Genomic DNA, 51824 nt, shown 5'->3' with positions numbered 1-51824 from the left:
GGCGGGGCATCCGCCGCACCTGGCCGATGTACCTCGCGGTCGCCCCCTTCTTCGTCCTGTTCCTCGTCTTCGGGCTCTACCCGACGATGTACTCGCTCGTGCTCTCGTTCCAGGACTGGAACGGGCTGGGCGACCCCACTTGGGTCGGTCTCGAGAACTTCCAGAAGCTCTTCACCGACCCGACGTTCTACCTCTCCATCCGGAACACCTTCGTCATCTTCGCGCTGTCGACCTTCCCGATGCTCGTCATCGCGATCGTCATCGCCGCGATGCTCAACTCGGCGGTCCGCTACAGCACCGCGTTCCGCATCGCCTACTTCATCCCGAACATCACGTCGGTCGTGGCGATGGCCGTGCTCTTCGGCTCGATCTTCGGGCAGAACTTCGGGCTCGCCAACACGCTGCTGCACGCCATCGGGCTCCCGGCGGTGCCGTGGCTGAGCACCCCGTTCGGCATCCAGGTCACCGTCTCGCTCCTCATCACGTACCAGTGGACCGGGTACAACGCGATCATCTTCCTCGCCGGCATGCAGTCCATCGGCGGCGAGGTCTACGAGGCCGCGAAGATCGACGGTGCCGGGGCCTTCCGCAGCTTCTTCTCGATCACGCTGCCGCTCCTGCGGCCCACGGTGATCTTCGTCCTCGTCGTCAGCACCATCACGGGCCTGCAGAGCTTCACCGAGGCGCAGGTCCTCACCACGACGGCCGGCTCGACGAACAGCGGCGGCGCGGGCCAGGGCGGCCTGACGATGGTCCTGTACTTCTACCAGCAGGCCTTCGGCTTCAACCGCTTCGGGTACGGCGCGGCCATCGCGTGGGGCGTGTTCCTCATCGTGGTCGTCTTCACGATCATCAGCTGGCGCTTCACGGCCGGTCGCAAGGAAGAGGCACGCGCATGACCGTCCTGACCCGACCGACGACGTCCACCCAGACTCCGAGCCGCACGACGGTCACGCGGCGGCGCCGCCGCGGCCCCGGTGCCTCGCGCGTCGTGCTCTACACGCTGCTCACGATCGGTGCCGTGGTCTCGATCTTCCCGCTGTACTGGCTGTTCGTGATGGCCAGCAACACCACGAGCGACATCTACAAGTCGCCGCCGGTGTTCGTCCCCGGGCCCTGGCTGTTCCAGAACATCGGCGAGGTGTTCGACAAGATTGACTTCGGCGGGGCGCTGCTCAACACGGTGATCGTGTCCGTGAGCGTCACGGTGCTCGTGCTGTTCTTCGACTCGCTCGCCGCGTTCACGTTCGCGAAGTTCGACTTCCCGCTGCGGAAGACCCTCTTCACGATCGTGCTCGTGACCTTCATGCTCCCGATGCAGCTCTCGATCATCCCGCAGTTCATCACCATGACGAACCTCGGCTGGGTCGGGCACCTGCAGGCCCTCATCGTCCCTGCCGCCGCGAACGCGTTCGGCATCTTCTGGCTCCGGCAGTACATCCTGTCGAGCATCCCCGACGAGCTGATGGACGCCGCGGTCATCGACGGCGCGGGGTTCTTCCGGCAGTGGTGGACCGTGTGCATCCCGCTGATCCGGCCGGGCCTGGGCTTCCTCGGCATCTTCACGTTCATCGGCTCGTGGAACGACTACCTGTGGCCGCTCATCGTCCTGAACGACCCGAACCACCTCACGCTGCAGGTGGCGATGGCGCAGCTCAACACGACGTTCGCGAACAACTACAGCATGGTGATGGCCGGGGCGCTGCTCTCGGTGCTGCCCCTGCTCGTGGTGTTCCTCATCGGCGCCCGGCAGTTCATCGGCGACATCGCCAAGGGTGCGATCAAGTGACGGCGGCGCGGTAGCGTGCGGGCATGAGCGACGATGCCACCACCGACCGCCCCGAGCGCACCGCGATCGTCACCGGGGGCGGGAGCGGGATCGGCCGAGCAGCAGCCCTGGCGCTGGCAGCCGACGGCTGGACGGTCGTGGTCGCCGGACGCCGGCCCGAGCCGCTCGCGGAGGTCGCCGCGCAGTCGTCGCGCATCGTCCCCGTGGTCGCCGACGTGTCGGTGGAGGCCGACGTGCGACGACTGTTCGACGAGACCGTGGACCGCTTCGGCCGCGTCGACCTGCTGTTCAACAACGCCGGCACCGGCGCGCCAGCGACGCCGTTCGACGAACTGACGCTCGACACGTGGTCCTCGGTCCTGTCGGTGACCCTCACCGGCGCGTTCCTCTGCGCCCGCGAGGCGTTCCGGGTGATGCGGACGCAGACCCCGCAGGGCGGTCGGATCATCAACAACGGGTCGATCTCCGCGCACGCACCGCGGCCGCTGTCCGCACCGTACACGGTCGCGAAGCACGGCATCGCCGGGCTGACGAAGCAGCTCCAGCTCGACGGCCGCCCGTTCGGCATCGCGTGCGGGCAGATCGACATCGGCAACGCCGCCACGTCGATGGGGTCCGGCGCAGCGTCCGGCACCCTCCAGGCCGACGGCTCCACCCGCAGCGAACCGACGATGGACGTCGCGGAGACCGGTCGCGCGGTCGCGTACATGGCGGGCCTGCCGGCCGGCACGAACGTGCCGGCCCTCACGATCATGCCGACGGCCATGCCGTTCGTCGGACGCGGCTGACGACGGACGGGAGGCACCGTGCCAGCTGGCACCGTGCCTCCCGTCCGTCATCCGGTCACGTCGGCGACCGCAGCCCACGCGGCTCAGTCGTGGAACGTCTCGATCGACGCGCCGAGCGAGTTGAGCCGCTCCTGCAGGCCCTCGTAGCCGCGGGCGATGATGCCGACGTTGCGGAGGACGCTCTCGCCCTTCGCGGCGAGCATGGCGAGCAGGATCACGACCGCGGGGCGGAGCGCCGGCGGGCAGCTGACCTCGGCGCCGGAGAAGTGCGTCGGCCCCGTGACGTCGAGGCGGTGCGGGTCGCGCAGCGTGACGTTCGCGCCGAGCCGGGTGAGGTCGAGCAGGTGGATCGCCCGGCCCTCGTACACCCAGTCGTGGACGAGCGTCGTGCCGTTCGCGCAGGCCGCGATGACGACGAAGAAGGGCAGGTTGTCGATGTTGAGCCCCGGGAACGGCATCGCGTGGATCTTGTCGATCGGGGCGTGCAGCTCGGACGGGTGCACCGTGATGTCGACGAGTCGGGTGCGACCGTTCGCGGCGTCGTACTCCTCGGAGACGTCGAAGCGGAGGCCCATCTCGGCGAGGGTCGCGAGCTCGATCTCGAGGAATTCGATCGGCGCGCGCGTCACGGTGAGCGTGGACCCGGTGACGATGCCCGCGGTGAGGAGGCTCATCGCCTCGACCGGGTCCTCGCTCGGCCAGTAGTCCACGACCTCGTCGATGACGCTGCGGCCGGTGATGCGGAGCGTGGTCGTGCCGATGCCCTCGACCTGCACGCCCAGGAGCTCGAGGAAGAAGCAGAGGTCCTGCACCATGTAGTTCGGGCTGGCGTTGCGGATCGTCGTCACGCCGTCGCGGGCAGCGGCGGCGAGGATCGCGTTCTCGGTCACGGTGTCGCCGCGCTCGGTGAGCACGATGGACTTCGTCGGGACGTCCTTGTTCGCCACGTCGACCTCGTACCAGCCGTTCGTGGCCTCGACGTCGACCCCGAACGGGCGGAGCGCGATGAGGTGCGGCTCGACCGTGCGCGTGCCGAGGTCGCAGCCGCCGGCGTAGGGCAGGCGGAACGCGTCGAACCGACCGCTCAGCGGGCCGAGGAACATGAGCACGCTGCGGGTGCGGCGGGCGGCGTCGGCGTCGATCGCGTCGAGGCGGAGGTCCGACGGGGCGACGATCTCGAGCACCTCGCCGTCCTCCGACCACGTGACGCTCGCGCCGAGGCTGCGGAGGACGTCGATGATCCGGTCGACCTCGACGATGCGCGCGACCTTGTGCAGGCGCGTGACTCCGCGGTTGAGGAGCGAGGCACAGAGGAGCGCGACGGCGGCGTTCTTCGACGAGTTGACCGCGATCGACCCGCTGAGCTTCCGTCCGCCCTGGACGCGGAGGTGCGCGCGCTGCGGGGCGCCGCCGATCGACACGATCTGCTGGTCCAGCGCGTCACTGATCCGGGTGAGCATCTCGAGGCTGAGGTTCTGCCCGCCCTGCTCGATGCGGTTGATCGCGCTCTGGCTCGTGCCGACGCGTTCGGCGAGCTGCGCCTGGGTCATGCCGCGGCCCTTGCGGGCACCGCGGATCAGCGCGCCGACCTCGCGGAGGGGTGCTGCGGTGGTCTGGGGAGCGACGAGGGTGGTGTCGGTCATGAGGGGCACGCTAACACGCTCGTGAGATAAAATGGGTGACATCCGCGCCTGAACTCACAGGAACGGATCGGGAATACACCGTCTGTGAGAAGTCAGTCGCTCCGGCGCCACTGCAGTCGGTCGTTGTCGAACACCAGGTCGACAGCCCGTGGCGCGTCGGCCGAGGGCACCGGGTCACGGAGCCAGACGGTGCTCCCCGGCGTCCATCCCGCGATGACGCTTGCGGTGTCGGCGCCGACCGGGATCGCCGTGCCCGCGGCGCGCAGCCAGCACCGCATGGTGAGGCAGACCGCGTCGTACGCCTCGGCGACGCCCTCCCAGTCGGGCGTGACCCACCCGGCGTCGCGGCCGGTCGTCCGGTACCAGTCGTGCCGACGGGTGGTCCAGCTGACGTCGATCGGCCATCGGCGACAGACCGCTGCCCAGTCGTCGGCGTCGTCGAGGACGAGCACGCGCGCGCCTTCCCTCGGGACGACCGGGGTGACGGTCGCCTGCTCCCAGCCCATGTCGTCCTCGACCGCCCACACCCCGAGGGGCCCGTGCGACGGGACGGACGGGGTCGTCACGAGGAGTCCGGACGGCGGGGTCGACCACCACTCGCCGCTGTACCGCGCGTCGACGCGTCGTCGTCGGTCCCGCCACCCGACGGCGTCGACCTCGGCCTGCAGTGCTCGACGCCAGTCCCGCAATGCACGTGCGGCGTCGCCGGGCGCGGTCGAGCGGAGCGGTTCCGGGCCGTGGTCGCCGTCGAAGACGGTGCTCCACGGTGCGGCCGGATCGCTCGGTGCGACCACCGCGTCGACAGCGGGAGCCCCGGCCCACGCGCGCGCCAGCCGTGCGAGCTCCGGGCCCAGGCCTGCGCGGGCCAGCAGGACGTCCTCGCCGTCGGGTTCCTGCCAGTACCGGGCGGCGGCGGCCGTGTCGGCCAGTGCGCGGAGCACGTGCACCGGTCGGACGGACGACGGGTCCGCCACGTCGACGGCGGCGCGGAGTGCGTCGGCGAGTTCCTGGTCGCTCGGTGCCGGCTCCGGGCGGTCGGTCCCGGGGCCGACGAGCGTCGGTGCGTCCCCGCGTTCGCGCATGACGTGGTACTCGGCCCAGAACAGCACGTGGTGGAGGTGCTCGCCGGGGCCGGACTCGTCGTCGAGCAACTGCCGGAGGAGCTCGAGGAGGAACCGTCGGCCACGCGGGCCCTCGAGCAGGTCCGCCGCGGTGATCACGGCCCGAGGCTACCGGTCGTGGAGGTCGCCGCGGACGATGGAGTCGCCCGAGTGCGCCGGGTCTCCGTCGTCGCGCTCGGCGGAGACGTCGACCACCGGGTACTTCGCGAGGTCCATGTCGGCCGGCACCGTGAAGCGGCCGCGGTCGCCGTCGAGGAACCCGACGCTCACGAGGCCCTTGAGGTCCGACTGCATCATCCAGACCTCCCGGAGCGCGCCCGAGTCGGAGCCGTCGCGGTCACCGCTGACGTCGACCACGAGGGTGAGCCGTCCGTCACGGTCGCGCTCGAGCTCGGCGGTGCCGCGTGCGCCGCCCCACGCCGGGAGTGCGTCGAGGGTCGCGCGGGCGACGACGGTCTCACCGCTGCCCGCGCCGGGGACGACCCCCGTGACGACACCGATGCCGACGAGGAGCGCGAGCACACCGATGCCCGCCGCGATGATCCCGGCGACCGTCCGCCGCCGGCGCCGGACGGCGGCGGTGCCGCGAGGGTCGCGGCGACTGCCGGGCCGGGCGGCCGCGGTGGTGGGTCGCGTGGGGAGGACCGGCCGCGCCGACGGGGCGGGGTCGACCCGTGCCTCCAGGCCGTCCGCCTCCTGCTCGGCTCGCACGGTCGCCGCGATGCGGTCCCACACCCGTTCCGGCGGTGCGACGAGGTCGACGTCGGCCGTGGAGCGGGTGACGGCCGCGACGCGCTGGAGGTCCGCGACCTCCGCGCGGCACCGGGCGCACTGAGCGAGGTGTTCCGCGACCTCGTCGTCCGCCACCACGTCGGTGACCGCGAGCATCGCCAGCGTCTCGTCGTCCACGTGCTTCACTCGATCACCTCCAGACGTGTTCGGAGCCGAGCCAGACTCCGATGGATGTGGCTCTTGACGGTGCCGAGGGGGATCTGCAGCCGCTCCGCGATCTCACGATGGCTGAGGTCCTCGTAGAAGGCCAATCGCATGACGCGGCGCGGCTCGTCGTCGAGGCGGTCGAGCTCCCCGGCGACGAGTGCGCGTTCCGCCAGGTCGAACGGCGACTCCGGTGCGACGGCGGTCTCCTCGACGACGGTCGGGTCGGCCGTCGGTGCCTGACGGGCGCGTTCGGTCAGTGCGTCGGCGATGCAGTTCCGGGAGATGCCGACGAGCCACGCGCCGAGCGGTCCACGTGCCGGGTCGAAGGAGCCGGACCTGCGCCAGGCCTTGACGAACACCTGCTGGGTGACGTCCTCCGCGGCCATCGGGTCGCGTAGTGCCCGGAGCGCGAGGGTGTGCACGAGCGGGGACCACCGGTCGTACACGGCACGCAGGGCTGCCTCGCTCCCGGCGCTGAACGCGTCGGAGAGCTCGCCGTCGTCGGGGAGGGTGGTCGTCACGTGGTCCTGTCGTCGGGGCGGTCGGCACTGACCGTGTCTCGATCGTACGGGCGGCGGGGCGGCGGGGTACGGCGGGCACACGGTCGTGTCTCCCGGGTCATGACACCGGTGTCGCGGTGATGACGAGGTTGCTCTCGTAGTGGTGGGTCTGCTCGTCGAACACGCCGCCGCAGGTGACGAGCACGAGCCGCCGGTCGCCGTCGGTCCGGAAGATGCGGTCCCAGGGGAGGCCGCGCTTCTCGAGCAGCGACACCGAGTCGATCCGCCAGCGGGTCTCGGCTCCGGCGGTGTCGGTGACGGTGATGGTGCGGCCCTCCGGCACGTCCCGCAGGTGGGCGAACGGGCCGATGCCGTAGCCGACCGCGTCGACGTGGGCGGCGAGGACCACCGTGCCCTGGGTCGCAGCCGGTGCGGCGCCGTACCGGTACCAGCCGGCGACGGCCGGGTCCGGCGGGAGCGCCATCGCGCCCTGGTCGTCGACGCCCTCGGGGCGGACCGGCGCGGTGACACCGGCCCAGTCGACGGCGACCCGGGCGGGTGCCGCGGCGGCCGGGGCGACCGGGGGGACGGTCGCTCGTTGCTGCGGCACCGCCGTCGAGAACGCCGCCGGGGGAGGCGTCGGCGTGCTCGAGGGGGCGAGGGAGGGGTGCCCGCCGGGGAGGGAGCCAGCCGGCGAGCACCCGGTCAGGACGGCGACGGCCGCCGTGGCGACGGCGAGCGCCGCCACGGACGGCCGCACCGTGCGGTGCACGATCAGCGACCGGCGTCCTGCCGACCGGCGTCCGCGGTGCGACGCCGACGGACCACGACGGTGCCGAGCGTGGCGGCCGCGAGGAGTGCGGCAGCGGCTCCGATCCACGGCGCGACGTCGGGCTGGTTCGTGGCGACGAGACCAGCGTTGCCGGCGGGGACGCCGTTCGGGGTGCCGCCGAGCCCGGAGATCGTCTGCGTGGCGAGGGCGAGGTCCTTGTCCTCGAGGCTGCCCCACGCGTAGACGATCGTGTCCGTGCCGGCCTTCACGGAGACGTCCGCCGGGCCGATCACCGGGGTGGTGGTGCCCGCTGCGGCGACCGAGGCCGACACGGTGCCCGCGGGGAGCTCGAGCGCCTTCTCGTCGGGGTTCGTCAGCCCGGAGACCACGGCCTTCCCGCCGGCGAGCACGTCGACCGCGGGGGCGGCTGCGACGTGGCGGACGATGAGGCGGCCCTGACCGGCCGGGGTGGCCGAGGTGTCGTTCGTGAAGAGCGTGGCGGTCGGCTTGCCGCTGGTGTCGTCGTGCGCGACCGCGGTGTAGTTGCCGCCGGCGTCGAGCGAGACGTCCACCGGGCCGATGATCGGCTTCGAGTCGTCGGTCGCGTCACCGGCGGTGATCGCGATCGTGTGTGCTCCGGCGGGGACCATCATCGGGCCGGCGAGGGTGCCCGGCGTGAAGTCGTCGAGGGCGCGCTTGCCGTCGAGGTAGACGTCGACGGTGACGGACGGGACGGCGTGCAGGACGGAGAGGGTGGCGTCGCCGGACGCGGCCGTGGCGGTCGTGGCGGGCAGCACGGCGGCGGTCGCGGCGAGCAGCACACCGGACGCGAGCCCGGCGGCGAGGGTCTTCTTGCGCATCGTTGTCGTCTCCTTCTCTGGCCCGGGTCGGGCCGGTCGGTTCGACGTCGTCCTCGACGTCTCGCATGTACTACCGACGGTTCCGGCGTTCCGGTTGCGCTCGGTTGCTGGGGGTTCGCTCACGGATCTGTCCCCCGTTCCGTACCCCGACGACGTCGCTGGGCGCCCGGTGCTTACGTGCGGGCGCTCCGGGCCGATAGCCCTCGGTGCACGCCCACGGAAGGGCGGCATCCCGCCCCACGGACGGCGGCGGGACGATCGAGAACCAGGACGGGCCATGATCGTCGTCACACGACTCAACGGCAGCGGTTTCGCTGTGAACCCGGACCTCGTGGAGCGCATCCAGGAGACGCCGGACACCACCCTCATCATGGTCGACGGCGCGAAGTACATCGTGCGGGAGTCCATGGAGGAGGTCATCGACCTCATCGCCGCGTACCGCGCCCGCATCGTCGGGATGGCGCACGGCACCGACGGGCAGGCGAACCGCCACGCGACCGGCCCCGTCCCCACCCTCGCCCCGGTGGCGCCGCTGCACGCGCACGACGGGGGGCGCTGACGTGGACATCGCGACGATCATCGGCATCCTCATCGCGTTCGGCGCGCTCTTCGGCATGGTCGAGATGGAGCACGTCGAACTCGCCGGACTCTTCCTGCCGGCCCCGATGCTCCTCGTCTTCGGTGCCACGATCGGCTGCGGCATCGCGAGCACGACCCTCAAGGACGCGATCGCCTCGTTCAAGGCCGTCCCGAAGGCGTTCACGGGCAAGGTCACCCCGCCGCAGTCCGTCATCGACGACGTGGTCGGGCTCGCCGAGACCGCACGGGCGAACGGGCTCCTCGCCCTCGAGCAGGAGGCCGACAAGCACGACGACCCGTTCATGAAGAAGGCGCTGCAGAACATCGCGGACGGCACCGACGGCGACGAGCTCCGGATCCTGCTCGAGGACGAGATCGAGTCGAACGCCGCACCCGTGCGCAGCGCGAGCGCGTTCTTCATGGGCCTCGGCGGGTTCGCCCCGACCGTCGGCATCATCGGCACCGTGGTGTCGCTGACGCACGTGCTCGCGAACCTCGGCAAGCCCGACGAGCTCGGCCCGCTCATCGCCAGTGCGTTCGTCGCGACCCTGTGGGGCCTCCTGACCGCGAACTTCCTCTGGCTGCCGATCGGCGGCAAGCTCCGCAAGCTCGCGCAGCTCGAGTCCGACCGGCAGACGCTCCTCATGGAGGGACTGCTCGCGGTGCAGGCCGGCAGCCAGCCGCGCCTCCTCGGTGAGCGCCTCAAGGCCATGGTCCCGCCCGCCGCGCGGATCGCGGACGCGAAGTCGGCGAAGAAGCGGACCGCGGCGGACGACGACCAGCAGCTGGCGGCCTGACGATGAGCGGCAAGCCCCGTGGTCGTGGCCGTGGTCGGGCGAAGAAGGGCCACGACGAGGCCGAGCACCCCGACGAGCGGTGGATGGCGTCCTACATGGACATGATCACCGTCCTGATGTGCATGTTCCTCGTGCTCTTCGCCATGTCGACGGTCGACCAGCAGAAGTACATCGCCCTGAAGAACTCGCTCGCGACCGGGTTCGGCGAGGTGAAGTCGCAGAAGGTCGACACGGCGTCCGGCACCGTCGTCACGAAGGACCAGGTGCAGGACGGCTCCGGGTACTCGATCGACAAGTCCCAAGCGGACCACTCGAGCGCGTCGAGCGGCGACGCGGGCAGCAACGCCGAGGCCGGTCCGGGCACGGCGACGGCCGACCCGACGAGCACCGCGGTGCCGAAGACGGCGTCGAAGGCCGACGTCGACGCCGCGAAGCAGGAGCTCGACGACCTCCAGGGCATCGAGCGCGCGATCAAGGCGAACCTGCGGAAGGCGGGCCAGACCGCGAACGTGCAGTTCACGGTCGACGCCCGCGGACTCACCGTGCGGCTCGTCGGCAGCGAGACCTACTTCGCCACGAACAGCGCCGACCTGTCCGACCAGGCGAAGCGGATCATGGACGCGATCGCGCCGGTGCTCAAGACGAGCGACCACGACGTCAGCGTCGAGGGCCACGCCGACCAGCGGAACTCGACGGCGCCCTACGCCACGAACTGGGAGCTGAGCGCCGCGCGGGCCACCGGGGTGCTGCGGGACCTCGTCGAGCGGGGCGGGATGCCGGCGGCCCACGTGCAGAGCGTCGGCTTCGGGTCGAGCCGGCCGCTCGCGGAGGGCGACTCCGATCAGGCGCTCACCCTGAACCGGCGGGTCGACATCGTGGTGCTGTCGAACCAGGACCAGGACGTCAGCGCGCTGATGCCCGCCCTCGCCGCGGCCCAGGACACCGCGAAGGGCGTGACGCACGGGTAGGGCGCAGACCGGGCGGCGACGACGCCGCCGCCCCAGAAGGGGGCACAGCGCTGACGGGTGGTCCACAGCGGACCGATAGACGCACCCGTGATCGAGACCGCCGCAGCACCGCCGTCGACGTCCGGCGTGCCCGCGCGGACCGACGCGGCGACGGGCCCGTCCGCCGACGCACCCGTCGACGTGTACGACTTCGCCCGCCCGTCCACCCTCGCCCGGGAGCACGCGCGGGTGCTCGAGCTCGCCTTCGAGACCTTCGCCCGGCAGTGGGGCACCCAGCTCACCGCGAAGGTGCGCGCCGTCAGCCAGGTCACGTGCGAGTCGGTCCAGCTGAAGACCTACGACGAGTACGCCGCATCGCTGCCCGCGCTCACCGGCATGGTCCTGCTCCCGATCGCCGACGTGGTGCCGAAGGGCGTGCTCCAGGTCCCGCTCGACGCCGCGCTGACCTGGGTGTCGCACGCCCTCGGCGCGTCCAAGCCGCTCCCGACGCCCGAACGCACGTTCACCCCGATCGAGCAGGCACTCGTCCGCAAGATCGTCGAGGACGCCCTCGACGACCTCCGCTACTCGTTCGGCGGGCTCCTCGTCCACGACGTGACCGCCGGTGGGTTCCAGTTCAACTCGCAGTTCGCGCAGGCCGCACAGAAGGGCGACCTGATGATCGTCGCCTCCTTCGAGATCCGCGTCGGCGACCGCGTCGCGCCGGGGACGCTCGCGCTCCCGGCCGAGGCGGTCCTGCCGCAGCTCGGCGAGACCGCGACGCACGTCTCCGCCGCCGAGGCCCGCCACCTGCTCGACGAACAGCTGGCGAACGTGCCGGTCGGCGTCGCGCTGCGCTTCGCGCCGGCGACGGTGCTGCCGGCACAGGTCCTCGGCCTCGCCGTCGGCGACGTCCTGCCGCTGCCGCACCCGCAGCACCGTCCCCTCACCATCGCGGTCGACGGCGAACCCGTCGGCACCGCGGCCGTCGGCGCGAACGGGTCGCGCCTCGCCGGCATCGTCGTCACCACCACCGCAGCTACGGAGCCCTCCGCATGACCGCCACCACCACCCTCCACGCCACCGCAGCCGACGCCCTCGTGGTCGCCCTGCCGACGGCGGCGCCGCTCAGCGCGGTGGCACAGCCGGGAGGCGCGACACCGGCCGCGCTCGAAGCGGCGGCCACCGGGGTGGTCGCGTCCTTCGTCGGCGGCCTGTCGGCCGATCTCGTGCTCGTCCTCACCGACCTCGCGGCCGTCACGGCGGCGGGTGGTACCGAGCACGGGATCGTCGACGTCACCGACGTGTTGCGCCCCTCGCTCGAGGCGGCGGCGTCGGTCCTCGGCATCGGGGTGCTCGGCGACGCGCGGCTCGAGTCCGGCGCAGCGCTCCTCGCGGACCCCGAGACCGCCGTGTTCGAGCTGACCGCTGGTGGCGTGCCCGGTGGTTGGTTCGGCATCCGGGTGCGCGAGAACGGCACCGTGTCGGCGTCGCACGTGCCCACCGCCACGGCGCCGGTCGGGAACCTCGGCCGGATCAACAACGTCGAGATGACCCTCACCGTCGAGATCGGCCGCACGCGGATGTCCGTCCGCGACGTCCTCGGCATGGAGCCCGGCGCCGTCGTCGAGCTCGACCGCAGCGCCGGCGCGCCCGCCGACGTCCTGCTGAACGGCCGCCTCATCGCGCACGGCGAGGTCGTCGTCGTCGACCAGGACTACGCCGTGCGCATCACGAAGATCCTCGACGTCGCCGAGACGGTCTGAGCGTGGACACCGCGGTCATCGTCCTCCGCGTCGCGCTCTCGCTCGGCGTGGTGCTCGCCCTCATGTGGGTGCTGCACCGCGTCAGCCGGAAGAAGCTCGTGGGCGGGAAGGCCCACGGCCGCCGTGCCGCGTCGGTCGAGGTCGTCGGTCGTCAGGGCATCGGCGGCAAGGCGAGCGTGGTCGTCGTCGACGTCGAGGGGGAGCGGCTCGTGCTCGGGGTCACCGAGCACGGGGTGTCGCTCCTCACGAGCGGTGCCGCGCCCGCTCCGGAACTGACCATCGTCACCGGACCCGTCGTCCTGCCCACAGGGCGGGACACGACCCCGACCCCGTCGGCCGACGTGTTCCGTCGTGAACTCGAGCAGCAGGGCGGGGCCGACCCGCGCCTCCCTGCCGACCTGCCGATGCGCCCGCGCAACCGGCGCCCGCAGCGCGCCGTGGTCCCGACCGCCGCGCAGCTGCAGGGCTCGATCCTGTCCGCGGACACCTGGCGGCAGGCCGCCGCGGCCCTGAAGAACCGGCGAGCCGGGTGACCGCCCTGCGGTCCGGTCGACTGATCGCCCTCGTCCTGCTCGGGCTGGCGATGGTCGCCGGCTTCCTCCTGCTCACCGCGTCCGGCGCGCACGCCGCCGTCGTCCAGCCGACCGCGCCGGCGACCCCGACCCCGCCCGCGACGGGCGACTTCAGCGTCAGCGTGAACGGCCCGGACGGCACGCCGTCCTCGGCCGTCGTGACGCTCATCGGCATCACGCTGCTCAGCGTCGCACCGGCCCTCATGCTCATGATGACGTCGTTCACGAAGATCTTCGTCGTCCTCGCGATGACCAGGAACGCCCTCGCACTCCAGTCGATCCCGCCGAACCAGGTGCTCGCCGGCCTCGCCCTCTTCCTGTCGCTGTTCGTGATGGCGCCGGTCATCGGGCACATCAACGACGACGCGCTCCAGCCGTACCTCGCGGGGCACCTCGACTTCAACCAGGCGGTCGAGGTCGGGACGAAGCCGCTGCGGACCTTCATGCTGCACCAGACGCGCGAGGAGGACGTCGCGCTCATCACCCGCGCAGCCGGTCAGGCGAACCCGAAGGACCTGTCCGACGTGCCGATGACGACGGTGATCCCGGCGTTCATCATCTCCGAGCTGCGGAGCGCGTTCATCATCGGGTTCGTCATCTTCATCCCGTTCCTCGTCATCGACCTCGTCGTCTCCGCCGCGCTCATGTCGATGGGCATGATGATGCTCCCGCCGGTGATGATCTCGCTGCCGTTCAAGATCCTGCTGTTCGTGCTCGTCGACGGCTGGGGACTCATCATCAAGTCGCTCATCGAGTCGTACCAGGTGGTGCACTGATGGACCAGCAAGCCGTCCTCGACCTCGTGCTCCAGGCGCTCCTCGTCGCCGGCAAGCTCGCCGCCCCGGTCCTCGTGACCTCGCTCGTGGTGGGCTTCGCGATCTCCCTGTTCCAGTCCGTGACCCAGATCCAGGAGGTCACGCTGTCGTTCGTCCCGAAGGCCGTCGCGGTCGCGATCGCGCTCGTCGTCTGCGGCAACTGGATGATCTCGGAGATGATCGCGTTCACGCACGCCGCGTTCGACATGATCCCGAAGCTGCTCGGGGCGGCCTGATGGAGCTCAGCATCGACGCCGCGCGCCTCGAGGGGACCATGCTCGCTGGCGTGCGCCTCGTGGCGTTCTTCGTCATCGCACCGCCGTTCGCGTACAAGGCGTTCCCGGGCACCGTCAAGGTCGCGCTCGGCATCGCCCTCGCCATCGGGGTCGCTCCGCGGGTGACCGCCGGGTACGCGACGCTCGACACCGGAGCCTTCCTCGTCGCGCTGGTCACGCAGCTCGTGGTCGGGCTCGCCCTCGGCTTCCTCGTGTACCTCGTGTTCGCAGCCGTGCAGTCCGCGGGGTCGCTCATCGACCTGTTCGGCGGGTTCACGCTCGCGCAGGCGTTCGACCCGCAGTCGCAGGTGAACGGTGCGCAGTTCACGCGGCTGTTCCAGATGACGGCGCTCGCGCTCCTGTTCGCATCGGGCGGTTACCAGCTCATCGTCGCCGGGCTCGTCCGGTCGTTCGACGCCGTGCCGCTCGTCGCCGCGGACGGCAGCCCGGCCGGCTTCGCACTCGGGGGCTTCGCCGGGGTGCTCGTGCACGCCCTGACGCAGATGTTCCTCGCGACGCTGCAGATCGCCGGGCCGCTCGTCGTCGTGCTCTTCCTCGCCGACGTCGGACTCGGCCTGCTCACCCGGGTCGCCCCGGCGCTCAACGCCTTCCAGATGGGCTTCCCGATCAAGATCGGCCTCACCGTGCTGTTCGCGGGGGCGCTCGTGATGGCCCTGCCCTCCGTGGTGTCGTCGCTCACCGGCGACGCCGTCCAGGCGATCACGGGCAGGGGGTGACGGCGTGTCCGACAGTGGAGAGCGGTCCGAGAAGGCCACCGACAAGCGGATGCGCGAGGTGCACCGCAAGGGGCAGCTCGGCCGGTCCCAGGACCTCGGCGCGTGGGTCGGCATCGCGGCGGCGGCGCTGATGATCCCCGCCGCGATCGGCAACGCGGCGGCGGCGGGGGAGTCCCAGCTCGCGGCGGTGCGGACCGTCATCGCAGACCCGACGATCGGCACGATGAACCGGGTGTTCGCCGAGGCCATGGCGTCCGTCGGCACGATCATCGGCCCGATGCTCGGGGTCACCGCGGTCGCCGTGCTCGCCGCCGCCGTCGCCCAGGGCGGCGTGCACTTCCGCCGGATGGCGCCGCAGCCCGACCACTTCGACCCGGTGCAGGGCTTCAAGCGCGTGTTCGGCGTGCAGGCGTTGTGGAACGGCGTCAAGGCGCTCCTGAAGACCACCGTCGTCGGGCTCGTGCTCTGGTTCGCCGTGCAGGGACTCGTGCCCGTGCTCATGACGAGTGGCTCACTGCCGCTGACCGCGGTGCTCGCGGCCGCCGGGGACGGGGTCGGGACACTGCTCCGTGCGGCGATCGCCGCGGGGCTGCTGCTCGCCGCCGTGGACGTGTTCGTGGTCGTCCGCCGGAACCGCAAGCGCACGATGATGACCAAGCGCGAGGTCAAGGACGAGAACAAGCAGTCCGACGGCGACCCGCTGATCAGGTCGCAGCGTCGTTCGCGGCAGATGGCGATGAGCCGGAACCGGATGATCTCCGCCATCGGCGACGCGGACGTCGTGATGACCAACCCGACGCACTACGCGGTCGCGATCAAGTACGAGGCGGGCAAGTCCGCACCGCGGGTCGTCGCCAAGGGGGCGGGGCCGGTCGCCGCGGCGATCAAGGACAGGGCGCTCGAGGCCCGCGTGCCGATCGTGCAGGACGTCCCCCTCACCCGCGCCCTGCACGCCGCGTGCGAGCTCGGGCAGGAGATCCCGGTCGACCTCTACACGCCCGTCGCCCGCGTGCTGTCGTTCGTCATGCAGCTCGCGGCCCGGGGCGCGGCTGCCGGCACGCACGCCGCGCCGCGTCCGACGACCGAGGCAGAGGTCGCGACCGTCCTCGACCCGACGACGCTCACGGGCGACGTCCGGCCCCGCAAGCTCCGCACCCCGCGCCCTGCTCAGACCCCGCGCGAAGGCGCTCCCACGGAAGGGGTTCCCGCGTGAACCGCAAGGACCTGCCGAAGCTCGCCGTCCCGGTCTTCATCGTCGGCATCATCCTGCTGCTGATCCTGCCGGTGCCGTCGTTCCTGCTCGACGTGCTCATCATCTGCAACATCCTGCTGGCGCTCGTCATCCTGCTCACGACGCTGTTCGTCAAGAAGCCGCTCGACTTCTCGGTGTTCCCGTCGCTGCTGCTCGTCGCGACGCTGTTCCGCCTCGGCCTGAACGTCGCCTCGACGCGCCTCGTGCTCGGTGACGGCTTCGCGGGCGACGTCATCCAGGCGTTCGGGCACGTCGCCGTGTCCGGGTCGATCATCATCGGCGCCGTGATCTTCCTCATCCTCGTCGTGATCCAGTTCGTGGTCGTCACGAAGGGTGCCGAGCGCGTCGCCGAGGTGGGCGCCCGCTTCACGCTCGACGCGATGCCGGGCAAGCAGATGGCGATCGACGCCGACCTCAACGCGGGGCTCATCACGGACGCCGAGGCGAAGGAGCGCCGCGCGGCGGTCTCCGCGGAGGCCGACTTCTACGGCGCGATGGACGGTGCCTCGAAGTTCGTCAAGGGAGACGCCATCGCGGGCATCCTCATCATCGTCATCAACCTCGTCGGCGGCATCGCGATCGGGATGACCCAGAACGGGCTCTCGATCACCGACGCCCTCGGCAAGTACGGCATCCTGACGATCGGCGACGGCCTCGTCACGCAGATCCCCGCGCTCCTCATGGCGGTGTCGACGGGCATGATCGTCACCCGCTCCGGTGCCGAGACCGAGATGGGGTCGAGCGCCGCCGCCCAGCTCGGCCAGTCGCGGAACGCCCTCACGATCGCCGGGGTCGCCGCGATCGCCATGGGCTTCATCCCCGGGATGCCGATCGTGGCGTTCCTCATCGTCGGCGGGCTCCTGCTCTTCACCGGGTGGCGCATCGGGCAGAACACGAAGCGCGAGGCCGCGGCGGCGTCGCAGGCGCAGGCGCTCGAGGCGGCGGCCCCCGCCGCCGACACCCCGGAGGACCTCATCGAGCAGATGCGCGTGCACGCCCTCGAAATCCTGCTCGCCCCCGACCTCGTCGACATGGTGTCCGGCGCCTCGGACGACCTGCTCGGCCGGGTGCGGGCACTGCGCCGGAAGATCGCGGTCGACATGGGCATCGTGGTGCCCCCGGTCCGGACGCGGGACAGCATCGACCTGCCGCCGTCGACGTACGCGATCCGGATCGCCGGCGTCGAGGCCGGCCGGGGGACCGCACCGTCCCGCAGCGTCCTCGCCCTCGGCGACCAGCTCGACGGACTCCCGGGCGCCGCCACCGTCGAGCCGGTGTTCGGCCTCGCCGGCAAGTGGGTCCCCGCAGAGCTCCGGCACGCCGCCGAGATGACCGGGGCGACCGTCATCGACCGGGTGTCCGTGCTCGTGACGCACCTGCAGGCCGTGATCGGTGACAACGCCGCGCGCCTGCTCACCCGCGAGGACGTCAAGGTCCTCACCGAGGGCGTCAAGCAGGTCAACCCCGCCGCGGTCGACGAACTCGTCCCCGGCATGCTGTCGATGGCCGAGCTCCAGCGCGTCCTGCAGGGGCTCCTCGCCGAGCGCGTCCCGATCAACGACCTCGGCCGCATCTGCGAGGCACTGACCCTCCGCGCGAAGGTGTCGACCGACCCCGAGGGGCTCGTCGAGTCCGCCCGTGCGGCCCTCGGTCCCGCGCTCGTCGCCCGGCACACCGACGGCGGCGTGCTCCGCGTCATCATGATCGACCCGCTGCTCGAGCAGACGATGCTCGAGGGGCTCCGCCCGTCGGAGCAGGGCAGCCAGATCGTCCTCGACGCGCACCGCATCGAGCAGGTCCTCGGCTCGGTCCGCGACGCCGTCCGGTCGGTCGAGGACCAGGGACTCTCCGCCGTCCTCGTCTGCGCGCCGCAGCTCCGGCCAGCCGTGCACCGCATGGTCGCTGCGCAGTCGAACGGCCTGCCGGTCCTGTCGTACCAGGAGGCCACGGCCGCGGGCTCCACCATCGAGACCGTGGGGGTGGTCCGTGTCACCGACGCGGTTGCAGCGTGACGGAGCCACCCTCGAGGCGGTGCGCGACGCCGTCCGCGAGGAGTTCGGCCCCGCCGCCCGGATCGTCGCCGCCGAACGGGTGACGACGCCGGGCATCGCCGGACTGTTCCGCAGGGCCCACGTCGAGGCCACCGTCGAGGTCCCGTCGCCGGACGAGGCGCCCACCGCCGTGGTGGCGATCGCCGACGGGCCCGTGCAGCGCGCGGGCATCGCGGCGCTGCTCGCCGACGCGGAGGCCGCCGAGGCACGCATCATCGCCGCCGACGGCACCGGCGCGACCCGCGCCGACGCGTTCGCGTCGGTCCTCGACGGGTTCGTCGCGGACGGCATCGCACCGGCGTCCGCACCGGTGGTCCGCAGCCTGCCCGACCAGGGCGGGTCGCGCCTCCAGGCCGTCACCGACACCCTGCCTGGAGGCGCGGCGCGCCTCCTCGACGATCCGGCGGTCCTCGACGAGGGCGTCGTCCCCACCGTCGCCATCGCGTCGCCGGTGCGCCCGGTCGTGCCGTCGGTCCGCTCCGCGGACGGCGACCTCGTCCTGCTCGTCGGCCGTGCGGGCGACGTCGACGCGGTCGCCGGGCTGTTCGCCACCCGGCACGCGCTGCGGCCGACCGCGGCCGCGGACCGGCGCTCCGGGATCCTCGCGCGGGCCGACGGCGTCCGCGACGGCGCGACGGTGCTCGCGGTCGCCGCGTGGGACGACGCGGCGACGATCGAGGCACTCGGCGCCGACCAGGTCTGGCTCGTCGTCGACGCGGGACGGAAGACGGAGGACGCCGCTGCGATGCTCCGGGCGGTGGCGGCGCGTGTGACCGTCGCGGGCGTGGTCGCGATCGGTACCGCGGAGACCGCCACGCCGGAGTCGGTGCACCTGCTGGGAGTGCCGGTCCTGTCGCTAGGCTGACGGGGTGCTGGTACTCACGCGGAAGGTCGGCGAGCGGATCCTCGTCGGTGACGACATCGTCATCACGGTGCTCGACGGCCGTGGCGACGGGGTGCGCATCGGCATCGACGCCCCGCGCGGTGTGAAGATCCAACGCGAGGAGGTCGTCCGGGCGGTCATCGAGGCGAACGCCGAGGCCGCAGCCGCCGCGGGTGCTGCCGACGACGACGCCGAGGCCCGGCTCCGTCGTGCGCTGGGCGACCAGGGTGGTCCGTCGGCCGGGTCCTGACCGTCCGCCGCTCTTCCTAGAGGAGGACGACCGCGGCGGCGAGACCCGCCCAGCAGGTGCTCGTCAGGGTGCCCACGATGAAGCGCTCGCGCGCCGCGGGGGAGTCGAGCTCGGAGAACCGGCCGAGGCCCTTGACCGCGATCACCGCGGCGACGATCTCGAGGTGGCCCACGAGGGCGGCGCCGACGATGGCGAAGCGCTCGAGGAACCCGATGACCGCGCCGCCGCGGAGGACCTCCGAGGGTGGCGGGACCGTGGCGTTCCCCAGCGGTTCGTCCGTCGTGCTCACGAGGATGCCGCCGTGCGTGCCCCTGCGGACGTCGCCGCGGCGCAGGTCGCTCCGCATCGCGACGCCGAGGACGGCCCCGGTGACGGCGCTGCCGGCGAGGATGCCGAGGAGGCAGACCGCTGCGGCCAGGACGGTGCCGACCACGGGGTCCGGGGCGGTCGCTGCGAGGCCGACGCCGGTGCCGGTGCCGGTGCCGGTTCCTGTGCTCGTGCCGGTGCCGATGGTCCCGGTCGCGATGCGGATCGTGAGGAGGGCCAGGAGCACGACCACCGGCGGTGCGGCCCGGACGACCGGGGGCAGGGGGCGGACGGTGCTCCAGACGGCGGCGGCGAGCACGACGACGGAGGCGGTGGTCCAGAGCGCGGCGGTCACGGTGTGCGCTCCTCGTCGGCAGGTCGGTCGGTCGACTCCAGCAGGGCGGCCAGCGCGGCGCGCACCGGGGCGTCGCTCCGGAGCTCGGCCGACGCGTACCGCTTCGCGACCGCCTGCGGTGTGATGTCGAGGCGGGCCGCGGCCTCGGTCCGGGACAGGCCGGCGTCGAGCAGGTCGGCCAGTTCCCACCCCTCGGCGGAGCGGCGGCCGAGGGCGCGGACGGTCTGTGCGAAGAGCGGCTCCACCTCGGACGTGTCGCGCGAGGCACCCGGTGCCACCTCGAGCGCGAAGCGCTCCGGCGTGGACTTCGCACGCTCGACGGCCGCCCGCGCCGCGTAGAACGCCGGGCCGGTGGCTGCACGGGTGGACGTCGGCAGGGGTGACTCGACGGCTCCGACGCCGACACCGATGCTCCAGCCGCCCTGCCGCGTCAGCGCTCGGACGACGTCGACGGCCGCGCCCCCGGAGGACACGAGCACCTGGAACTCGTCGCCCGCGGTGCGTTCCGGCGGCAGCACCGCGGCGTCGCCGAGGACGTCGGACACTCCCAGCAGAGCCGTCTCGACGCGGTCTGATCCCGCTCGGCTGTCGATCTGGTCCGCCGTGATGACGATCATGATCCCTCCTGTCGTCAACCCTACAAGGTTGACAAGCGCACAATCAACCCCACAAGGTTGATCGCCTGGGACGGATCACGGGCGCGGCTTCTTCTCCTGCTCGGGCAGGTGCCCCGCGGCGGCCTCGGCGGCGAACCAGGCGCGCGCCTCGTCCTGTCGCTCCCGCTCGGCACCGAGCGCGATCGGTGCCCGCACGTGTCCGGGCTCGTACCCGAACGTCTCGAGCAGCTGCGGCACGACCGGGCGGACCCGGGCGACCAGTCGGTCGATGTACGCGGACACGGCCCGGGCGCGCTGAGCGGTCAGACGCCCGTGCACGAGGTACCAGCCGAGGTGCTGCTCGAGCAGGCCGAGGGCGAACATGTCGCGGAGCCAGACGAGCACCCGCCGGGTGTCACCCTCGGGGACCTCGTCGAGGGCCTCGGTGAAGGCGTCCCACTGCATGAGCTCGGCGTGCGCCTTCGACGCCTCGATGAGTTCGTGCTGCGAGCGGTTCAGGAGCAGCGCCGCGCGCTCCCGGTCCTTCCCCGCCCCGGCGAGCCGCATGCCGATCTCGGTCACCATCGTGTCGACGCGGCCGGCGAGGAGTTCGCGCTGGGTCGTCGGGTCCTGGAGATCCGTCACGCTCGCGGCGAGGGAGCCGCGGTCGGCGAGGGTCTGCTCGAGCCGCCGGATCCCCATGGCGTCGGCGAGCTTCGACGCTGCCGTACCCGCGACGAAGCGCGCGGTCGCCGCCGCGTCCTTCGGTGCCCGCGCGCGGAACTCGGTGAGCAGCCGCTTGCCGACGAGCTGGAGCAGGACGGTGTTGTCGCCCTCGAACGTCACGTAGACGTCGAGGTCGGCGCGGAGGCCGGTGAGGCGGTTCTCCGCGAGGAACCCGGCACCGCCGCAGGCCTCGCGGCACTCCTGGAGCGTGTCGAGTGCCGACCACGTCGACATCGCCTTGAACGCGGCCGCCTGCGTCTCGAGGTCCTCGCGGCGCTGCGGCGTGTCCTCACGTCCGCTGAAGACGTCGTCGAAGGTCCGGAGCAGCTTCTCGTGCGCGAACGACTGCGCGAACACGGTCGCGAGCCGCGGGATCAGCCGGCGCTGGTGCCGGCCGTAGTCGAGCAGGACGCCCTCGGTGCCGTCGCCGGTGGGGAACTGCCGTCGCTCCATCGCGTAGGTCAGGGCGATCTGCAGACCGATCTTCTGCGCCACGACCGCCGCGCCGTCGAGCGAGACCCGGCCCTGCACGAGCGTGCCGAGCATCGTGAAGAACCGACGGCCGGGCGACGCGATGGGGGAGCTGTAGGTGCCGTCCTCGGCGACGTCGCCGTAGCGGTTCAGGAGGTTCGTCCGGGGCACGCGCACGTGGTCGAAGTGCAGGCGACCGTTGTCGATGCCGTTCAGGCCGCCCTTGTAGCCGTCGTCCTCCCCGCCGACGCCGGGAAGGAACGTGCCCTCGTCGTCGCGGATCGGGACGTAGAACGCGTGCACACCGTGGTCGACGCCCTGCGTCACCAGTTTCGCGAACACCACGGCGGCCTTGCCGTGCAGGGCGGCGTTGCCGATGTAGTCCTTCCACGCACCGCGGAAGGGCGTGTGGATGACGAACTCCTGCGTGTCCGGGTCGTACGTGGCGCTTGTGGCGATGCTCTGCACGTCCGACCCGTGCCCGGTCTCGGTCATGGCGAAGCACCCCGGGACCTCGAACGAGACGATGCCGGGGAGGAACTCGCGGTGGTTCCGTTCGGTGCCGAGGTGGTGCACGGCGGAACCGAAGAGGCCCCACTGCACGCCCGCCTTGATCTGCATCGACGGGTCGGCCGTCGTGAGCTCCTCGAACGCCGCGAGGTTCCCGCCGTGGTTGTCCTGGCCGCCGAACTCCGGCGGGTACGGCCGCTGGATCGCACCGGCCTCGACGAGGATGCGCAGTTGGTCGAGCGTGCGCGACCGGGCGTCGGCGTAGGGCATGCCCTCGATCTTGTGCATCGCCGGGTCGAGCGCGAGGCGACGGGAGATGCGCCGGTCCTCGGCCCACCGGCCGAGCAGGAGTTCGGCGACGAGGTCGACGTCGATGTGCACGTCGGCAGCGGTGGACCCGACGGGGGTGCCCGCGGCGGGGTCACCGGCGGCGTCGGCCTTCGGGGTGCTGGCCTTCGGGGTGCTGGTGCTGTGCGCGGGCGCGGTGTCGACCATGGTCGGGAGTCCTCCTGAACTGCGGTGTCCGGTGTTGCAGAACCCACGCTATGCACTCCGCCTGCTCGTGACGTGAACGCCGTGCGGGCGGGACAAACCACGGTCGGGGCAGGCCGCTCGTCCTCGTGGGAACCCTCCAACCGGACACCGCGCAGTTTTGTGAGCACCCGTCGACGATTGTGCCGCCGCGCCTCGTCCGGGGCAGACTGTGCGGCATGTCAGGTACCACCGCTCCGGGTCACGAGCCCAGCACGAAGCGCACGTTCTTCGGACAGCCGTTCGAACTGTCCACGCCGTTCGCGGTCGAGCTGTGGGAGCGGTTCTCGTTCTACGGCATGCAGGGCATCGTCCTGATCTACATGTACTACTCGCTGACGCAGGGCGGGTTGGGCATCGACAAGGGCATCGCGAGCGGGATCATGGGCGCCTACGGCGGCGCGGTGTACCTGTTCACGATCATCGGCGCCTGGGTCGCCGACCGGCTCATCGGCGCGGACCGGACGCTGTTCGGCAGTGCCGTCGTCGTCATGCTCGGCCACATCGCGCTCGCCGTCCTGCCGGGCGTCACCGGCGTCGGCGTCGGACTGGTCCTCATCGCCCTCGGCTCGGGCGGGCTGAAGGCGACCGCCACCACGATCGTCGGCGGTCTCTACACGAAGGACGACCCGCGTCGTGACGCGGGCTTCTCTCTGTACTACCTCGGCGTGAACCTGGGCGCGTTCTTCGGCCCGCTGCTGACCGGGCTGCTGCAGAGCACGCTCGGGTTCCACTTCGGCTTCGGCCTCGCCGCCGTCGGCATGGCCGCGGGTCTCGTGCAGTACGCCATCCGTCGCCGCCACCTCCCCGAGGTCGTCCGGCAGGTCACCAACCCGGTCGACCGTCGACGCCTGCCGCTCGTGGCCGTCTTGGTGGTGGTGGCGCTCGTGGTGATCGTCGCCGCGGTCCTCACCGGGCTCCTCAACGTCGGCAACCTCCCGACCGTGGTCGTCGCGATCGTGGTCCTCGCGACCATCGGGTACTTCGTCGTGATCCTCGGCAGCGGCATCAGCGCCGAGGAACGCTCGCGCGTGTTCGCGTTCATCCCGCTCTTCATCGCGAGCGCCGTGTTCTGGTCGCTCTACCAGCAGCAGTTCACGGTCGTCACGGTCTACGCGGACCAGCGGCTCGACCGCTCGCTGTTCGGGTGGGAGATGCCGGTCTCGTGGGTCCAGTCGATCAACCCGGTGTTCATCATCGTGCTCTCCGGCGTGTTCGCCGCGATCTGGACCAAGCTCGGCGACCGTCAGCCCTCGACCCCGACGAAGTTCGCCCTCGGCACGGGCATCATGGGCGTCGCGTTCCTGCTCTTCCTGCCGTTCGTGCGCTCCGGCGAGAACGGCACGCCGCTCCTCGCACTCGTCGGCATCCTGCTCGTCTTCACCATCGCCGAGCTGCTCCTGTCGCCCGTCGGGCAGTCCGTCGCGACGAAGCTCGCACCCGCGAAGTTCCAGACACAGATGGTGGCGCTGTTCTTCCTGTCGGTGTCGCTCGGCACCGCGGCGACCGGCGTGCTCTCGCGCTACTACGACCCGGCGAACGAGGCGCCGTACTTCACCGTGCTCGGCCTCGCGGCGGTCGTGGTCGGCGTCCTGCTGCTCGTGTTCGCGAAGCCGGTCCTCCGCCTGATGCGCGGCGTCCGCTGACCAGCGCGCCCGACCACGGCGGGTGGTCGCACCGGGTAGGCTGGTGTCGCCAGATCGGCCCCCGGAACCAAGGAGTCACGACATGCTCGAAGTCATCGCAGGCGTCATCATCGGGATCTGCGTGCTCGGCGGCGTCGGGCTCTGCATGGCCACGGCGGCCATGATGAAGAGCGGCTCCGAGGAGTACTAGGCCCGCTCGTCGGCCCCGGTGGCCGCTGCCGGCTCGACCGGCACCAGTTGACGACTCAGGACGGTCGCGCGCTCGAAGGGGCCGCGGCCGTCCGTCGTGTACGCGGGCTCGTCGAACGCGACGGTCCACGTCCGCTGCGTCCCGCCGAGTTGGCTCCCACCCGGTGCGACGATGACGCCGATCGGTTCGTCGGCCCAGTGCTCGCCGCCCTGCTGGCCGGGGTCGACCACCTGGACGAGTGCCCCGATCCCGAGGCCGGGGCGGTCGTCGGGGCGGGGGCTGGGGGAGCGGCGTCCGAACACCCGCCCACCGTACCGCTCCGTCCCTGCCCGCCGACCGCTGCCCGTTGGTCGCGGGACACGCCGTCCGCGCCCCGCGTTGGTCGCACGACGTGCCGTCGCGCGGCAGCCGGGGCGACATGTTCTGCGACCAGCCGCAGGCGACGGACGGCAGGCGCGTGGCGGCCTCGCACCGCCTCCCGTCCGCTGCGCCGGTCGCGTTGGTCGCAGGACATGCCGTCCGCGTCGCGCGTTGGTCGCAGGACACGCCGTCGCGCGGCGGCCGGGGCGACATGTTCTGCGACCAGCGGCAGGCGACGGACGGGAGGCGCGTGGCGGCCTCGCACCGTGCCTCCCGTCCGCGTCCGGATCGCGTTGGTCGCAGGACACGCCGTTCGCGTCGCGCGTTGGTCGCACGACGTGCCGTCGCGCGGCGGGCGGGGCGACATGTTTTGCGACCAGCCAGCCCCGCGCCGCCCCGCGCCGCCGCTGCCGCGCCCCGCGGCTACGCGCCGGGCGCGACCCGCGCGATCTCGGTGATGGACGAGTGGCCCGTGTCGGGGTGCTTCCGCATCGAGAGCAGGCGCTCCATGGACGGTTCGAGCGCCGTCACCTTGTCGAGCGGCGCGCTCACCACGAGCTGGAAGCCGAGCCGGAGCCACGCTGTCACCGCACGCCCGGCGAACTCGGAGTCCGCCTTGATGAACGCCTCGTCGAGGAACACCGGCGCGAACCGGGGCCGTGGCCGTGTCTCGTCGCCGAGCTGGTACCGGAGCGCGGCGCCGACGATGAACGCGACCAGCTCCTGCGTCTCGCCGCCGGACTTGTCGCCGAGGGACGAGTACACGCCGAGGTCGTTCCCGTCGACGTCGTAGCGGACGGCGGTGATCTCCATGTGCCGGCGGACGTCGAGCACGGCGTCCCGGGCGGTGGTGCGGCCCCGGGGTGCGGCGGAGTCCGGCCGGATGATCGCCATGAACCGGCGGAGGCGACGGAACCGGGTCTCGAGCACGTCGTCGGTCAACTCGGTGTCCACCGAGGCCGACAGCGCGCGGAGCTCCTTGCGGAACGACGCGACCTCTTCGCGGGTGACGCGGCGGATGACGATCTTCAGCCGGTCCCGGTTCGCGCCGAACGGCAGCTCGCGGAGGATCTCGTTGACCGGCTCCAGGCGCTCCTCGATCTCGACGACGGCCCGGTCGAAGGCTCCTGCGAGCGGCACGAGGTCCTCGCCGCTCCACTGCGAGAGCCGCCGACGCCACTCGGTCCGACGGGCATGGAGGCCGGTCGCGAGGATCTGCTCGAGGATCGCGTGGTAGTCCTCGTAGGAGGCGACCCCGGTGCCGAGGTTCGGGTCCGGCCAGGCGTCCTGGTACCGCTGGAACGTCAGGGTCAGGGCGTTCGAGGCCGAAGCGGCACCGTCGAGCGCCTGCGACAGCCGCTCGTCGAGCCGTCGTCGCAGCCGGCGGGTGGCGTCGTCGAAGCCGTCGATGCCGTCGGGGGCACCGACCTCCTCGAACGTCTCGGACAGCAGCTGCGCCTGTTCGTCGTCCGGCAGCGAGTCCGGGGCGTCGTCGAAGCGCGCGAGGATCTCGGCGGCGGCGTCCTGCCCGTCGACGAGGACACCGTGACGCTCCTCGAGTCGCGAGACCGACAAGCGCGCTGCGGACCGGCGGTCGGAGGCCTCGTCGAGGGCAGCCCGGAGCCGAGCGACCGTCGCCCGGAGCGTCCGGAGACCGTCGTCGGCGGCGAGCAGCGCCTGGCGTTCGGCGTCGAGCTGCGCGAGCGACTCGTCCAGACCCGCGACGTCGATGCCGTCCCAGCTCGCGTCGACCACGTGCTGGTGCGCATTGCGGAGGGCGTCGAGCGCGGCGATGTCCTGCGCGACGTCGGTGCGCCGGGCCTCGAGCGTCGCGAGGTCCTCGGCGATGGAGGCGAGCTCCTCCTCGACCGCGGTGACCCTGGCCTCGTTCGTGAACCCGATGACGTTCGCCTGGCGCCGGTCGCCGTGTGCGCCACGTCGGCCGTCACGGAGCTGTCCGGACCGCGTCACCCGACGGCCCCCGCCGCCGAGGTCGCCCGCGTCCTCGACGCAGCGGGCGTCGGTGCGCTCCGACTCGATGCGTTCGCGCACCCAGGTGCTGAACGGGGACGGCTTGATCGCGAGCTTCCCCGACACCATCGACGGGTCGCCGTCGAGGTCGATGTGCGGCCCGGTGGGGACGCCCTCGAACTGGACCCGCACGGGCAGGCGGAGGGAGTCGATGGCCTCGCTGAAGGCCGCGAGGTGGTCCTGGTCGACCAGGAGCGTGCGGGCGACGGGCGCGAGCACGGACTCGATCGCCGTCCGCCAGGCTTCCTCGCCCGGGAGCACGTCGAGGAGCTCCGCCACGAAGGGCAGGTCGGCGGGGTCGGTGCCGGCGGCGCGGGCCATCGCGACCCGGGCCTCGTGCATCGGCAGCGGCATGGCGCCCTGGCGGTGCTCGAGCGACTGCCGTTCCTGGCGCAGGGTGCGTTCGCGGTCGAGGAGCGGGTACTCCTCGCGGGTCAGGGCGTCGCGGCGCTGGTCGAGTTCCTGCCGAGCGGTGGCGTACGTCCCGAGGAAGTCGTGCGACGCTCGCTGCGCCGCGGAGAACCCGGTCTCGGAGTCGACCGTGGTCTCGAGGACGGCGGTGCGCTCCTCGAACACGGCGCGGGACCGGGCCGCTGCGTCACGCTCGCGCGTGCGGCGGTCGATGCGGTCCTCGAGCTGCGCGAGCGCGTTGCCGCCCTGGTCGCGGAGCCGGGCCTCGGCGTCCCGGAGCTCGATCTCGACGGCTGCGTGCCGAGCGGACGCGGCGGCGACCTCCGCTCGCGCGGCCGTGCGCTCGCGGGTGTTCCGGGCGACCTCGTCGTCGAGGAGCGCGCGCTTCCGGGAGGCCGTCCAGTGCGCGAACGGGGAGACCTCGGCGCCGGTGGCGATGCCGTCGAGCGCAGCGGCAGCCGCCTTCGACCGGGCGATCTCCGCGTGGAGGTCGACGATGGGCGAGAGGATTCGGACCTTGCGCTCCTCGGTGTCCATCGCCTCGTACGCCTCGTCGAGGGCCGAGAAGTGCGCGAGGGCACGGTCGGCCGCCTCGTAGGTGGCGGGCGTCTCGAGGACGAGCGACTTGTACAGGGCGTCGACGGTCGGGAGGTGCTGCCCGGCCTGGATGCGGGCGAGCAGGCGCATCGCCCGGTTGCCGCCGCCGGAGTCACCGATGCCGAGCCGGGTCTGCAGGGTGTACGCGAGCTCCTGGTAGGTGTCGCGGATCACGAGCCCGGGCACGCGGCCGGTCAGTTCGAGGTGGTGGAAGCGCGACGGCACGAACTCCTCGAGCCGGCGCAGGTCGAACGTGTCGTCGACCGTCGCCATCGTCATCTGGATGTCGCCGACGCCGCGCGCCCGCTTCGGCACGATGTACGCGCGCAGCACCGTGAAGCGACGCTCGTCGTCGTTCCGGAAGGTCACCGCGACGGCACCCCACGTCGTCTGGTCGTCGCCGCGCAGGTTGACGTCGCGGAGCGCGCCGGTCTCCGGGTCGCGCTGGGTGTCGACCTTGCCGCGCAGGTACGTGAGCAGGTTCCGCTGGTCCGCACCGCGTGCGCGGCCGGTCGTGGTGTCGTTGGACGCCCCGTTGAAGGGCACGTCGGACGGCATCATCACCGCGAGGTACGCGTCCATCAGCGTCGACTTGCCGGTGCCGGACGCGCCCGAGATGAGGGTCGCGGTGCCGGACAGCTCCACCTGGCGGTGGCCGTGGAAGCCGCCCCAGTTCACGACCTGCATCGACTCGGCACGCCACTGCGCCACCGTGTCGAAGAGGGCGGGCATCGCGTACTCCTCGTACGCGGTCGTGCCGGTCGCGGTGTCGGTCATGCTGCCGGCTCGCCTTCGTCGTCGGTGTCGGTCGGCTCGGCCTGGAGGCCCGGCTCGGCTCCGGCGGTCGCCTCGCCGTCGCCGCTGGTCGCGGTGCGGAGCCAGGTGTCGAGCTCGAGCAGCCGTTCGAGGGGCAGGAGCACCTCGACGACGCTCGCCACGCGGAAGCGGTCCGGGTCGGTGGTGCGGAGCAGGATCCGGGCGCGGACCAGCCGCTCCACGGCGCTCGCGACCCGGGCCTCGTCGCGCGTGCGGTCGGTGGAGCCCGCTGGGAGGAAGCCGGCCACGTGCCCGAGGATCTCCGAACGGTCGACGACGACCTGGTCGGGGCCGGGACGGGTGTCGGCGCGGAGGCGCATGCGCAGGTAGACGAGGACGATCGTCTCCTCGCGCGTGTACGGGACGTCGCGGAGCAGGGTCGGGAAGGCCCGGCGTTGGCTCTCCGAGCGGGCCTGGCGCTTCCAGGCGACCTCGCGGTCCCGGTCGACGTGGAGCTCGAGGAAGAGGTCGTTGAGTCGCGACCGGAGCTGCCCCTCGGCGTCGAGGACCGCTCGCCACTCGTCGGCGTGGGTCCGCGCGCTCACGTAGGTGTGCCGGAGCAGCGCGACCAGCGCGCGTCGCTGCGGCTCGTCGAGACGACCCTCGTCGCCCTCGAAGAGGGCGAAGCTCGTCTCGTCGCGGTCCTCGTCCTGCGGGACCGTGTCGAGGCCCTCGAACCCGGCCGTGTCGTCGACCGGTGCCGGCGTGGTGTCGCTCACCGTGCCTCCTGTGCGTGTGGTGCTGTGCGTGCTGGGTCGTGCGCTGCGTCGTGCTCCGCCGTGGCGTCGCCGTCGGCGAGGGCGGCGGTCGGCATGTGGAAGGTGACCGCGCTGCCGTCGGGCCGGACCGTGTGGTGGGCGACCACGTGCCGGGCCTCCTCGAAGTCCGGGCGGCCCGTGAGCAGGTGTGCGAGGCCGAAGAGCTCGACGGGTCGGCGGTGCTCGTCCGGCAGGCCGTGGAAGGCGGCGGCGCTGGTCGTGTCGACCGCGGACCGGAGTGCGTCGCGCAGCTCGGCGAGCAGCGGGCCGCCGTGGCGCCGGAGCGTGTCGACGTCGAGGTCGTCGAAGACGTCGTCGTCGGGCTCCTCGATCGGTGGCGGCACCGACTCGTTGTCCGGGTCGTAGAAGCGCTCGCGGAGGGTCTCGACCTCGGCCGGCTCCGGCAGGAGGCCGAGCGGCACGCGGTCCCGTGCCGATCCACGCTCGATCCAGGCCGCGAGCCCGCGGTTGACCGAGCGGAGGACCGCGTCGAGCTCGCGGTCGCGGACGACGTCGTGCGCGACGATCTGGTCGCGGAGGGTCGCGGTGAGCTGTCGTCGACGGGCGAGGACGTCCTCGATGCCCTGCCGCAGGATGCTGACCGTGTTCCGGAACGCGCGGCGCTCACCAGGCTCGAGGGTGGAGGCGAACGGGTGCGCGAGGATCGTGCCGATGTCGTCACGGAGTCGGAGCAGGAGCGCGTCGTCGCGGAGGAGCTCGAACGCACCCTCGAACGCGCGGCCCTCCGGCGTCGACTGCATGAGGTTGTCGGTGCGGGCGAGGTAGTCGTCGAGGATCTCGCCGATCGGGCGGACCTCGCTGCGGAAGTCCTCGACGATCGAGCGGTGCATCGTCGCCACCGCTTCCTCGACCCGCTTGAAGTCGCTCGGCAGCTGGCGGATGAGGTCGGAGATGTTCGTGTACCCGTCGCGCATCCGGTCGTCGTCGACGGTCTCGACCGTGTCGCCGCTCGCCAACCGGTCCCGCTCCGCCTGGAGCTCGGCGATCTGTGCGTCGAGGCGGCGGATCTGCACGTCGGGGTCGGGTTCGGCGCGTGCCGCCCACCGGTGCACGGCGTCGACGATCATCGCGAGGCGGCTCTCGCTGATGAGGGCCCGATCCGCGCTCAGGGCGTCCACGAGGCTCAGCGCCTCGAGGGCGTGGCTCGTCAGGGAGTACTGCTCGTCGCCGTCGGGGGAGTTCGACCGCACGAGCCACTGTGCGGCGACCCACTCGCGACAGAGCGCCCGGCCGTTCGGTCGTGTCTCCTCGACGTCGCCGCCCTGCTCGCTCGCGGGCACCCGGGCGCCCATCGCCTGGAGCCGGGCGACGTGCTCCTCGACCTGGAGGTGCATCCGGTCGGCGGGGACGTACTGGACGTCGCGGTCGAACACCGCGCGGAACACGGCCACGACCGCGGCGCTGGTCGGACGCGAGAGGAGCCGGAGGGTCGGACGGTCGAGGACGGCGCGGACGCGGGCGAACTCGAGGTCGACGTCGGTCATGTGCCCCTGTGGATCGTTCTGCTGGTGTCGGATTGCTGGAGTCGGCGTGCGTCGGCTGCTTGCCGGAACGACGAGAGCCCGACGCGTGCTGCGTCGGGCTCTCGGTCGTGTCGTCAAGCGACACAGCGGGTGGGCGATACCAGACTCGAACTGATGACCTCTTCGGTGTGAACGAAGCGCGCTACCAACTGCGCCAATCGCCCGCTGCACTTGTCGTGCCAGTCGATAGTAGCGGATGCGGGAGCCGGAGCCGAACGCGACGTGCCGCCCGGGTGTGGCGCGGGGGTTCGATGCCCACGCATCCGCGTGAACACGGGGGACACGCCCGGTGAACCGGAAGGATTTTGGCGGATGCGCCAGGGTTCGTATAGAGTTTACGACGTCGCCGAGACGGCAGGCCAGCACGAACGGCCACCCGAGCAGCGACATGCGGATGTGGCGCAGTGGTAGCGCATCACCTTGCCAAGGTGAGGGTCGCGAGTTCGAATCTCGTCATCCGCTCGAGTGTCTCGACCTCCGGGTCGCGACGACTCACCAGAGGGTATCCCACCGTTCGGGTACTCACGGAGACGTGAACCTCGATGGTGGGGTGGCCGAGAGGCTAGGCAGCGGCCTGCAAAGCCGTCCACGCGGGTTCGAATCCCGTCCCCACCTCCAGCTCCACACTCCTCTGGGCGATTGGCGCAGCGGTAGCGCGCTTCCCTGACACGGAAGAGGTCACTGGTTCGATCCCAGTATCGCCCACCACGAAGAAGCCCCCGGCAGACGCCGGGGGCTTTCGTGTTCCACCAGGGGTTGCTCGATCCGCAGATCCGAGCAGATGGCACGGCCGAGGGGCGTGCAGTGCTGTCGTGCGGTGCGACTTCCGCGCCTGCGGACTGGCCGGCACCCGACAGCTGACATCGCATCGGGAGCGGTGAACGCTGGTGCCGGCGCGGGCGCCGCCCGACTCGGCCGACCGTACCCGAGGACGATCGACGGTTCTGGGCGGTGCTCACACATCCGACCCTGACGACGATCGGGGCGACGAGGAGTCCGCTCACCAGCCCGGTCCCCACGTCGAGACCGCCGCGGCCGTTCGGGACAGCGACCCAGTCAGCGGAGGACGCCCCGGCCGGCCCGGCAGATCGCTCCGAGGATCGCGTCCGCTACTGCACGTCGGCGTAGACCGCCAGCGACGGCTGACCCTTCCCGGCTGCGTTGACGGCGGTGACGCTCATCTCCCAGCTCCCGGACGAGAGGCCGGTGAGGGTGAGCGGGCTCGACGTCCCGCTGACAGTGTGTGTTCCGACGAGGGTGGAGAGCACGTAGCCCGTGATGGGGAGCCCGCCGTCGTCCGCGGGCGGCGTGAAGAACACCTCGGCTGTCCCGGGGCCGCTGGTGACGGTCGTGATGGTGGGGCGGCCCGGCGCCGTCACGCTCACCGGCGCGGTGCCGAACCGCGCGACTGCTGGCTTGCTCGGGTTGCCGGCTCCGTCGATGGCGAAGACCTCCACCGTGTACACGCCGGCGGGAACGGTCGGCACCGCCGCAGTGGTACCGGACACGGTCAGCGGTGTGCCGCTCTCCGGTGTCGCGTTCGCACCAGTGCCCTGCACGAGGCGGGCAACGTAGGACTTGACGTCCTTCGATGCCGACGCCTTCCACGTGACCTTCCGCGGTGACGCCGACGACACGGAAGCTGACGTCGGTGCCGCAGGCGGTGTCACGTCGCTTCGTGCCTGCCACTGCAGCGTTCCCGTCTGCGGGTACTTCTCCCCGTTGTCGCAGTACTGCACCCACGACATGTTCACCGTGTCAGGCAGACCGGTCACCGGGTTGAGGGTGAACTGCTTCACGGTGACGGTGCCGCTCGAATCGCAGGCCCACGAGTCCACGGTGTCGACGATGCTGTACCCACCGCCGACGGTGGTCTTCGTCGTCCCGACGGGGAAGGGCCGTTTCTCCGGTGTCGTGAGCCGGATGTTGAGCGCGCTCCCCGAACCGTCGGGCCGGTCCGCGTTGAACATCCACCCGTAGGGCATCTGGACGACCGACATGGTCGTGTTCGCCGAGTTGGTCTTCGTCGTCCTGCCCTTGTCGACGATGCCCTTGCCGTACGAGGTGATGCTGGTCGTGCCGAGGAACGCCGACCCGGTGAGTGGCACGGTGCGGGTTGCCGTCCCGACCTTCACGTTCAGCACCGCGGTGGCGGGCCCGGCGGCCTTCGGCACGAAGCCGACGGCGAAGGTGCAGGTCGCGTCCGGCGCGAGCGTGGTCGTGCAGGTGCTGCCGCTCACGGAGAACGACGTGGCGTTGACCCCGGTGACGGCCGGCTTGCCGAGCGCGACCGGAGCGGTCCCGGTGTTGTGAACGGTTTGCTGCTGAACCGTCTTCGGGAGACCGATGTAGGTCTCCGGGAACATCAGGTTCCGAGCTCCGAACACAACGGACTCGCCCGCGTCCTCGCCGTACCGGAACTCACCCACTCCAGGCATGACGGCATCGAAACGGGTGATGAGACCGTTGGCCGGGTCGGAGGCGAGGTCGACGATGTCGAACTCGCCGTACATGTACTCACCGTCGATGGACAGTGTCGGCACCTTCGCGCCGTACCCCTGGTCTCCGACCAGGCGGTACACACCCGTGGTCAACGCTTCCCCGTCCGGAGGAGTCAGCGTGAACGCGGCGCCGTTCGTCGCCCGAGCATCGACGCCGCGGGTGGTGTCGAAGATCCGGCGTTGCACGTTCCCGCCGTCGGCGAACTCCAGCTGACCCTTGGTGCCGTACCACGGGGAGAGCACCTGCAGCACTCCACCGGTGTCCGTGGCCGCACCGGCCGGGCCGGTGCCCATCGTGGTGAGGAGCCCAGCTGTCAGGATTGCGGCGGTGCCGATGGCTGCCGCGCGGGCGATGCGCTGCATTGCGTGTCCGTTCTGTCCCCGTGCGCGCCTCGGGCAGGCGGCGCCGGTGACGCTACTCCCGAGCATCGTCACCGGGCGGGACCTGAACTGCTTCGCAGCACGCTCGAGCAACGGGTGCGAACTCCGCGCACGGGGATGGTCGAGAGTCGTCGCCGGCGCCGAAGGCTGCCGCCCGTGCTCGCAACCGTCGAAGTGCACCTGCGCTTCGACGTCGACATTCGTGCGGCGAAGCATTTCGCCTGCTCCCTCGCAGCCGTCCGCGTCGGAGATCGCTGCCGCTGGATCCGAGGCTGAGGACGGTCGGGTGATCGGGATCAGCCCCGCACGCTCCGCACCGTGCTGACGCGGAGGCCGTCGAACGTGCTCGTGAAGCCGGCGCCACCGAGCGAGATCAGCCCGATGCGCGGGTGCGCCCCGAGGTCCGCCGTCCAGGTGCCGCCCCGGACGAAGTGTCGGCCGTCGTCGCTCGTGTACGCCGTGTACTGGTCGAGCCCGTCGACGACACGGTGCACGATCCGCAGCGTGGTGCGGTCTCCCACCGGCCCGACGACCATGTTCCCGTAGTTCGGTGCTCCCGCCGGCTGCGGCGAGACCTCCTTGCCGAACTCCGTCTGCCGGGTGTCGAAGATCGAGTTGGACGTCAGACGGACGTAGTTGCCGTCGTCGCCGTACACGATCAGTCCACCCTGGACGTAGTTCACACCGTCGCCGGTGGCCGGGGTGTCCACCGCGACCGTCGTCTCGACGACGTAGTCGCCGCGCGGTGCGGGTTCGGCGAGCACGGAAGCCAGTGGCGTCGCCGGTGGGTGGATGTCGGCGTCCTGGGTCTGCCAGCGGAGGGCGCCGCCGCTGACCGTCCACGTCGACGGATCGGGTTCACGGATCCAGCTGAGCGATGCCGGCAGCGTCGACCCGTCGAACGAGGTCGAGGCAGAGCGGAGCAGTCGCCCGGGGACGTCGACCGGTGTCCGGGTCGGACGGTACGTCGGGCGTTCGCCGGGCTGGGCGACGGGTCCGGGCTGCACCGAGTCGGACGGACCCGCACCACCCCGGACGACGGGCCAGCCACCGACCCAGTCGAGCGGGTCGATGAGCACCGGGCGCTTCGTGTAGGTGCCCTGACCGGCGTAGTACGGGTCGTCACGGTCGACCGCGTGGTAGACGATCCAGTCCTGACCGGCGAGGTCCGTCACGACCGCGTTGTGCCCGGTCCCGACCCAGCGGTCGCCGTTCTGCGCGAGCATCGGGGTGCCGCCCACGCGGGTCGCCGTGATCGCCACGCCGTCCCGGTCGGTGAAGGGCCCGAGCGGGCTGCGAGACCGCGCGACGAAGACGCCGTACCCGGTGAGCGCGCCGTTGCAGCAGTTCGTCGCGGACCCCATGAAGTACCACCAGCCGTCGTGGCGCATGAGGTAGGTGCCCTCGTACCGGTTGTCGATGGCGATCTCGCGCTCGGTGGACGGCACCGAACGCAGCCCGTCCGGGGTCAGACGTCGGACGTTCACCCCGCCGAAGTAGCTGCCGAAGTACAGGTAGGTGGCGCCGTGGTCGGTGATGACCTCGGGGTCGAACTCCCAGCGCTGTTCGGCGCCGTTCGGCGCGGCCTGCGGCGCGACGACGGGACCGCCCGAGTCCTTCCAGGGACCGGTCGGGCTCGTGCTCGTCGCAACACCGACGGCCGATCCGCCACCGGTCGGCGAGGTCGCCGTCGGGGTGTCCGACGCGGCGTAGTACAGGTACCAGCGACCGTTCCGGTACACGACGTCAGGGGCCCAGATGCCGTTCGCGTCGCCGACCCAGGCCGGCTTGGCCGTGAAGGCGTCGCCGACGTACGCCCAGTGCGTGAGGTCCGTCGAACGGTAGGTGGGGACGACGTGCTGGACCAGCGATCCGTCGGGGTCCTCCTCGGTCGCGGTGAGGGCGTCACTCGTGCAGTAGAGGTACCAGTCGCGGTCCCGCCCGACCCCGTGCACGACGGTCGGGTCCGCACAGCTCGCGGCGGTCTGCCCGTCCGGCAGCGACAGCGTCATGGGGTTCTGGTGGGTCGGCGCGGCCTGGCCGCGTGCGGACGTCGCGCTGGCGGCCAGCGCGGGTGGCGCCTCGGCACCGGCCTGGAGGAACGTGGTCGCGAGTGCCGCGACCGTCGCGATCGTGAGGACCGCCTGCAGGGATCTGCGCACGGTGTGACCTGCTCTCGTCGTCGAGGAGCGTGCTGACGACGGTGAGACTACGCCGCACACGGCTGTCCCGCGATGGCGGGGTCGCCGGACGGCGGTGGCGCACGGCAGGATCATCACGTGCACCCGCTCCGTCGTCACTCCGTCAGCGCGCTCGTCGTCAGCGTCGTGGCAGCGTCGCTGCTCGTCGGCTGCTCCGGCGGCGACCACAGCGAGGCCCTCTCGGAGGACTCCGCCCAGTGGATGAGCCTGGCCTCCGCGCAGCTCGGCGTGGACGGCACGGCGAACCACGGTGGAGGGGGTGGGGGACTGATCGCCGAGGACGGCAGCAGGACGGCCCGCGCTCTCGTGTCGCTCGAGTACGACCTCCACGGCCCGTACGACGTGCTGGCCGTCTGCCGGTCAGAGCAGAAGGTGCACCTGCGCATCACCGAACTCACCGTCGACGATGACGGACCGAGTGCACTCCTCGGGCAGGCCGACATCACCTGCGGGACATCGAGCCGGATCCCGATCGACGTCCCGGCGGGCAGCGACGGGATCACCCTCGACGCATCGACGACGGACCGCTCGGGGCGGTCGTTGTTCGACGCCGTCGTCGTCACCCGGGGAGCGGGACGGTGAGCGCCCGCGAGGGCCGGAGACGGACCGTCCGACGGGTCGTCGCGCTCGGCATCGCGATCGCCGGTGCAGTGGCTGTCGTGGTCGGGGTGGGCGCCGTCGCCGGGGCCGTCGACCCCCGCGATCAGCAGGCGGCAGCCGCGTCCCCGACCGCGCCGGGACCCACGATCACGGCGGTCGGTGCCAGCAGCACCAGCTCGTCGACCCGGACGACCGTCCGGACCAGCGTGACGGTGCGGAACACCGGCACGTCGAGGACGTCTGCGCTCCCAGCGTGGCTGTACCTCGCGTCGGGCAGCGGGCGCTACGCGCTCGGGCACGTGCCGGTCCGGGCGCTGGCCACGGGCAGGACGGCGACCGTCGGTGCGACGCTGACCACCGCGTCCCGGGTGCCCGCCGGGAAGTACGCGGTCGTCGCGTGCACGGGCGTGTACTCCGCGTCGACCTGTCGCACGTCGACGTCGACGGTGCGCACCGGGCGAGCGACCCCGGCCCGGCCCGAGACCGGCGTGATGCTCGACGTCGCCCGTGCCTACTACCGCCCGGCGCTCATCGAGCGGTACATCGACCTCCTCGCCGCACACGGAGGCCGCTTCCTGCACCTGCACCTCACCGACGACCAGAACGTCGGGATCGAGAGCGCGGTCCTCGGGCAGACTCCGGCGAACGCCGACCTGCGCGACGGTGTCTACACGAGCCGGGTCACGGGCCGCCCGTTCCTCAGCACCGCCCAGGCGAGGGCGATCGCGGCGTACGCCGAGAAGCAGCGGATCGCGATCGTCCCCGAGATCGACACCCCGGGGCACATGGCCGCGGCGTTCGCGCTCCTCGAGGCGCGACACGGGCAGCGGTGGGTGGACCGCATCCGCGGCGGCGAGAGCGAACTCGACCCGTCGGCGCCCGGCAGCGTCGCGTTGGCGAAGGACCTGCTCGCCGAGGTGACGCGGACGTTCCCGCACAGTCGAGCGGTCCACATCGGTGGCGATGAGTGGGGTGCGGACGTCAGCGCCGGTGATCGGGTCACGTGGCTGAACACGATGGCGGCCGCGGTCGGCACCCGATCGGTCTGGGCGTGGAACGACGGCATCGACCGGTCGGCGATCCGACGCCTGGACCCGCGCATCCGCGTCACGTACTGGAGCTTCGACGGGGACACGGAGGACCCGGCGGAGCGTCGGGAGCGACGGGCGCACCGAGCCGGGGCGGACGACCTGGCCGCGGCCGGGACCGACCTGCTCGACTACGACTCGTACTACCTCTACGAGGTGCCGTCCGACCTCGACCCGGCGGATGCCGCGTACACCGCGGCTGACCTCCGCCGGCACTGGACGCTGCGGTCGTGGGACGGGGACTCGGGATCGCGGCTGTCCACGCCGATGTCGGGCGCGGCGGTCGCCGTCTGGGGCGAGGACCTCGACGCGCCACCGTCCTCGGCGCTCCTCCGGTGGAGCACGCCGCACATCGTGGCGATGATCGAAACCGCGGACGGGTAGCTCGAGCCCGGCCCGGCTCGATCGTCAGCGGGCGCTGAGGTCGTCGATGCTGTAGACGGTCGGCGCCGGGATCGTGACGTGGGTGTGCTTGCGCAGCCAGAAGGATCCGCCGCCGACAGTGAAGGTGTGCGGGCCCTTCGTGCGGTTCAGCTCGCGCGCGATGTCGTCCCGGCTGTCGCCGGTGACGCCGCGCGTCATGGTCAGGCGGCCGCAGTCCGACGTCTCGACGCCGACACCGGCTCGGGAGGAGCCGATGCCCCTGGTGGACCGGCTGGAGACGGTGATCGCCTCCGCGGCGGTGACGGTGCACGTCACCTGTTCCCGGTGCGCCGCGTCGTACGCGTTGCCGATGAACAGACCGGGGAACGTCAGGAGCGTGGCGAGGAACACACCGACGACGAGGAGGATCGACAGCGACTCCCGGACCGGCGCCCGGTCCCGTTGCACGGTGAGCTTGCCGAAGAAGTCCCGAAACGCCGTCCACTCTTCGCCGGTGTTCCGGTCGAGCCACTCCACGAGGGCGTCGTGGTGCCGGTGGAACCGGTTCGTGGAGAACCCACGGCGCCGAGCAGTGGCGGCGCTGATCACGGTGTTGCCTTTCCCGGAGGCCCGGAAGGCCACGAGCTCCCCGGGACCGATGACCTGCGTCCGGCGGAGCCCTCGGGTCGCCTCGAGACGGTCGGGGAACACCTCCACGCGGGTGCGGAGCGTGCCGACGGCCAGGGACACGGTCAGCGCGCCGACGACGAGCAGGAGGCCGCTCGTCCACGCCTGGGTGAACCGGGCGGACCCGAACACCTCCGGGTTGCACGCCGTCCAGGCGCCGGCCGCGACGACATCGGCTCCCAGCGCCGCCCACGACGCCGGCGTGAACCGGTTCCCGCGGACCGTCACCGGGCGTTCCTCACGTGCTTCCCCCACCGGTCGACCGTACCGAACGGACACTGATCCGGGCCCGACCGCGGCGGCTCAGGACGACGGCTGCCGTCCCCGCCGCCCGCGATCGCTGCGGCCCACCCACAGCCAGCAGCCGGTCCCGACCGCGGCGAAGCCCACGCCGACCACGAGCAGCTGCACGTGCACGCCGGTGCTGCGCGCGCGGACGCCCCCTGCGTCCCGGTCGGCGAGCACCGCCCGGTCGACGTCGGACGGGTCGTACAAGACCTGCAGCCGCTGGCCGACCTCGTACGCGCCGCCGCACGCCGCGTCGTCCACCATGTCCCACGTGTGCGGCTCCCCGTTCGCGGTCCCCGAGACCTGCGGCACGCACTCGGTCCTGCCCGGGCCGAAGTTCTCCGTGAAGTGGCGGACATCGATGGTGTCGATGATCGCGGTCGTGCTGGTCGCGACCGCGCGGAGTTCGTCGTCCTGGTGCGCCCGGTACCCGTCCGCGATGAAGCCGGCGATCGCGCCGAGGACGAACACGCCGCCGAACAGCGGCGCGAGGATGAACACGGCGAGGAACCCGGCGCCCGCGGCGATGGTCTTCCAGGTGCCCCCGCGACCCTCAGCGGGACGTCTCCGGTCGGGCAAGGCGGCTCCTCCGCGTCTCGTGGTGTCGTCCCGGCGCAGCGCCGGTACTGGACCGCGTCCCCCGGTGGTCCCGGCGCTCCGTCGGTGGCCCAGGCTGCCGCCCGTGCCGGTCCGACCGACCTTACGGCGGTGCGCGACGCGTCCGACGCCACCGGCTCGGCGGGTCACCGGCCTGGTGCGACGCTCTGGGGCGCTCAACCGGGCAGGGTCACGCCGGCGACGCGGCGCAGGGCTCGCAGGCCACCCGGGCTCCCGGGCCAGTGCCGCACGAGTGCGTCCGCTCCGGCGCTCCGCACCACGAACCGGAGCGCGATCACGACGATCAGCGCGTCGTCGAGCCACCCGAGGACCGGGACGAAGTCGGGTACGAGGTCGATCGGCGAGAGCAGGTACGCCAGGAGGACGACGAGCCAGGCCCGAACGCTGACCCGTACGGTGCGGTCGACGACGAGGCGACGGAGCAACCGGACGACGTCGGGGGCGAGTCGGAGGAGTTCGCGCAGCGAGGACCGGTCCGCGTGCCGCCGTTGCTCGACCCAGAGGGCGGCGACGACGACGAGCCACGCGAGCAGGAGCCCGCCGACCGCACTCGCGACGACCTCGAGCGCGGTCACCGGACGAGGTCGCCGGTCGCCGTCGTCGGTCCCGGGTCCTGCGCGAGCTCGGGGACGCGTGCTGTGAGGTGGGTGTCGACCGCGATCGTGAGTGCGGTGATCATCATCGACAGTCCGACGGACGACAGCGTGTCCGTCAGCCAGTGGTAGCCGAGGTAGAGCCGGCTGATGACCTGGGACGCGATCATGAGCGCCGCGAGTGCGAACACGCCGACCGTGATCCAGCGTCGGTGCGTGCGCGACGCGATCAGGAACGCCCCGATGAGGAAGAAGTCGCTCGCGCCGAGGACGTGTCCTGACGGGAACGAGAACGAGTGGTCGGGGCCGAGCAGCATCTCCGCGACCGGCGGACGTGGGTGTCGGACGAGCGGTGCGAGTGCCTGAGCGGTCATCACGCCGAGCACCATCCCGCACGCGAGGACGAGCGGACGCCACGCGTGGTGCGCCAGGAACGCCCAGGCGACGGTGACCACGAGGACGACGATCGGCATGCCGATCGGCCCGAACACCGTCGCGAGCACGACCATCACGTTCGTGCGGTCGGCGTCGCGCTGCGTGTCGAACCACTCGTCGACGGGACGGTCGAGTCGCTGGAAGCCGGTGTGCGTCAGGACGCCGACGAGCACGGTCCCGAAGACGACCGTTCCTGCGATCGCGAGCACGACGGCGGCACGGAGCAGGACGGCCCGCTCGACCCGGCCCACGGTGCGGACCTGCGGGGCGAACTTGCGGTGCCACCAGCCTCGGCGGTCGGCGGCTCCGGCGACGGGCTCCTGCTGCATCGACCCATCGAACTCCTCCGTCGCGGGTTCCGTGCTGTTGCCAGCGGCTCCGGAGCGACGCTGCGGTCGCGACGCGCCCAGGAGACGGACGGGAGGCCCGTGGCGATGTCGCCACGGGCCTCCCGTCCGTCGGTCCGACCGCTGGTCAGCCGGTGTGCGTGTAGGTGGACACCCAGTCGATGTAGAGGTGCCCCTTCCCGCCCCAGTTCCCGACCTGGAACATGTAGCGGTGTGCGGTCCGCGGGACGTCGCGGGTGACCGTCGAGATGACCTTGCCGTCGAGGAAGTACTTGACGGACTTCCCGGGGATCCACTCGACCGAGTAGACGTGCCAGTCCCGCCACGACACCCGGGTGGACGTGCTGATGGCGTTGACCTCGTTCCCCGGCTTCATGGAGTGGTGGTGCGCCATGGGGGAGTCCTCGAAGTTGGCCTCCGGGTAGTCGATCTCGCCGTCGCTCCACACGTTCGACGTCGGCCAGAGCATGAACGCGGCACCGTTGCCGTTGCCACCGATCGCCTTCGCCCGCACGCTGAACTTGCCGCCCTTGTGCCCCCAGGCGCCGGTGGGGGTGCCGAAGGTGCCCGCGGCGCCGTGCTTGCCGTCGAGGTACACGTCCATCATCCCGTTGAGCGCACGGATCTGCTTGCCCGACCAGTACATGTTGCTCATGCCGTCCGGGTACGGCTGCCAGCTGTTCTTGTACGTCTGCGCGAACTTCCCGCCCCAGTTGGCCGCGGTCTTGAACTCCTCGACGAACTGCTGCTTGAACTGCCCGATGTTCCCGCGGGGGGCGTTCACCGCCGCGGCCTCCGCGGGTGCACTGGTCCCGAACGGTACGAACGTGAGCCCCGCGGCGAGCACCATGACGGTGAACACGGCCCGGATCGAAGTGTGCTGGGGCATGCGTCTTCCACTCCCTGGTCTGGGACGGGCTGCCACGGAGCAGCACGTCTCGGCGGCGACACCGGTCCCTCGGTGCCGCGACGTCCCGGGCCGGGCTCCCAGGCCGGACCGGTGCGTGTTGGTCGAGCGTAGGCAGGAGGCGTTGCCCAGGGCACGCCCGGGATGTCCCCAGATGACGGGGCGACGGCACCCCATTTGGAGGGGGTCGACGCGCCCGACGAAGGCCGTCGGCTGTGCACGGCGGGATGGAGGGGCTACGCTGATCGGGTACGCGGATGTGGCGCAGTGGTAGCGCATCACCTTGCCAAGGTGAGGGTCGCGAGTTCGAATCTCGTCATCCGCTCGCTGGAGAAGGCCCCGGTCGCAGTGACCGGGGCCTTCGTCGTACCGCGACGGGTACCGGGCCGGTGGATGTCCGCGGCGGGCACCACGGACGCGGGACGCACGGCGGGCGCAGGATTCGGGTGCCCGCGCTCGTCGGCGTCGGGGCCACCGTGCCCCTGGGTCGTGGCGGATGGGTGGTCCGCACGCCCGATGGAGCATCCGGAGCAGCTCGCCCCCCGGATGGGTGCCGGGTTCGTGTTTGCGGTTTCCCGCATGATCCCCGCCGGATCCGGCTGCACGCTTGCGCTCAGGCCGCCGGCGTGTCGTCCCTCCGGCCGTCGAGACGGGCGGTGCCCGACAACCGGACACGGTGGCCGGTCGGAGAGTCGACGACGGTGACGAGCACGGTGTCGCAGTCGCGGCAGCGCGCGACGGCTCCCATCGCCGTCAGGTGGACACGGGTCCGGGCGAGGACACCGTCGCTCGCACAGCCCGGGCACCGGAGCAGGACCGTCGTCGCGTCCGGTCCGAACCGCTCGACGAGCACCCCGGCGAGCGCGTTGCCGTCGACGATCGACATCAGCTGCCCCCGAACCGTTCGGCGCGGACGTCGCTCGTGTCGTGCCCGAGCTCGGTGAGCCACCCGAGCACCTGCTCGACGAACGGGGTGGAACCGCACACGTAGACCTGGGCTCGCGCATCGGGCGGGAAGACCGCGGCCGCGAGGGTCTCCCGGGTCAGGCGTCCCACGGGTTCGCCGGCGGGGGCTCGTCGGCTGTGCACGAACGTGGTGGTCACCCCCGCGTCGGCGGCCCGGTCGAGTTCGTCACGGAAGAAGACGTCGTCGGGGGTCCGCACGGCGTACAGCAAGCGGAACGGCGCAGCGTCGCCGACCTCGGCGTGCGCTGTGGCGATCGCCGCGAGGGGCACGATGCCCGATCCGCCCGCGATGAGTTGCACCGGCCGGGCCTCCGGCGACGGGTGCCAGACGAACCAGCCGCCGAGCGGACCGTGCACCTCGAGGACGTCGCCGACCTCGATCGCGTCGACCAGGAACGGGGAGACCTCGCCGCCGTCGACCCGGTCGACCGCGAGGACCACCTGCGTCCCGGATCCCGACGACGCGACCGAGTAGGACCGGGACGCCTGGTAGCCGTCCTCGGCGGTGAGGCGCAGGTCGAGGTGCTGGCCGGGGTCGTTGCCGGGCCAGGTCGGGACGTCGAGGACCAGGCGCCGGGCGTTCGGGGTCTCGGGTGTGACGGAGGCGACCGTCGCGGGGTGCCACGCCGGCCGTCGACGGACCGGTGCCGACGGATCGGGGGTGAGCCGTGCCTCCAGGCCGGTGGACGGGGGTCCGCCGCTCACCAGTACCGCTCTTCCTTCCAGGGGTCGCCGTGCATGTTGTAGCCGGCGTTCTCCCAGAACCCGGGCTCGTCGTCGGACTGCATGACGATCCCGCGCACCCACTTGGCGCTCTTCCAGAAGTAGAGGTGCGGCACGAGGAGCCGTGCGGGTCCGCCGTGCTCGGGTGTCAACGGTTCGCCGTCGGCCTCGAACGCGATCCAGGACTGCCCGTCGAGCAGTTCGTCGAGCGGGACGTTCGTCGTGTAGCCGCCGAAGCTGTGCACCATGCAGAAGTCGAGCGACGTCTCGACGTCCGCGAACAGCCGGTCGAGAGGGACGCCGCGCCACGGCATGTCGAGTTTCGTCCAGTGGGTCACGCAGTGGATGTCGACCGTGACGTCCTCGACGCCGAGTGCCTGCACCTCGTCCCACGTCCAGGAGTGCAGGCCGCTCTCGGTCCGGACGGAGAACGACCAGTCCGACGGCTCGATCTCGGGCGTCGCGCCGGCGGACAGGACGGGCCAGTCCTGGACGAGGGTCTGGCCGGGCGGGACGCGGGAGTCGTCGCGCTCGTGCCGTCGACCGCCGAAGCCGCGGGTGAAGGTCGCCATGCTCGATCATCCCGCCTGCTCGTCGCCCCGCATGTAACGGGTTGGTAAACACTCGGGCTGCCCGCGCTCACCGGACCGACCACGCCGGATCGGTGCGCCCGTGCGCATCGAGGCCGCCCCGGACGGGTCCGACGGCCGGCTGCAGGGGGTTGGGGGATCGCCGTCGTTCCCTTATCGTTCACCGGAACGATTACCAGGAGGGGTCACCCCGAATGCAGCCCATCGTCCACGAACCCCGGAACGCCCACGGCCCGAGCCGCCGGACGCTCCTGTCCGGCGCCGCCGGACTCGCCGGCCTCGGCCTGCTCACCCTGACCGGGTGCAGCTCCGGCGCCTCGGCGGGCACGAACGCCCTGCCCGAGGTCGCCGCCACCGGCACGGCACGACGCGGCGGCCGACTCCGGGTCGCCCGGCCAGCCGCCTCGGCCGCCGAGACCCTCGACTCCGCGAGCTCGCTCTCCGCCTACGAGTACCTGGGCGCGCTGTACAACCGGCTCGTGAAGCTCGACCAGCAGGGGCAGCCGGTCCCCGACCTGGCCGAGGAGTGGTCCGCCAACGCCGACGGCACCGAGTGGACGTTCCGGCTCCGCCGCGGCGTGCGGTTCCACGACGGGTCGCGCTTCGTCGCGGCGGACGCGATCGCGAGCATCCAGCACATCCTCGACGAGAAGACCGGCAGCCCGCAGGCCGGGGTCCTCGGCGAGGTGATGGACGCCCGGTCGATGACCGCCGTCGACCCGTACACGCTCCGGTTCGCGCTGACGAAGCCGAACGCGGAGTTCCCGTCCCTGCTCACGGCGTACCAGTGCTACATCGTCCCCGCGGACGCCGTGGCCGACATCGGGCGGACCGGCATCGGCACGGGCCCGTTCCGGCTGTCGTCGTTCACCCCGGCCGGTGCCGGGAGCGTCGAGGCGTTCGACGACCACTTCGCGGGGCGCCCGGCGCTCGACGGCATCGACTTCTTCTCGATCCAGGACACCACCGCGCGGGTCAACGCCCTCCTCGCGGGACAGATCGACCTCATCTCGCAGACGAACCTCGACTTCGCCACGGCGCGGGTCGTGGCGGCGTCGGACCGGGCGACGATCGCCCGTTCGAAGAACGCCCAGTGGTACACGATCCCGATGCTCGCGACGAGCGACGAGTTCCGCGACCCCCGCGTCCGCCAGGCCATGAAGCTCGCTTACGACCCCCGCTCGATCGTCGAGACCGCGCTCCAGGGCACCGGTTCGCCCGGCTGGGACAACCCCGTGCCGCCGCAGCTCGCCGCGTTCGTGGACGACCACCGCGAGCACGACCCGGACAAGGCGAGGGCACTGCTCAAGGCCGCCGGCCGGTCGGACCTGCGTGCATCGATCTACACGTCGAGCTACGAGTCGGTCTTCACCCCGATGGCCGTGGCCTACCGTGACGCCGTCGCGGACGCGGGCATCCGCCTGACGGTGCAGAACTCCAGCTCGGACTCGTACTACACGCAGATCTGGATGCAGAAGCCGCTCATGGTGAGCTACTGGTTCACCGGGCGCCCGATCGACCAGCTGCTGAACCAGATCTTCCGGTCCGGGTCCTCCTACAACGAGAGCGCCTGGTCGAACGAGCGGTTCGACGCCCTGCTCGACGACGCCCGCGCCGAGATGGACGACGCCAAGCGCCTGACGCTCTACCAGGACGCCCAACGACTCATCGTCGAGGACGGCGCCGACATGACCCCGATGTTCGGGGACCGCCTGGTCGGGCTGTCCCGCGACGTCGTCAACTACTCGGAGTACGGCTTCGAGTTCGACTGGCTCCGGATCGGACTGCGCCGATGACGACCACCACCAGACCGACGGACGTCATCGTCCCCGTCCTCCGCCGACTCGGGATCGCCGTGCTCACGGTGGTCCTCGCGTCCCTCTTCGTGTTCCTCGCGGTGCAGGCGCTGCCCGGCGACGTCGCGCAGCAGCTCCTCGGGCAGAACGCCACACCCGAGGCCGTCAAGCAGCTCCGCGAGTCCCTCGGCCTCGACCAGAACGTGTGGCTGCGCTACCTCGAGTGGCTCGGCGGTGCGGTGCACGGCGACTTCGGGACGTCGCTCGTCAGCGGCGAACCCGTCGCACCGACGCTCTTCACGGCCTTCCGGAACAGCATGCTCATCGCCGTCCCCGCGATGCTCGTCGGCGTCACGCTGTCGCTGTTCCTCGGGGTGCTCGCCGGGGTCCGTCGCGGCCGCGCCACCGACCGGCTGGTCTCGATCGTCAGCCTCGTCGTGATGAGCGTCCCCGAGTTCATGGTCGCGACCGTGCTCGTGCTGCTCTTCGCGATCGGCCTGCCGCTGTTCCCCGCGGTCGTGCTGCGGGGGAGCGACGCCACGGTCGGTGAGCTCCTGCCGACCATCTGGCTGCCGATCATCGTGCTCACGCTCGCGATGGCCGCGTACATCGTGCGGACGGCGCGGTCCTCGACGATCGACGTGATGGCGTCCGAGTTCGTCACGACCGCGGAGCTCAAGGGCCTCTCGATGCGCCGGGTCGTGTGGAAGCACGCCCTGCCGAGCGCACTGCTGCCGACCCTCACGGTGATCGCGCTCAACGTGGCGTGGCTGCTCGGCGGCGTGGTCGTCGTGGAGAACGTCTTCAACTACCCCGGCATGGGCAAGCTCATGCTCGAGTCCGTGTACGACCGCGACCTGCCGACCATCGAGGCCATCGCGCTGCTCAGCGCGGTCGTGTACATCGTGTGCAACCTCGCGGCGGACCTCGTCGCGCTCGTGCTCGACCCGAAGCTCCGCACACGGCAGCGCCGGACCCGCGTCCGACGCGCGAGCGCGACGAGCCGATCCAGGAAGGCAGCCGCATGACCGCCGTCGCCCCCCGTCCGACCGGCACCCTGCGACCCGGTGCGGTCGGCCGTGTCCTCGCCCCGCTGCGCGGCTCCACCGCCTTGTCCGTCGGGCTCGGTCTCATCGCGGTCCACCTCGTGCTCGCGGTGCTGGCGCCCGTGATCGCCGGTCACAGCCCGGTCGTGACGAACGCCGGCGACGTCCTCTCCGGCCCGACGTGGACGCACTGGCTCGGCACCGACCAGTACGGCCGCGACGTGCTGTCCCGCACGCTGAACGGCGGCCGGTACGCGCTCCTCGTGACCTTCCTCGCGACGACCATCGCGGTCGCGGTCGGCACCGTCCTCGGCGCCGTCACCGCGTACGTCGACAACTGGTTCGACGAGGTGGTGATGCGGATCGTCGACGCCCTGCTCAGCGTGCCGTCGATCCTCGCGCTCCTCGTCGTCGTGACGGTCTTCGACGCCGGGCTCTGGGTCATCGTGCTCGCGGTCACGATCGTCTACGCCCCCGCCGTGACCCGCGTGGTCCGCGGTGCCGCACGCACCGTGATCACGCAGGACTACGTCACCGCAGCGCGCGCCCGCGGCGAGCGCCCGCTGTCGATCGTGTTCCGGGAGATCCTGCCGAACGTGCTCGACGTGGTGCTCGTCGAGTACGCGATGCGGGCGTCCTGGATCGTGCTGCTCGTCGCGTCGCTGTCGTTCCTCGGGTTCGGTGCGAACCCGCCGACGCCGGACTGGGGTCTCATGGTGCAGGAGAACCGGACGGCGTTGACCGTCGTGCCGCTCGGCACGCTCGCGCCGATCGTCGCCCTCGCCACCCTCGTGGTCGGCCTCAACCTCGCCGCGGACGGACTCGCGAAGTCCCTCGGCGTCGACCGTGCGACGCAGGGAGCGAGCGCATGACCGCCACCGCCACGACCACCGCGACCACACCGGGCGGGACTGCCGACGGTCCCGTCGTCCAGCTCGACGACCTCGCGATCTCCTACGCCGCGGGGTCCCGGACCGTCCCGGTCGTCCGCGGGGTGTCGTTCACGATCGCCGCCGGCCGGACCCTGGGGCTCGTCGGGGAGTCGGGCAGCGGGAAGTCGACGGTCGCCCGCACGCTCCTCGCGCACCTCCGTGCCGGTTCCGTGGTCGAGCGCGGCACCGTCCGGGTCGGCGGCGAGGACGTCTTCGCGCTCTCACCGGCCGGTCGCCGAGCCCTCCGCGGCGGCACGGCGAGCGTCGTCGCGCAGAACGCCGGACAGGCACTGACACCGTCGATGCGGATCGGCGAGCAGATCCGCGAGGCGCTCCGGGCGCACGGCGAGCCCGACGGCCCGGAGCGGGTGGCGGAGCTCGCGCGTCTGGTCCGTCTGCCGTCACCGGAGACGATCGTCCGGCGCTTCCCGCACCAGCTCTCGGGCGGGCAGCAGCAGCGTGTCGCGGTCGCGATGGCGGTCGCCGCCCGGCCCCGGGTCCTCGTGCTCGACGAACCGACGACCGCGCTCGACGTCGTCACGCAGGCGGCGGTCCTCGACCTCGTCGCGGAGCTCGGTCGTGAGCTCGGCATGGCCGTCCTCCTCGTCAGCCACGACCTCGGCGTGGTGTCGGCGATGGCCGACGAGATCGCCGTCATGCGCGCCGGCGAGGTCGTCGAGCACGCCGTGACGGCGGCGCTCTTCGCGTCGCCGCAGCACGAGTACACGCGTGCCCTGTTGGCTGCGGTGCCGGACGGGCGACGGCCGGGAGGCGCGGGTCGCCCGGCCCTGGAGGTGACCGTCCCGGGGACGGTCGCCGACGACGCCACGCGCTCCGGGCCTCCCGTCGGCACGCGTCCGGTGGTGACCGCCGAGGACCTGGTGATCCGGTACGGACGCGGCCTGCCGGCCGCGGTCGACGGTGTCTCCTTCACCGTCGGCGCGCGCGAGACGCTCGCGGTCGTGGGGGAGTCCGGGAGCGGGAAGTCGACGCTCGCGACGGCCCTCGCGGGGTTGGTGCCGGCCGAGTCGGGGACGTTCGCGTTCGACGACGGCACGGTGGCCGGCGACCTCGGCGTGCCGGTCGCCGGACGGTCGCCCGAACTGCGTCGCGCGGTGCAGCTCGTGTTCCAGAACGCGGACACGTCGCTCAACCCCCGGCGGACGGTCGGTGCGGCGATCGCCCGCCCGCTCCGGCTCTTCACGGGGTCGTCGTCGCGGGAGCGGGTGGGCGAGCTCCTGACGCTCGTCGGCCTCGGTCCGGAGTTCGCGGACCGGTTGCCGGCGCAGCTGTCCGGCGGGCAGCGGCAGCGGGTGGGGATCGCCCGTGCGCTCGCAGCGGAACCGCGGCTCGTGATCGCGGACGAGATCACGACGGCCCTCGACGTGCAGGTGCAGGCGGGGATCCTCGCGCTGCTGGCCGACCTGCAGCGCGAGCGGGGGCTCAGCTGCCTGTTCATCAGCCACGACCTCGCCGTCGTCCGGGGTGTCGCGGACCGGGTTGCGGTCATGACCGGTGGTCGGATCGTGGAGGTCGGGCCGACCGAGGCGGTGTTCGGCGGGTCGAACCACCCCTACACGTCGACGCTCCTCGCCGCCACGCTCGAACCGGGCAGCACGGAGTTGCCGGACGTCGACGACGGCGTGCAGCACTGGCAGGACGACGCGGGGTGGACCGACCACGGTGACGGCCACCTCGTCCGGAACTGGACCGAGCGTGACGTGGTCGTCGGGAACGGAGTGGATGCATGACCGAGCACCTGACCGCGATCGGGACGCCCGACGGCCTGCCGGACGGCGTCGTCGTCCGTGACGAGTGGATCCCGATGCCCGACGGGGTGCGGCTGCACGCCCGGATCTGGTCGCCCGCGTCCGCTTCGCCGTCGTCCGGGGCGCCGATGCAGCGCGTCCCGGTGCTGCTCGAGTACCTGCCGTACCGGCTCGACGACTGGACGGCGCCGCGCGACTCGGAGCGGCACCCCTGGTACGCCGAGCACGGGTACGCCTCGGTTCGGGTGGACATCCGCGGGACGGGGTCGTCCGACGGGTTCTTCGACGACGAGTACAGCGAGCAGGAGCTCCTGGACGGCGAGGCCGTGATCGCGTGGCTCGCCGAGCAGCCGTGGTCGACCGGAGCCGTCGGCATGTTCGGCATCTCGTGGGGCGGGTTCAACGCCCTGCAGCTCGCTGCCCGCGCCCCCGAGGCCCTCAAGGCGATCGTGAGCGTCTGCTCGACCGACGACCGGTACGACAACGACGTGCACTACGTCGGCGGGGCGCTCCTCGGGATCGACATGGCGGCGTGGGGCGCGACGATGTTCGCGTTCAACTCGCGTCCGCCGCGCCCCGAGGTCGTCGGCGACGGGTGGGTCGAGCAGTGGCGGGAGCGGCTCGACGCGAACCGTCCGATGACGCCGACGTGGCTCGCCCACCAGGAGCGCGACGACTACTGGCGGCACGGCAGCGCTGCCGAGGACTACGCCGGGATCTCCGCCGCGGTCCTCGCGGTCGGTGGGTGGGCGGACCCGTACCGGGACGCCGTGCTGCGGTTGGTCGCGAACGTGTCGGCGCCGGTCAAGGGCATCGTCGGGCCGTGGTCGCACCAGTACCCGGACCGCGGGCTCGCGCCGGGGCCGTCGATCGGCTTCCTGCAGGAGACGCTGCGCTGGTGGGACCGATGGCTCCGAGGGATCGACACGGGCGTCGAGGACGACCCGGCCCTGCGGGCGTGGATCAACGAGGGCGAAGCACCCGCGTCGTACTACGACCAGCGACGCGGTCGCTGGGTGGGTGCGGAGGCGTGGCCCTCCACGGCGACGTCCGTGCGGGCGGTGCCGCTGTCGGCGCTGCGCGGCGGCACGGACGGCGCCGCCGTCGTCCGGTCGCCGGAGCACACCGGCGTCGACGCGGGCCGGTTCTTCCCGTTCGGCAACGCCACCGACCTGCCGCCGGACCAGCGTGCCGAGGACGGCCGGTCGGTGTGCTTCGACCTGCCGGTGGACGAGTCGTTCGACCTGCTCGGGAACGTCCTCGTGGACCTGACCGTCACGAGCGACCAGCCGCGCGCCACCGTCACCGTGCGCCTGTGCGACGTCGCGCCGGACGGGTCGTCGACGCTCGTCACGCGCGGTGTGCTGAACGCGTCGGCCCGGGGAGGGATGGACCGCGCCGACCCGCTCGAACCGGGTGAGCCGACGGTGCTCCCCGTGCGCCTCGTCTCGACCGGACACCGGTTCGCCGCCGGGCACCGGCTCCGGATCGCGGTGTCGACGGCGTACTGGCCGTGGGTGTGGCCGCACGGCGCGAGCCCGACCCTCGCGGTCGATCCGTCGGCGTCCGCGCTCCGGCTGCCGCTGTGGACGAGGACGACCGACGACGGCGTCACGTTCGAGGCGCCGGAGCGGTCGACACCGCTCGCGATCGAGCGCGTCGAGCCGTCGGAGCCGCTGCCGCAGCGGACCGTCACGCACGACGTCGAGACGGGGGAGTGGACGCTCGACGTCGATCCCGGCTACGGCGGGGGCCGCGTCTACCCGGACGGGCTCGTCTTCTCCGAGGACGCGCGCGAGACCTACCGCA

Annotated in this window: 47 protein-coding genes and 5 tRNA genes (1 of these 52 only partly in view); 28 read left to right on the top strand and 24 right to left on the bottom strand. The window is 71.9% G+C overall.

Annotation, left to right across the window (positions count from 1 at the left end; all coding sequences use genetic code 11):
- The 3 genes from QPJ90_RS14260 to QPJ90_RS14250 all read left to right on the top strand — a co-directional run.
- A partial coding sequence (locus QPJ90_RS14260) for a sugar ABC transporter permease (protein ID WP_290131829.1) occupies positions 1–899 on the top strand: 899 nt, incomplete at its 5' end.
- The gene (locus QPJ90_RS14255; protein ID WP_290131828.1) at positions 896–1789 is read left to right on the top strand and encodes a carbohydrate ABC transporter permease; all 894 of its coding nucleotides are present in this window, start codon (positions 896–898) and stop codon (positions 1787–1789) included. The genes QPJ90_RS14260 and QPJ90_RS14255, both read left to right, overlap by 4 nt.
- Before the next feature lie 23 nt (positions 1790–1812).
- The gene (locus QPJ90_RS14250) at positions 1813–2577 is read left to right on the top strand and encodes an SDR family oxidoreductase (RefSeq protein ID WP_290131827.1); all 765 of its coding nucleotides are present in this window, start codon (positions 1813–1815) and stop codon (positions 2575–2577) included.
- 83 nt (positions 2578–2660) lie between these two features.
- Here QPJ90_RS14250 and QPJ90_RS14245 read toward each other — a convergent pair whose 3' ends face one another.
- The 6 genes from QPJ90_RS14245 to QPJ90_RS14220 form a co-directional block, all read right to left on the bottom strand.
- Complete coding sequence (locus QPJ90_RS14245) at positions 2661–4220, bottom strand: UDP-N-acetylglucosamine 1-carboxyvinyltransferase (RefSeq protein ID WP_290131826.1); 1560 nt, start codon at positions 4218–4220, stop codon at positions 2661–2663.
- A gap of 92 nt (positions 4221–4312) precedes the next feature.
- Entirely contained in the window at positions 4313–5440 is a 1128-nt protein-coding gene (locus tag QPJ90_RS14240) for a hypothetical protein (protein WP_290131825.1), read from the bottom strand.
- 9 nt (positions 5441–5449) lie between these two features.
- Positions 5450–6250 (bottom strand): anti-sigma factor, encoded by an 801-nt coding sequence (locus tag QPJ90_RS14235; protein WP_290131824.1) that lies wholly within the window; start codon positions 6248–6250, stop codon positions 5450–5452.
- A gap of 5 nt (positions 6251–6255) precedes the next feature.
- Positions 6256–6801 (bottom strand): sigma-70 family RNA polymerase sigma factor, encoded by a 546-nt coding sequence (locus QPJ90_RS14230; protein ID WP_290131823.1) that lies wholly within the window; start codon positions 6799–6801, stop codon positions 6256–6258.
- Positions 6802–6898: 97 nt separating this feature from the next.
- Entirely contained in the window at positions 6899–7528 is a 630-nt protein-coding gene (locus QPJ90_RS14225; RefSeq protein ID WP_290131822.1) for a class F sortase, read from the bottom strand.
- A gap of 26 nt (positions 7529–7554) precedes the next feature.
- The gene (locus QPJ90_RS14220; protein WP_290131821.1) at positions 7555–8412 is read right to left on the bottom strand and encodes a DUF4397 domain-containing protein; all 858 of its coding nucleotides are present in this window, start codon (positions 8410–8412) and stop codon (positions 7555–7557) included.
- A gap of 277 nt (positions 8413–8689) precedes the next feature.
- Between QPJ90_RS14220 and QPJ90_RS14215 the strand changes: the two genes are divergently transcribed.
- The 13 genes from QPJ90_RS14215 to csrA all read left to right on the top strand — a co-directional run bounded on the left by QPJ90_RS14215 (position 8690) and on the right by csrA (position 19336).
- A complete protein-coding gene (locus QPJ90_RS14215; RefSeq protein ID WP_290131820.1) occupies positions 8690–8971 on the top strand; it encodes a flagellar FlbD family protein in 282 nt (93 codons plus the stop codon).
- 1 nt (position 8972) lies between these two features.
- On the top strand, positions 8973–9788 hold the full coding sequence (locus tag QPJ90_RS14210) for a MotA/TolQ/ExbB proton channel family protein (protein WP_290131819.1): 816 nt from the start codon (positions 8973–8975) through the stop codon (positions 9786–9788).
- Positions 9789–9790: 2 nt separating this feature from the next.
- Entirely contained in the window at positions 9791–10756 is a 966-nt protein-coding gene (locus tag QPJ90_RS14205; protein ID WP_290131818.1) for a flagellar motor protein MotB, read from the top strand.
- Positions 10757–10843: 87 nt separating this feature from the next.
- On the top strand, positions 10844–11794 hold the full coding sequence (locus tag QPJ90_RS14200) for a flagellar motor switch protein FliM (RefSeq protein WP_290131817.1): 951 nt from the start codon (positions 10844–10846) through the stop codon (positions 11792–11794).
- A complete protein-coding gene (gene fliN, locus QPJ90_RS14195; RefSeq protein WP_290131816.1) occupies positions 11791–12501 on the top strand; it encodes a flagellar motor switch protein FliN in 711 nt (236 codons plus the stop codon). Before QPJ90_RS14200 ends, fliN begins: the two co-directional genes overlap by 4 nt.
- A gap of 2 nt (positions 12502–12503) precedes the next feature.
- A complete protein-coding gene (locus tag QPJ90_RS14190) occupies positions 12504–13034 on the top strand; it encodes a flagellar biosynthetic protein FliO (RefSeq protein WP_290131815.1) in 531 nt (176 codons plus the stop codon).
- 50 nt (positions 13035–13084) lie between these two features.
- The gene (gene fliP / locus QPJ90_RS14185; RefSeq protein ID WP_290134245.1) at positions 13085–13849 is read left to right on the top strand and encodes a flagellar type III secretion system pore protein FliP; all 765 of its coding nucleotides are present in this window, start codon (positions 13085–13087) and stop codon (positions 13847–13849) included.
- The gene (gene fliQ, locus QPJ90_RS14180) at positions 13849–14124 is read left to right on the top strand and encodes a flagellar biosynthesis protein FliQ (protein WP_058726005.1); all 276 of its coding nucleotides are present in this window, start codon (positions 13849–13851) and stop codon (positions 14122–14124) included. The genes fliP and fliQ overlap by 1 nt, the downstream gene beginning before the upstream one ends.
- A complete protein-coding gene (locus QPJ90_RS14175; RefSeq protein WP_290131814.1) occupies positions 14124–14900 on the top strand; it encodes a flagellar biosynthetic protein FliR in 777 nt (258 codons plus the stop codon). The genes fliQ and QPJ90_RS14175 overlap by 1 nt, the downstream gene beginning before the upstream one ends.
- A gap of 4 nt (positions 14901–14904) precedes the next feature.
- Positions 14905–16113 carry an EscU/YscU/HrcU family type III secretion system export apparatus switch protein gene (locus QPJ90_RS14170; protein WP_290131813.1) on the top strand — a complete coding sequence of 403 codons (1209 nt, stop codon included), beginning with the start codon at positions 14905–14907 and terminating at the stop codon, positions 16111–16113.
- Positions 16110–18164, top strand: a complete 2055-nt coding sequence (locus QPJ90_RS14165; RefSeq protein ID WP_290131812.1) for a flagellar biosynthesis protein FlhA — start codon at positions 16110–16112, stop codon at positions 18162–18164. The genes QPJ90_RS14170 and QPJ90_RS14165 overlap by 4 nt, the downstream gene beginning before the upstream one ends.
- 19 nt (positions 18165–18183) lie before the next feature.
- Positions 18184–19068, top strand: coding sequence for a hypothetical protein (locus QPJ90_RS14160; protein WP_290131811.1), 885 nt, complete (start codon positions 18184–18186; stop codon positions 19066–19068).
- A gap of 4 nt (positions 19069–19072) precedes the next feature.
- Positions 19073–19336: a carbon storage regulator CsrA gene (gene csrA, locus QPJ90_RS14155; RefSeq protein WP_058726010.1), complete on the top strand. Its 264-nt coding sequence runs from the start codon at positions 19073–19075 to the stop codon at positions 19334–19336.
- 16 nt (positions 19337–19352) lie between these two features.
- On the opposite strand, the gene QPJ90_RS14150 is transcribed toward csrA, so the two are convergent.
- From QPJ90_RS14150 to QPJ90_RS14140, 3 genes are all read right to left on the bottom strand, one after another.
- Complete coding sequence (locus QPJ90_RS14150) at positions 19353–19997, bottom strand: hypothetical protein (protein ID WP_290131810.1); 645 nt, start codon at positions 19995–19997, stop codon at positions 19353–19355.
- Positions 19994–20614 (bottom strand): DNA-binding protein, encoded by a 621-nt coding sequence (locus QPJ90_RS14145; RefSeq protein ID WP_290131809.1) that lies wholly within the window; start codon positions 20612–20614, stop codon positions 19994–19996. The genes QPJ90_RS14150 and QPJ90_RS14145 overlap by 4 nt, the downstream gene beginning before the upstream one ends.
- A 75-nt stretch (positions 20615–20689) precedes the next feature.
- Positions 20690–22795, bottom strand: a complete 2106-nt coding sequence (locus QPJ90_RS14140) for an acyl-CoA dehydrogenase (protein WP_290131808.1) — start codon at positions 22793–22795, stop codon at positions 20690–20692.
- Positions 22796–23010: 215 nt separating this feature from the next.
- On the opposite strand from QPJ90_RS14140, the gene QPJ90_RS14135 reads away from it, so the two are divergent.
- Positions 23011–24477: an oligopeptide:H+ symporter gene (locus QPJ90_RS14135; RefSeq protein WP_290131807.1), complete on the top strand. Its 1467-nt coding sequence runs from the start codon at positions 23011–23013 to the stop codon at positions 24475–24477.
- 186 nt (positions 24478–24663) lie between these two features.
- On the opposite strand, the gene QPJ90_RS14130 is transcribed toward QPJ90_RS14135, so the two are convergent.
- The 5 genes from QPJ90_RS14130 to QPJ90_RS14110 form a co-directional block, all read right to left on the bottom strand.
- Positions 24664–24969, bottom strand: coding sequence for a hypothetical protein (locus QPJ90_RS14130; RefSeq protein ID WP_290131806.1), 306 nt, complete (start codon positions 24967–24969; stop codon positions 24664–24666).
- A 481-nt stretch (positions 24970–25450) separates the two neighbouring features.
- Entirely contained in the window at positions 25451–28843 is a 3393-nt protein-coding gene (locus QPJ90_RS14125) for an SbcC/MukB-like Walker B domain-containing protein (RefSeq protein ID WP_290131805.1), read from the bottom strand.
- Positions 28840–29601, bottom strand: coding sequence for a DUF4194 domain-containing protein (locus tag QPJ90_RS14120; RefSeq protein WP_290131804.1), 762 nt, complete (start codon positions 29599–29601; stop codon positions 28840–28842). The genes QPJ90_RS14125 and QPJ90_RS14120 overlap by 4 nt, the downstream gene beginning before the upstream one ends.
- Entirely contained in the window at positions 29598–31145 is a 1548-nt protein-coding gene (locus QPJ90_RS14115) for a DUF3375 family protein (RefSeq protein ID WP_290131803.1), read from the bottom strand. The genes QPJ90_RS14120 and QPJ90_RS14115 overlap by 4 nt, the downstream gene beginning before the upstream one ends.
- Before the next feature lie 130 nt (positions 31146–31275).
- Positions 31276–31348 (bottom strand) — tRNA-Val (locus QPJ90_RS14110).
- 226 nt (positions 31349–31574) lie between these two features.
- On the opposite strand from QPJ90_RS14110, the gene QPJ90_RS14105 reads away from it, so the two are divergent.
- The 3 genes from QPJ90_RS14105 (at position 31575) to QPJ90_RS14095 (ending at position 31892) form a co-directional block, all read left to right on the top strand.
- Positions 31575–31646 (top strand) — tRNA-Gly (locus QPJ90_RS14105).
- An 82-nt stretch (positions 31647–31728) separates the two neighbouring features.
- A tRNA-Cys gene (locus tag QPJ90_RS14100) sits at positions 31729–31802 on the top strand.
- 15 nt (positions 31803–31817) lie between these two features.
- Positions 31818–31892, top strand: a tRNA-Val gene (locus QPJ90_RS14095).
- 401 nt (positions 31893–32293) lie between these two features.
- Here QPJ90_RS14095 and QPJ90_RS14090 read toward each other — a convergent pair.
- Both QPJ90_RS14090 and QPJ90_RS14085 read right to left on the bottom strand, forming a co-directional pair.
- Complete coding sequence (locus QPJ90_RS14090; protein WP_290131802.1) at positions 32294–34048, bottom strand: choice-of-anchor D domain-containing protein; 1755 nt, start codon at positions 34046–34048, stop codon at positions 32294–32296.
- Between the two features lie 314 nt (positions 34049–34362).
- Positions 34363–36228 (bottom strand): family 43 glycosylhydrolase, encoded by a 1866-nt coding sequence (locus QPJ90_RS14085; RefSeq protein WP_290131801.1) that lies wholly within the window; start codon positions 36226–36228, stop codon positions 34363–34365.
- A gap of 117 nt (positions 36229–36345) precedes the next feature.
- Here QPJ90_RS14085 and QPJ90_RS14080 point away from each other — a divergent pair, with 117 nt between their 5' ends.
- Positions 36346–36849: a hypothetical protein gene (locus QPJ90_RS14080; RefSeq protein ID WP_290131800.1), complete on the top strand. Its 504-nt coding sequence runs from the start codon at positions 36346–36348 to the stop codon at positions 36847–36849.
- Entirely contained in the window at positions 36846–38339 is a 1494-nt protein-coding gene (locus QPJ90_RS14075; protein ID WP_290131799.1) for a family 20 glycosylhydrolase, read from the top strand. The genes QPJ90_RS14080 and QPJ90_RS14075 overlap by 4 nt, the downstream gene beginning before the upstream one ends.
- Before the next feature lie 24 nt (positions 38340–38363).
- On the opposite strand, the gene QPJ90_RS14070 is transcribed toward QPJ90_RS14075, so the two are convergent.
- The 5 genes from QPJ90_RS14070 to QPJ90_RS14050 all read right to left on the bottom strand — a co-directional run bounded on the left by QPJ90_RS14070 (position 38364) and on the right by QPJ90_RS14050 (position 42175).
- Positions 38364–39260, bottom strand: a complete 897-nt coding sequence (locus QPJ90_RS14070) for a hypothetical protein (protein ID WP_290131798.1) — start codon at positions 39258–39260, stop codon at positions 38364–38366.
- Positions 39261–39308: 48 nt separating this feature from the next.
- Positions 39309–39872: a DUF3592 domain-containing protein gene (locus tag QPJ90_RS14065; protein ID WP_290131797.1), complete on the bottom strand. Its 564-nt coding sequence runs from the start codon at positions 39870–39872 to the stop codon at positions 39309–39311.
- 194 nt (positions 39873–40066) lie between these two features.
- Complete coding sequence (locus QPJ90_RS14060) at positions 40067–40486, bottom strand: YkvA family protein (protein WP_290131796.1); 420 nt, start codon at positions 40484–40486, stop codon at positions 40067–40069.
- Positions 40483–41268, bottom strand: a complete 786-nt coding sequence (locus QPJ90_RS14055) for a phosphatase PAP2 family protein (protein WP_290131795.1) — start codon at positions 41266–41268, stop codon at positions 40483–40485. Before QPJ90_RS14055 ends, QPJ90_RS14060 begins: the two co-directional genes overlap by 4 nt.
- 145 nt (positions 41269–41413) lie before the next feature.
- The gene (locus QPJ90_RS14050) at positions 41414–42175 is read right to left on the bottom strand and encodes a glycoside hydrolase family 16 protein (protein WP_290131794.1); all 762 of its coding nucleotides are present in this window, start codon (positions 42173–42175) and stop codon (positions 41414–41416) included.
- A gap of 271 nt (positions 42176–42446) precedes the next feature.
- On the opposite strand from QPJ90_RS14050, the gene QPJ90_RS14045 reads away from it, so the two are divergent.
- Positions 42447–42518 (top strand) — tRNA-Gly (locus QPJ90_RS14045).
- 288 nt (positions 42519–42806) lie between these two features.
- Here QPJ90_RS14045 and QPJ90_RS14040 read toward each other — a convergent pair.
- The 3 genes from QPJ90_RS14040 to QPJ90_RS14030 are packed head-to-tail and all read right to left on the bottom strand — an operon-like array spanning position 42807 to position 44454.
- On the bottom strand, positions 42807–43079 hold the full coding sequence (locus QPJ90_RS14040) for a DUF6510 family protein (RefSeq protein ID WP_290131793.1): 273 nt from the start codon (positions 43077–43079) through the stop codon (positions 42807–42809).
- A complete protein-coding gene (locus QPJ90_RS14035) occupies positions 43079–43864 on the bottom strand; it encodes an FAD-binding oxidoreductase (protein ID WP_290131792.1) in 786 nt (261 codons plus the stop codon). Before QPJ90_RS14035 ends, QPJ90_RS14040 begins: the two co-directional genes overlap by 1 nt.
- Positions 43861–44454, bottom strand: coding sequence for a molybdopterin-dependent oxidoreductase (locus tag QPJ90_RS14030; RefSeq protein WP_290131791.1), 594 nt, complete (start codon positions 44452–44454; stop codon positions 43861–43863). Before QPJ90_RS14030 ends, QPJ90_RS14035 begins: the two co-directional genes overlap by 4 nt.
- A gap of 212 nt (positions 44455–44666) precedes the next feature.
- Here QPJ90_RS14030 and QPJ90_RS14025 point away from each other — a divergent pair, with 212 nt between their 5' ends.
- The 5 genes in view from QPJ90_RS14025 to QPJ90_RS14005 are tightly spaced (each overlapping or abutting the next) and all read left to right on the top strand, a layout consistent with a single transcriptional unit that may run on beyond the window.
- Positions 44667–46268 (top strand): ABC transporter substrate-binding protein, encoded by a 1602-nt coding sequence (locus tag QPJ90_RS14025; RefSeq protein WP_290131790.1) that lies wholly within the window; start codon positions 44667–44669, stop codon positions 46266–46268.
- The gene (locus QPJ90_RS14020; protein ID WP_290131789.1) at positions 46265–47296 is read left to right on the top strand and encodes an ABC transporter permease; all 1032 of its coding nucleotides are present in this window, start codon (positions 46265–46267) and stop codon (positions 47294–47296) included. Before QPJ90_RS14025 ends, QPJ90_RS14020 begins: the two co-directional genes overlap by 4 nt.
- On the top strand, positions 47293–48186 hold the full coding sequence (locus tag QPJ90_RS14015) for an ABC transporter permease (RefSeq protein ID WP_290131788.1): 894 nt from the start codon (positions 47293–47295) through the stop codon (positions 48184–48186). The genes QPJ90_RS14020 and QPJ90_RS14015 overlap by 4 nt, the downstream gene beginning before the upstream one ends.
- Complete coding sequence (locus QPJ90_RS14010) at positions 48183–49997, top strand: ABC transporter ATP-binding protein (protein WP_290131787.1); 1815 nt, start codon at positions 48183–48185, stop codon at positions 49995–49997. The genes QPJ90_RS14015 and QPJ90_RS14010 overlap by 4 nt, the downstream gene beginning before the upstream one ends.
- Positions 49994–51824 carry the 5' portion of a CocE/NonD family hydrolase gene (locus QPJ90_RS14005; RefSeq protein WP_290131786.1) on the top strand. Its footprint extends 233 nt past the window's final position, so only the first 1831 of its 2064 coding nucleotides appear in the window; the start codon lies at positions 49994–49996; the stop codon falls past the right edge of the window. The genes QPJ90_RS14010 and QPJ90_RS14005 overlap by 4 nt, the downstream gene beginning before the upstream one ends.

Source organism: Curtobacterium sp. 458 (genome assembly GCF_030406605.1).
Classification (GTDB): Bacteria; Actinomycetota; Actinomycetes; order Actinomycetales; family Microbacteriaceae; genus Curtobacterium.
Note: the sequence above shows the minus strand (reverse complement) of the source record. Positions and strands in the feature narration are given on the sequence as shown.

Coding starts and splice junctions, on each gene's coding strand:
- QPJ90_RS14020 (WP_290131789.1), top strand. CDS start 46,265: ATGACGACCACCACCAGACCGACGGACGTCATCGTCCCCGTCCTCCGC.
- QPJ90_RS14125 (WP_290131805.1), bottom strand. CDS start 28,843: ATGACCGACACCGCGACCGGCACGACCGCGTACGAGGAGTACGCGATG.
- QPJ90_RS14215 (WP_290131820.1), top strand. CDS start 8,690: ATGATCGTCGTCACACGACTCAACGGCAGCGGTTTCGCTGTGAACCCG.
- QPJ90_RS14055 (WP_290131795.1), bottom strand. CDS start 41,268: ATGCAGCAGGAGCCCGTCGCCGGAGCCGCCGACCGCCGAGGCTGGTGG.
- QPJ90_RS14205 (WP_290131818.1), top strand. CDS start 9,791: ATGAGCGGCAAGCCCCGTGGTCGTGGCCGTGGTCGGGCGAAGAAGGGC.
- QPJ90_RS14245 (WP_290131826.1), bottom strand. CDS start 4,220: ATGACCGACACCACCCTCGTCGCTCCCCAGACCACCGCAGCACCCCTC.
- QPJ90_RS14015 (WP_290131788.1), top strand. CDS start 47,293: ATGACCGCCGTCGCCCCCCGTCCGACCGGCACCCTGCGACCCGGTGCG.
- fliN (WP_290131816.1), top strand. CDS start 11,791: ATGACCGCCACCACCACCCTCCACGCCACCGCAGCCGACGCCCTCGTG.
- fliP (WP_290134245.1), top strand. CDS start 13,085: ATGGTCGCCGGCTTCCTCCTGCTCACCGCGTCCGGCGCGCACGCCGCC.
- QPJ90_RS14135 (WP_290131807.1), top strand. CDS start 23,011: ATGTCAGGTACCACCGCTCCGGGTCACGAGCCCAGCACGAAGCGCACG.
- QPJ90_RS14050 (WP_290131794.1), bottom strand. CDS start 42,175: ATGCCCCAGCACACTTCGATCCGGGCCGTGTTCACCGTCATGGTGCTC.
- QPJ90_RS14250 (WP_290131827.1), top strand. CDS start 1,813: ATGAGCGACGATGCCACCACCGACCGCCCCGAGCGCACCGCGATCGTC.
- QPJ90_RS14145 (WP_290131809.1), bottom strand. CDS start 20,614: ATGATCGTCATCACGGCGGACCAGATCGACAGCCGAGCGGGATCAGAC.
- QPJ90_RS14220 (WP_290131821.1), bottom strand. CDS start 8,412: ATGCGCAAGAAGACCCTCGCCGCCGGGCTCGCGTCCGGTGTGCTGCTC.
- QPJ90_RS14255 (WP_290131828.1), top strand. CDS start 896: ATGACCGTCCTGACCCGACCGACGACGTCCACCCAGACTCCGAGCCGC.
- QPJ90_RS14175 (WP_290131814.1), top strand. CDS start 14,124: ATGGAGCTCAGCATCGACGCCGCGCGCCTCGAGGGGACCATGCTCGCT.
- QPJ90_RS14090 (WP_290131802.1), bottom strand. CDS start 34,048: ATGCAGCGCATCGCCCGCGCGGCAGCCATCGGCACCGCCGCAATCCTG.
- fliQ (WP_058726005.1), top strand. CDS start 13,849: ATGGACCAGCAAGCCGTCCTCGACCTCGTGCTCCAGGCGCTCCTCGTC.
- QPJ90_RS14040 (WP_290131793.1), bottom strand. CDS start 43,079: ATGTCGATCGTCGACGGCAACGCGCTCGCCGGGGTGCTCGTCGAGCGG.
- QPJ90_RS14140 (WP_290131808.1), bottom strand. CDS start 22,795: ATGGTCGACACCGCGCCCGCGCACAGCACCAGCACCCCGAAGGCCAGC.
- QPJ90_RS14030 (WP_290131791.1), bottom strand. CDS start 44,454: ATGGCGACCTTCACCCGCGGCTTCGGCGGTCGACGGCACGAGCGCGAC.
- QPJ90_RS14010 (WP_290131787.1), top strand. CDS start 48,183: ATGACCGCCACCGCCACGACCACCGCGACCACACCGGGCGGGACTGCC.
- QPJ90_RS14025 (WP_290131790.1), top strand. CDS start 44,667: ATGCAGCCCATCGTCCACGAACCCCGGAACGCCCACGGCCCGAGCCGC.
- QPJ90_RS14115 (WP_290131803.1), bottom strand. CDS start 31,145: ATGACCGACGTCGACCTCGAGTTCGCCCGCGTCCGCGCCGTCCTCGAC.